The sequence below is a fragment of the uncultured Albimonas sp. genome (genome assembly GCF_963977235.1).
In the GTDB taxonomy this organism is placed as follows: Bacteria; Pseudomonadota; Alphaproteobacteria; order Rhodobacterales; family Rhodobacteraceae; genus Albimonas.
In genome coordinates, this window is sequence record NZ_CAXBOD010000036.1 from 1 (window position 1) to 50,484 (window position 50,484).

The 50,484-nt window shown below is 72.5% G+C and carries 44 protein-coding genes, 1 pseudogene and 1 other annotated feature; of the genes and pseudogenes, 22 read left to right on the forward strand and 23 right to left on the reverse strand.

The window, feature by feature from the left end; genetic code table 11:
* Window positions 1-118: 118 nt before the first annotated feature.
* Window positions 119-3,523: a transglutaminase family protein gene (locus AAC134_RS15635; RefSeq protein WP_339950045.1), complete on the reverse strand. Its 3,405-nt coding sequence runs from the start codon at window positions 3,521-3,523 to the stop codon at window positions 119-121.
* A 375-nt stretch (window positions 3,524-3,898) separates the two neighbouring features.
* Entirely contained in the window at window positions 3,899-4,099 is a 201-nt protein-coding gene (locus tag AAC134_RS15640) for a CsbD family protein (protein WP_339950046.1), read from the reverse strand.
* 175 nt (window positions 4,100-4,274) lie between these two features.
* Here AAC134_RS15640 and speB point away from each other — a divergent pair, with 175 nt between their 5' ends.
* The 7 genes from speB to AAC134_RS15675 all read left to right on the forward strand — a co-directional run bounded on the left by speB (window position 4,275) and on the right by AAC134_RS15675 (window position 11,546).
* A complete protein-coding gene (gene speB / locus AAC134_RS15645; RefSeq protein WP_339950047.1) occupies window positions 4,275-5,237 on the forward strand; it encodes an agmatinase in 963 nt (320 codons plus the stop codon).
* Window positions 5,238-5,398: 161 nt separating this feature from the next.
* On the forward strand, window positions 5,399-6,196 hold the full coding sequence (locus AAC134_RS15650; protein WP_339950048.1) for a TerC family protein: 798 nt from the start codon (window positions 5,399-5,401) through the stop codon (window positions 6,194-6,196).
* A complete protein-coding gene (locus AAC134_RS15655) occupies window positions 6,193-6,738 on the forward strand; it encodes a gamma carbonic anhydrase family protein (protein ID WP_339950049.1) in 546 nt (181 codons plus the stop codon). Before AAC134_RS15650 ends, AAC134_RS15655 begins: the two co-directional genes overlap by 4 nt.
* 617 nt (window positions 6,739-7,355) lie before the next feature.
* Window positions 7,356-9,446 (forward strand): CpsD/CapB family tyrosine-protein kinase, encoded by a 2,091-nt coding sequence (locus AAC134_RS15660; RefSeq protein ID WP_339950050.1) that lies wholly within the window; start codon window positions 7,356-7,358, stop codon window positions 9,444-9,446.
* A gap of 228 nt (window positions 9,447-9,674) precedes the next feature.
* Window positions 9,675-10,235 (forward strand): elongation factor P, encoded by a 561-nt coding sequence (efp, locus tag AAC134_RS15665; protein WP_339950051.1) that lies wholly within the window; start codon window positions 9,675-9,677, stop codon window positions 10,233-10,235.
* Window positions 10,236-10,237: 2 nt separating this feature from the next.
* Window positions 10,238-10,549, forward strand: a complete 312-nt coding sequence (locus tag AAC134_RS15670; protein WP_339950052.1) for a cupin domain-containing protein — start codon at window positions 10,238-10,240, stop codon at window positions 10,547-10,549.
* A 199-nt stretch (window positions 10,550-10,748) separates the two neighbouring features.
* Window positions 10,749-11,546 (forward strand): inositol monophosphatase family protein, encoded by a 798-nt coding sequence (locus tag AAC134_RS15675; RefSeq protein WP_339950053.1) that lies wholly within the window; start codon window positions 10,749-10,751, stop codon window positions 11,544-11,546.
* A 56-nt stretch (window positions 11,547-11,602) separates the two neighbouring features.
* Here the strand turns inward: AAC134_RS15675 and AAC134_RS15680 are convergent, their stop codons facing one another.
* Window positions 11,603-12,004 carry a GFA family protein gene (locus tag AAC134_RS15680; RefSeq protein WP_339950054.1) on the reverse strand — a complete coding sequence of 134 codons (402 nt, stop codon included), beginning with the start codon at window positions 12,002-12,004 and terminating at the stop codon, window positions 11,603-11,605.
* Between the two features lie 233 nt (window positions 12,005-12,237).
* Here AAC134_RS15680 and AAC134_RS15685 point away from each other — a divergent pair, with 233 nt between their 5' ends.
* Complete coding sequence (locus AAC134_RS15685) at window positions 12,238-12,993, forward strand: dimethylsulfonioproprionate lyase family protein (RefSeq protein WP_339950055.1); 756 nt, start codon at window positions 12,238-12,240, stop codon at window positions 12,991-12,993.
* 12 nt (window positions 12,994-13,005) lie between these two features.
* Here the strand turns inward: AAC134_RS15685 and AAC134_RS15690 are convergent, their stop codons facing one another.
* Together AAC134_RS15690 and AAC134_RS15695 are read right to left on the reverse strand one after the other, a co-directional pair.
* On the reverse strand, window positions 13,006-14,919 hold the full coding sequence (locus AAC134_RS15690) for a peptidoglycan -binding protein (protein WP_339950057.1): 1,914 nt from the start codon (window positions 14,917-14,919) through the stop codon (window positions 13,006-13,008).
* A gap of 3 nt (window positions 14,920-14,922) precedes the next feature.
* Window positions 14,923-16,125 (reverse strand): biopolymer transporter ExbB, encoded by a 1,203-nt coding sequence (locus AAC134_RS15695; RefSeq protein ID WP_339950058.1) that lies wholly within the window; start codon window positions 16,123-16,125, stop codon window positions 14,923-14,925.
* A gap of 387 nt (window positions 16,126-16,512) precedes the next feature.
* On the opposite strand from AAC134_RS15695, the gene AAC134_RS15700 reads away from it, so the two are divergent.
* The 8 genes and pseudogenes from AAC134_RS15700 to AAC134_RS15735 all read left to right on the forward strand — a co-directional run bounded on the left by AAC134_RS15700 (window position 16,513) and on the right by AAC134_RS15735 (window position 22,855).
* Entirely contained in the window at window positions 16,513-18,087 is a 1,575-nt protein-coding gene (locus tag AAC134_RS15700) for a flagellin (protein WP_339950059.1), read from the forward strand.
* Window positions 18,088-18,266: 179 nt separating this feature from the next.
* A complete protein-coding gene (flaF, locus tag AAC134_RS15705) occupies window positions 18,267-18,692 on the forward strand; it encodes a flagellar biosynthesis regulator FlaF (RefSeq protein WP_339950060.1) in 426 nt (141 codons plus the stop codon).
* A 1-nt stretch (window position 18,693) separates the two neighbouring features.
* Window positions 18,694-19,113, forward strand: a complete 420-nt coding sequence (gene flbT, locus AAC134_RS15710) for a flagellar biosynthesis repressor FlbT (RefSeq protein WP_339950061.1) — start codon at window positions 18,694-18,696, stop codon at window positions 19,111-19,113.
* Window positions 19,114-19,126: 13 nt separating this feature from the next.
* The gene (locus AAC134_RS15715; protein WP_339950062.1) at window positions 19,127-19,969 is read left to right on the forward strand and encodes a DUF1217 domain-containing protein; all 843 of its coding nucleotides are present in this window, start codon (window positions 19,127-19,129) and stop codon (window positions 19,967-19,969) included.
* A 201-nt stretch (window positions 19,970-20,170) separates the two neighbouring features.
* Window positions 20,171-20,557: a transposase gene (locus AAC134_RS15720; protein ID WP_339950063.1), complete on the forward strand. Its 387-nt coding sequence runs from the start codon at window positions 20,171-20,173 to the stop codon at window positions 20,555-20,557.
* Window positions 20,512-20,628, forward strand: a sequence feature (AL1L pseudoknot). Its footprint overlaps the gene before it by 46 nt.
* Complete coding sequence (locus AAC134_RS15725; RefSeq protein WP_339950064.1) at window positions 20,554-21,012, forward strand: IS3 family transposase; 459 nt, start codon at window positions 20,554-20,556, stop codon at window positions 21,010-21,012. It overlaps the preceding feature by 75 nt. Before AAC134_RS15720 ends, AAC134_RS15725 begins: the two co-directional genes overlap by 4 nt.
* Window positions 21,013-21,242: 230 nt before the next feature.
* Window positions 21,243-22,650, forward strand: a pseudogene (locus AAC134_RS15730) (IS30 family transposase).
* On the forward strand, window positions 22,634-22,855 hold the full coding sequence (locus tag AAC134_RS15735) for a hypothetical protein (protein WP_339950065.1): 222 nt from the start codon (window positions 22,634-22,636) through the stop codon (window positions 22,853-22,855). The pseudogene AAC134_RS15730 and the gene AAC134_RS15735 overlap by 17 nt, the downstream one beginning before the upstream one ends.
* Window positions 22,856-23,035: 180 nt before the next feature.
* Here AAC134_RS15735 and AAC134_RS15740 read toward each other — a convergent pair whose 3' ends face one another.
* Window positions 23,036-23,470 carry a hypothetical protein gene (locus tag AAC134_RS15740; protein ID WP_339950066.1) on the reverse strand — a complete coding sequence of 145 codons (435 nt, stop codon included), beginning with the start codon at window positions 23,468-23,470 and terminating at the stop codon, window positions 23,036-23,038.
* Window positions 23,467-23,784 carry a rod-binding protein gene (locus AAC134_RS15745; protein WP_339950067.1) on the reverse strand — a complete coding sequence of 106 codons (318 nt, stop codon included), beginning with the start codon at window positions 23,782-23,784 and terminating at the stop codon, window positions 23,467-23,469. Before AAC134_RS15745 ends, AAC134_RS15740 begins: the two co-directional genes overlap by 4 nt.
* A gap of 103 nt (window positions 23,785-23,887) precedes the next feature.
* On the opposite strand from AAC134_RS15745, the gene AAC134_RS15750 reads away from it, so the two are divergent.
* Both AAC134_RS15750 and AAC134_RS15755 read left to right on the forward strand, forming a co-directional pair.
* Window positions 23,888-25,579 carry a flagellar hook-length control protein FliK gene (locus tag AAC134_RS15750; RefSeq protein WP_339950068.1) on the forward strand — a complete coding sequence of 564 codons (1,692 nt, stop codon included), beginning with the start codon at window positions 23,888-23,890 and terminating at the stop codon, window positions 25,577-25,579.
* A 9-nt stretch (window positions 25,580-25,588) separates the two neighbouring features.
* Window positions 25,589-26,272: a flagellar hook capping FlgD N-terminal domain-containing protein gene (locus AAC134_RS15755; RefSeq protein ID WP_339950069.1), complete on the forward strand. Its 684-nt coding sequence runs from the start codon at window positions 25,589-25,591 to the stop codon at window positions 26,270-26,272.
* 14 nt (window positions 26,273-26,286) lie between these two features.
* Here the strand turns inward: AAC134_RS15755 and AAC134_RS15760 are convergent, their stop codons facing one another.
* The 6 genes from AAC134_RS15760 to AAC134_RS15785 form a co-directional block, all read right to left on the reverse strand.
* Window positions 26,287-27,228, reverse strand: coding sequence for an ABC transporter permease (locus AAC134_RS15760; protein ID WP_339950070.1), 942 nt, complete (start codon window positions 27,226-27,228; stop codon window positions 26,287-26,289).
* A 115-nt stretch (window positions 27,229-27,343) separates the two neighbouring features.
* Window positions 27,344-28,393 (reverse strand): ABC transporter permease, encoded by a 1,050-nt coding sequence (locus AAC134_RS15765; protein WP_339950071.1) that lies wholly within the window; start codon window positions 28,391-28,393, stop codon window positions 27,344-27,346.
* On the reverse strand, window positions 28,393-29,928 hold the full coding sequence (locus tag AAC134_RS15770) for an ABC transporter ATP-binding protein (RefSeq protein ID WP_339950072.1): 1,536 nt from the start codon (window positions 29,926-29,928) through the stop codon (window positions 28,393-28,395). Before AAC134_RS15770 ends, AAC134_RS15765 begins: the two co-directional genes overlap by 1 nt.
* Complete coding sequence (locus AAC134_RS15775; protein ID WP_339950073.1) at window positions 29,925-31,331, reverse strand: amidase; 1,407 nt, start codon at window positions 31,329-31,331, stop codon at window positions 29,925-29,927. The genes AAC134_RS15770 and AAC134_RS15775 overlap by 4 nt, the downstream gene beginning before the upstream one ends.
* Before the next feature lie 17 nt (window positions 31,332-31,348).
* Window positions 31,349-32,338 (reverse strand): BMP family protein, encoded by a 990-nt coding sequence (locus tag AAC134_RS15780; protein WP_339950074.1) that lies wholly within the window; start codon window positions 32,336-32,338, stop codon window positions 31,349-31,351.
* 219 nt (window positions 32,339-32,557) lie between these two features.
* On the reverse strand, window positions 32,558-33,862 hold the full coding sequence (locus AAC134_RS15785) for an amidohydrolase family protein (protein ID WP_339950075.1): 1,305 nt from the start codon (window positions 33,860-33,862) through the stop codon (window positions 32,558-32,560).
* Window positions 33,863-34,195: 333 nt separating this feature from the next.
* Here AAC134_RS15785 and AAC134_RS15790 point away from each other — a divergent pair, with 333 nt between their 5' ends.
* The gene (locus AAC134_RS15790) at window positions 34,196-35,311 is read left to right on the forward strand and encodes a CaiB/BaiF CoA-transferase family protein (RefSeq protein ID WP_339950076.1); all 1,116 of its coding nucleotides are present in this window, start codon (window positions 34,196-34,198) and stop codon (window positions 35,309-35,311) included.
* 3 nt (window positions 35,312-35,314) lie between these two features.
* Here AAC134_RS15790 and AAC134_RS15795 read toward each other — a convergent pair whose 3' ends face one another.
* Together AAC134_RS15795 and AAC134_RS15800 are read right to left on the reverse strand one after the other, a co-directional pair.
* Window positions 35,315-36,067, reverse strand: coding sequence for a TSUP family transporter (locus AAC134_RS15795; protein WP_339950077.1), 753 nt, complete (start codon window positions 36,065-36,067; stop codon window positions 35,315-35,317).
* A 183-nt stretch (window positions 36,068-36,250) separates the two neighbouring features.
* Complete coding sequence (locus tag AAC134_RS15800; protein ID WP_339950078.1) at window positions 36,251-37,408, reverse strand: M24 family metallopeptidase; 1,158 nt, start codon at window positions 37,406-37,408, stop codon at window positions 36,251-36,253.
* Between the two features lie 186 nt (window positions 37,409-37,594).
* On the opposite strand from AAC134_RS15800, the gene AAC134_RS15805 reads away from it, so the two are divergent.
* Window positions 37,595-38,089: a hypothetical protein gene (locus tag AAC134_RS15805; RefSeq protein ID WP_339950079.1), complete on the forward strand. Its 495-nt coding sequence runs from the start codon at window positions 37,595-37,597 to the stop codon at window positions 38,087-38,089.
* A 67-nt stretch (window positions 38,090-38,156) separates the two neighbouring features.
* Here AAC134_RS15805 and AAC134_RS15810 read toward each other — a convergent pair whose 3' ends face one another.
* From AAC134_RS15810 to AAC134_RS15840, 7 genes are all read right to left on the reverse strand, one after another.
* The gene (locus AAC134_RS15810) at window positions 38,157-39,011 is read right to left on the reverse strand and encodes a fructosamine kinase family protein (protein WP_339950080.1); all 855 of its coding nucleotides are present in this window, start codon (window positions 39,009-39,011) and stop codon (window positions 38,157-38,159) included.
* A gap of 485 nt (window positions 39,012-39,496) precedes the next feature.
* A complete protein-coding gene (locus AAC134_RS15815; RefSeq protein WP_339950081.1) occupies window positions 39,497-40,072 on the reverse strand; it encodes a hypothetical protein in 576 nt (191 codons plus the stop codon).
* A 187-nt stretch (window positions 40,073-40,259) separates the two neighbouring features.
* Window positions 40,260-40,835, reverse strand: coding sequence for a hypothetical protein (locus AAC134_RS15820; RefSeq protein WP_339950082.1), 576 nt, complete (start codon window positions 40,833-40,835; stop codon window positions 40,260-40,262).
* A complete protein-coding gene (parE, locus tag AAC134_RS15825) occupies window positions 40,828-42,858 on the reverse strand; it encodes a DNA topoisomerase IV subunit B (protein WP_339950083.1) in 2,031 nt (676 codons plus the stop codon). The genes AAC134_RS15820 and parE overlap by 8 nt, the downstream gene beginning before the upstream one ends.
* A 224-nt stretch (window positions 42,859-43,082) precedes the next feature.
* Window positions 43,083-43,943: an alpha/beta fold hydrolase gene (locus AAC134_RS15830; protein ID WP_339950084.1), complete on the reverse strand. Its 861-nt coding sequence runs from the start codon at window positions 43,941-43,943 to the stop codon at window positions 43,083-43,085.
* A 31-nt stretch (window positions 43,944-43,974) separates the two neighbouring features.
* On the reverse strand, window positions 43,975-44,745 hold the full coding sequence (locus tag AAC134_RS15835) for a DUF1194 domain-containing protein (RefSeq protein ID WP_339950085.1): 771 nt from the start codon (window positions 44,743-44,745) through the stop codon (window positions 43,975-43,977).
* Window positions 44,746-44,905: 160 nt separating this feature from the next.
* On the reverse strand, window positions 44,906-45,334 hold the full coding sequence (locus AAC134_RS15840) for a lactoylglutathione lyase (protein WP_339950086.1): 429 nt from the start codon (window positions 45,332-45,334) through the stop codon (window positions 44,906-44,908).
* A 90-nt stretch (window positions 45,335-45,424) separates the two neighbouring features.
* On the opposite strand from AAC134_RS15840, the gene thyX reads away from it, so the two are divergent.
* Entirely contained in the window at window positions 45,425-46,357 is a 933-nt protein-coding gene (thyX, locus tag AAC134_RS15845; protein WP_339950087.1) for an FAD-dependent thymidylate synthase, read from the forward strand.
* A 114-nt stretch (window positions 46,358-46,471) separates the two neighbouring features.
* Here thyX and pyrF read toward each other — a convergent pair whose 3' ends face one another.
* Window positions 46,472-47,203, reverse strand: coding sequence for an orotidine-5'-phosphate decarboxylase (pyrF, locus tag AAC134_RS15850; protein WP_339950088.1), 732 nt, complete (start codon window positions 47,201-47,203; stop codon window positions 46,472-46,474).
* Window positions 47,204-47,419: 216 nt separating this feature from the next.
* Between pyrF and clpB the strand changes: the two genes are divergently transcribed.
* The gene (gene clpB, locus AAC134_RS15855) at window positions 47,420-50,026 is read left to right on the forward strand and encodes an ATP-dependent chaperone ClpB (protein ID WP_339950089.1); all 2,607 of its coding nucleotides are present in this window, start codon (window positions 47,420-47,422) and stop codon (window positions 50,024-50,026) included.
* Window positions 50,027-50,484: the final 458 nt, after the last annotated feature.

Consider the following 50,484-nt stretch of genomic DNA (forward strand, 5'->3'; position numbering starts at 1 on the left):
CGGCGCGTTGCGGGCGGACGGCGCCCGGGGCGGAGGGGCGCCGGCGGCGCTCGGGGCGCGGCGGCGGGGCAGGGGGCGCGCGGGCGGCGCCTCCCCGCGGGGCGGGGAGGCGCGGGGGTCAGCGCTGGCGGCGCAGGTCCAGGGTCAGGGGCTGGTCGGGGCTGATCCGGGCCGGCGCCGGCGTCATCCGGCCGGGCGTGTGGCCGATGGTCTCGAACCGGGCGAGGCGCCGGCCCTCGGCCTCGAGGTCGTTGATCGGCTGGGTGTCGAAGGCGCGCCCGCCTGGATGCGCCGAGCGCAGCAGGCAGCCGCCCACCGAGCGGTTGGAGAACGAATCCCACAGGTCGAAGACCATCGGCGTGTGCACCCCGATGGTGGGGTGCAGGCTCTCGGCCGGCTGCCAAGCGCGGTAGCGGATGCCGGCCACCCGCTCGTCCTTGCGCCCGGTCTCGGTCAGGGGAACCTCGTAGCCGTTGCAGGCGACCTTGTAGCGGCCCTCGAGGTCGCCCGCCACGCGCAGCTGCAGACGCTCGAGCGAACTGTCGACGTAGCGCACGGTGCCGCCGATGGCCCCGGTCTCGCCCAGCACGTGCCAGGGCTCGATGGCCGAGCGCAGCTCCAGCAGCACGCCCTTGTGCTTGACGTCGCCGGCGATGGGGAAGCGGAACTCGAACTGGGCGCGGAACCACTCGGGGTCGATGGGCAGGCCGAGGAACTCCTCGATGTCGGCCAGCACCTCGAGGAAATCCTCCCACACGAAATGGGGGAGCATGAAGCGGTCGTGCAGCGCGGGGCCCCAGCGGCGCAGCGGACGCTCGAACGGCTCCTTCCAGAACTTGGCGATCAGGGCGCGCAGGATCAGCGACTGGGCCAGCGACATGCGCGGGTGGGGCGGCATCTCGAAGGCGCGGAACTCGACCAGCCCGAGGCGGCCGGTGGGGCCGTCGGGGGAGTAGAGCTTGTCGATGCAGATCTCGGCGCGGTGGGTGTTGCCCGAGACGTCGGTCAGCAGGTTGCGGAAGATCCGGTCGACCAGCCACAGGGGCATCTGCCAGCCGGGCTTGGGCGCCTGCTCGAGCGCGATCTCCATCTCGTAGAGGATGTCGTCGCGCGCCTCGTCCATGCGCGGGGCCTGGGAGGTGGGGCCGACGAACTGGCCCGAGAACAGGAACGACAGCGACGGGTGCACCTGCCAGTAGCGCACGATCGAGGCCAGCATGTCGGGCCGGCGCAGGAACGGCGACTGTTCGGGCGTGGCGCCGCCGACGACGATGTGGTTGCCCCCGCCCGAGCCGGTCTGGCGGCCGTCGTAGAGGAACTTCGTCGTGGCCAGCGAGCAGTGGCGGGCGTCGTCGTAGAGCCCCTCGGAGATCGCGACCAGCTCCTCCCAGCTCTCGGCGGGCTGGATGTTGACCTCGACCACGCCGGGGTCGGGGGTGACCATGATCTTCTGCAGGCGCGGATCGGTGGGCGGGGAGTAGCCTTCGAGCTGCACGGGCAGGCCGGTGGCCTCGGCGGCTTCCTCGATGGCCGCGATCAGGTCGACGAAACTGTCGGCCGAGGGCAGCGGCGGCATGAAGATGTGCAGCCGGCCGTCGCGCGGCTCGACCGTCAGGGCGGTGCGCACCAGGTTGGTGTAGATGGCGATGCCGGGGTCGGGCTGCTGGGGGGCGTTCATTGCCGCCTCGGGGTGCAGCTCTCCCGCGATGGGCATGGCCGAGCGGCCCGGGGCGGCTTCGCCCATGCCGGGGCCATAGCCCCAGACGCCCGACTGCGGGTTCGCCCCGGTCGCGGCGCGGCCCTGCATCGCGGTGCGGCGCGCGAGCGGCGCGCGCGGCGCGAACGGGTCGAGCGGGTTCATCCAGGGCCGGTCGATCTCGGTGATCCAGGCCAGCGAGCTCAGCGGCAGGCGGTAGCCCGCGGCGCTGTCGCCGGGCGCCAGGAACAGCTTGCCGCGACGGGTGCGCCAGCGCTCGGTTGCCCAGAAGAAGCGCCGGCGGGAGCGGTCGCGCGCCTGCTGGGCCTGCACCGGCAGCACCATGCACACGGGCTTGCCGAGGCCCCGGTCGAAGACGCGCGCCAGCCGCTTGCGCTCCATCGGGTCGTCGAGCTTGTTGTCGATCGGGTCGAGGTTCTCGGGCAGCTCGGCCTCGCGCAGCAGGAACGGCGCGGGGTCCTCGTAGGCGGGTTCGGCGGCGACGGGGTCGATGTCGAGCGCCTCGCAGATCGCCTCGGTCAGCTTGCGGGCCTCCTCGAAGCCGGCGCCCGAGGCGGTCTCGGGGGCGATCAGCTCGGGCTTCTCCCACAGCGGCTCGCCGTCCTTGCGCCAGTAGAGGCCGAAGGCCCAGCGGGGGAGCTGCTCGCCCGGATACCACTTGCCCTGGCCGTGGTGCAGCAGGCCCTGGGGGGCGAAGCGGGTGCGCAGGCGGCGGATCAGCTGGTCGGCGTAGACGCGCTTGGTGGGGCCGACGGCGGCCTCGTTCCACTCCGGCGCGTCGCGGTCGTATTCGGCCACGAAAGTCGGCTCGCCGCCCATGGTCAGGGCGACGCCGTCGGCGGCCAGACGCTTGTCCACCTCAAGGCCGGCGGCGTTGATCGCGGCCCAGGCCTCGTCGGTGAACGGGTAGGTGACGCGCGGCTCCTCGCGGACGCGCGCGATTTCCATGTGGAAGTCGAACTGGATGTCCTCGGTCGGCTCGTGCCCGCCCGAGATCGGCGCGGCCGAGCGGGGCGAGGGCGTGGCCGCCAGGGGAATGTGCCCCTCGGAGGCGAAGAGGCCCGAAGTGGGGTCGAGGCCGATCCACCCCGCGCCGGGCACGTAGACCTCGCACCACGCATGCAGGTCGGTGAAGTCGGCGTCGGGGCCGGAGGGGCCGTCGACGGACTTAACGTCAGGCGTCAGCTGGATCAGGTAGCCCGAGACGAAGCGCGCCGCCAGGCCCCGGCGGCGCATCAGGTGCACCAGCAGCCAGGCGCTGTCGCGGCAGGAGCCCGAGCCGATCTCGAGCGTCTCCTCGGGATCCTGCACGCCGGGCTCCATCCGGACCAGATAGGCGACGGCGTTCTGCACGGCCTGGTTGACGGCCACGAGGAAATCGACCGTGTGCTCCTCCTTTTCGGGGAGGGCGTCGAGGATCTTGTCGAACAGGGGGCCCTGGGGGCCGGTCTCGAGGTAGGCGGCCAGGTCCTTGCGGTCCTCGGGCGTGTAGTCGAAGGGGACCGAGCCGGCGTAGTCCTCGACGAAGAAGTCGAACGGGTTCACCGCGGCCATGTCGGCGACGAGATCGACCTTCACCTCGAAGTGGTCGACCTTCTCGGGGAAGACCAGACGGGCGAGCCAGTTGCCGAACGGGTCCTGCTGCCAGTTGATGAAATGCGGCTCGGGAGAGATCTTCTGGGAGTAGCTGAGGATCTTGGTGCGCGAGTGGGGCGCGGGACGCAGGCGGACCACCTGGGCGCCCATGGTGATGGGCTTGTCGTAGCGATAGGTGGTGCGGTGGGTGATCGCCGCGTTGATGCTCATTCGATGCGTCCCTGGTCCGGCTGCGCCCATCGGCGGCGCGTTCGCAGCGCAGCATATTCCGGAGACGATTCATAGGGTCGGCGGACGTTTGCGGAAGCCCGCGGCGACGATCTGCCGGTTTCGCCCTGCGCGCAGGCGCCAACGCCCGGGACATGGGCGCCGAAGGCTCGGCGCAGGAGCGGGGGAGGGCGGGCGGAACCACAGAGGGGCGGGCGGGCGGAACGACAGAGCCGCGGCTCGCCTGCGCAGCGTCGCGCGTCGCGCCGCCGGCGCCAGTTGCGCGGGCGGCCAGGGTCCGCACGCACGACCGCCGCGCCGTGGGGACGGCGCGGCGGCGAGATCAGGCGGAAGCGTCCTCCCGCCGGGTCAGACGGCTCAGTTCTGCTTGGCCATCCACTCGTCGACCTGCTTCTGGGCGTCTTCCTTGGCGATGCCGTAGCGCTCCTGGATCTTGCCCTCGAGGCGCTCGCGGTTGCCGGCGACCTCGTCGACCTCGTCCGACGTCAGCTTGCCCCAGTGGGCCTGCGCCGCGCCGGAAAACTGCTTCCACTTGCCTTCAATCTGGTCCCAGTTCATGGCGATCTCCTTCGTTCACCGTGGGGGCCGCGCCGCGTCCGCCCGTGTTGGGGGGGGAACGGGCCGGTGCGTCGCGGCCGGCTATGTCGAAAGAGTTAGGGGGCGACCGTGCCGGAAGCGCGGCCGCTCTGCGGCGGCGGGGAGGGAATAGAGTGACAACAGAAGGGCGAGAGCGATGAGCGGCAACGCCTACGACGCCGGCAGGTTGAACCTGCCCTTCACCGGCATCTGCAGCTTCGGCAAGTACCCGGTGCTCGGGCCGGACGCCGCGATCGCGGCCGACGTCTGCATCCTGGGCGCGCCCTTCGACGCCGGCACCCAGTGGCGCGCCGGCGCCCGCTTCGGACCGCGGGGCGTGCGCGAGGCTTCGACCCTGTTCAGCTTCGGCCATGCCGGCGCCTACGATCCCGAGGACGACGTCGTCTACCTCGAGGGCGCGCGGATCGTGGACCTGGGCGACGCGGACATCATCCACACCGACACGCTCCGCTCTCACGCCAACATCGCGGACGGGGTGCGCCGGATCCTCTCGGCCGGCGCGACGCCGGTGGTGATCGGGGGCGACCACTCGGTCAACATCCCCTGCATCGAGGCGTTCGAGGACGATTGCGCCCGCAATGGCCCGATCCATCTCGTCCAGCTCGATGCGCATCTCGACTTCGTGGACCAGCGCCACGGGGTCACCCGCGGCCATGGCAACCCGATGCGGCGCGCGGCGGAGAAGCCCTGGGTCTCGGGCCTGACCCAGCTCGGCATCCGCAACGTCAGCTCGACCGCGCGCGAGGGCTACGAGGACGCCCGCGCGCGCGGCTCCGACATTCTCAGCGTGCGGCAGGTCCGGGCGCTGGGGATCGAGGCGGTGCTGGCGCGGATCCCCGCGGGCGCCCGGGTCTACGCGACCATCGATATCGACGGGTTCGATCCCTCGATCGCGCCGGGCACGGGCACGCCCTCCCACGGCGGGTTCCTCTACTACGAGGGGCTCGAGCTGCTGGCCGGGCTCGCGTCCCGCTGCGAGGTGGTCGGCGTCGACCTGGTCGAGGTGGCGCCGGACTACGACCCCACCGGCTCGACCTCAGTCCTGGCGGCGCAGCTGCTGCTGAACTTCATCGGCCGGATTCTTCACGCGCGGGGGTGAGGCGCCGGGCCCGCGCGCCGCTCGCCGCGCGCCCCGGAGCCGGCCCCGGGAGGGTCCTGGCGGCCGTCGAAAGATATTCCCGCGCGCGGCCCTGGCCGGCCGTTGCGCGGGTGGCGGCGACGCGCCACATCCCGGCGGCTTCCTCCAGCCGGACAGACCTCATGGCCGATCTCGCCGCCGACCTCCTCCGTCTTCTCCAGAGTCCCGAGGCCTGGGTCGCCCTTGCCGCGCTGATCGCGATGGAGGTGGTGCTGGGGATCGACAACCTGATCTTCATCTCGATCCTGACCAACCGCCTGCCGCCCGAGCGTCGCGCGACCGCGCGGCGGCTGGGCCTGGGCCTGGCGCTGGGCCTGCGGCTGATGCTGCTGGCCGCGCTGGCCTGGGTGGTCGGGCTGACCGCCCCGGCGATCGAGATCGCGGGCCAGGCGCTGTCGTGGAAGGACCTGATCCTGCTCGCCGGCGGCCTTTTCCTGGTCTGGAAGGCCACCACCGAGATCCGCCGGCAGGTCGAACCCGGCGACGCCGCGCCCCCGTGCGCTCCCGCGGACGAGGGGCTCGCGGGGGCCGGCCTGCGCCTGGGGATGACCGCGGCGGTGGCCCAGATCCTGGTGCTGGATCTCGTGTTCTCGATCGACTCGGTGGTCACGGCGGTGGGCATGACCCCGCACCTGCCTATCATGGTCGTCGCGGTGCTGGCCGCGGTGGGCGCGATGCTGCTGGCCGCCGGACCCCTCGCCCGCTTTGTTGAGCGTCATCCCACCGTGGCGATGCTGGCGCTGGGCTTCCTGCTGATGATCGGCATGACCCTGATCGCCGAAGGGATGGGGTTCCACGTTCCGAAAGGGTACGTTTACGCCGCGATGGGGTTCTCGGCGCTGGTCGAGACCCTGAACATGGCCGGCCGCCGGGCGCGGGAGCGTCGCCTGCCCGGAGTCGGCGCGGGAGGAAACGCATGATCGGAAAGATGCCCCTGATGCGCGCGGGCCGCGCCTTCGGCCCCCTGGTCGAGGTCGCCGAAGACGCGCTGATCCACGACACCGCCCTGATTCATGGCAAGGTGCGCCTCGCCGCGCGCGTGTCGGTCTGGCCCAACGTCGTGATCCGCGCCGAGCGCGATTTCGTCGAGATCGGAGAGGGGACGAACCTGCAGGACTTCGTGATGGTCCATGTGGGGATGAACTCGGGCACGACGGTGGGGCGGAACTGCTCGATCACCCATCACGCGACGATCCACGGCTGCGAGATCGGCGACGACTGCCTGATCGGGATCAACGCCACGGTGATGGACGGGGCCAAGATCGGCGCGGGCTCGATCGTGGCGGGCCACGCCATCGTCACCGAGAACGCCGAGTTTCCGCCGAACTCGATCATCGCCGGGGTGCCGGCCAGACGCGTGGCCGAGCGGGACTGCTCGGCGCCCAACCGCGCCAATGCAGACTGGTACTGGCGCAACGCCCAGGCCTACGCCCATGGCGTCCACCGCGAAGAGGACTGGTAGCCCGCGGTCGGGTTGCGCCCTGGGCGAGCGCGACGCGCCCGGGGCTGGTTACCGATTCTTAACTGAGCAAATCCTAGGTTAATTCCCGCCGGGACCGCCGCGTCGCCGGCCGCGCCGCGTCGCGCCGCGTCTCGCCTCGCGCAGGGAGATCTGGATTGACCGCACCGCCGCCCGGACGGAGGTTCGCCGTCCCCGAGCCGCACAGGCCGGATCGGGGCGAGGCGGAGTCCGCGGCGGCGGACGGTCTCGCCGACGCCGGCGTCGGCCCCTGGCCGCACGCCCCGCATGCCGAGCCCGCTCGCGCCGATCCCTCCCGCGTCGAGTCTGCCCCTGGCGTCCCGGCCCGCTCCGAGACCGCGCCGGCCGCCCCGTCGCCCGCCCCCCCTGCCGCACGCCCCGGGGCGGCGGCCGCCAGATCCTGGGCGGAATCGCGCCAACGGGAGAGGGGCCTGGCCCCGGACGCGGCGGGCCGCCCGCCTTCGCCGCGCCCCGAGCCGGGCCGCGATCCCCGATCTCCCGCCACCCCGTCGCCGTCCGCCCGCGCCCCTCTGCCCGCGCCGCGCGACGCCGAGGCCGACCCGATCGGCGTGCGCGCGGCCCGCTCGCCGCGCCGGGCGATGGACGAGGCCAAGCTGCGCCGCCGCCTGGCCCTGCCGGGCGGCGCGCCGGAGCGCGGGGCCGCCCGGTCGCCCGACCGCGCGCCGGAGGTCGAGCGCCGAGCCGCGGCCGTTCGCCAGGCGGCCGAGCGGCTGGAGCGGATGCGCCCGGAGGTCGAGCTTCCGGCCCCCGCTTTCGCCGGCCCGGTGGTTTCGGGGCTCGAGATCCTGGCCTGGGCGTTGCGCCGGCACTGGCGCATTCCGGCGGTCTGCATGGCCCTGGCGGCGGCGGCGAGCCTGTGCGCGCTGGCCCTGCTGCCCCCCCGCCACGCGGCGGAGGCGGTGATCGAGGTCGCCCCCCGCCCGCCCGCCGCCTGGGCCCCCGCGGCCGCGGCGCCCGCTCCCCTCGACGCCGCGGGGATCGAGACCGAGCGGCGCCTGCTGCTCTCGCCCGAGGCGGTCGAGCGGGTCGCCCGCCGCCTCGACCTCGCCGCCACCCCGGAATTCGGGGGGGGCCACGCCAGTGCGGCGACCGCCCCGGCGGCCGAGCTTCAACCGCCGCCGCCCGTCGCCGGCGCCTGGTCGGACGGGTCCGCCCGCAACGCGGCCGCCGCCCCGCCCGAAGGGGCGAGCGAAGTTCGCGCCCTCCTCCTCGCCAACCTCGCCGGCGCCGCGCCTCTGGACCCGGTGGCGGAGGCGGCGCGACGACTGGCGCCGCGGCTCTCGGCCCGGCGGCTGGGGGACAGCCGGCTGATCGCGATCCGGGTGCGCGGCGACGACCCGGCGCTGGCCGCGCGGATCGCGACCGAACTGGTCCGCGACCGCCTCGACGTCCAGGCCGCCGCCAACGCGCGCGAGGCGCGCGAGGCCGCCGCCCGCCTCGCCGCGCGGCTCGCCGAGCTCGAGGGTCCGCCCCTGCGTCCCTCGCCCGCCGAGGCCCTGGCGCGGGCGGACGGCGGCGGCGCGAGGGCGATACCCGGCGTCTCGGCGGCGCGGGCGGCGCCGGCCGCGAGGCAGGGCGGACAGCCGCCTCGCGGGCTGGCCATATCCCTGGCGGCGCGCACGGAATCGGAAACGGCGGCGCGCTTCGGCGCCGCGGCGGATCCCGAGGCGCCCTCTCCGGACGGCCGCGCGGCCGAGCGGCGGACGCTGCTCGCCCGTCTCGCCGCGGCGCAGACGGCCGCGGCCCTGGCGACGCCCGAGGCGAGGCTGGCGCGCGAGGCCTCGGCGGGGGCGGCGGACCGGCCCTCGCCCGGGCTCGCCCTGTCGCTGGCGCTGGGCGGGGGCCTGATCCTGGGCGGCGCGCTGGCCTGGCTGCGCGAGACCGGGGACGGTCCGCCGCTCTCGGCCGCGATGGCCTCCGAGGATGCGGGCGCCCCGGCGCTGGCCGCGCTGCCGCGGATCCGCGGACGGGCGGACCCGGTGGCGATGGCGCGCCGGCGCCCGGGATCTCCGCTCGCCGAAAGCGCCCGGCGCCTGCGTCAGTCGCTGGCGGCGGGGGGCGAAGGCGGAGCCGCCTCGCAGGTCGTCGCGGTGCTTTCGCCCGGACCAGGCGAGGGCAAGTCCACCGTCGCCGCCCTGCTGGCCGAAAGCTGCGCGCGCGCCGGCCTGCGCACGGCGCTGGTCGACGCGGACGTGCGCGCGCCCTCGCAGGCGCGGCGTTACGGGCTGTCGGGGGCGACCGATCTGGTCTCGGTCCTGGCGGGCGAGGCGAGCGTGGCCGAGGCGATGCTGCGCCCGGTCGAGGGCGGGCCGTGGCTGCTGTCGGCCGATCCCGCCACCGCCCGCCGGGCGGAGCTGCTGGCCGGCCCTGCGATGGCCCGGCTGATCGCGGACCTGCGGCGGCGCTTCGACGTGGTGATCCTCGACACGCCGCCGGTGCTGTGCGCGGCGGAGGCGCGGGCGCTGGCCGGGCTCGCCGACCGCCGCCTGCTGGTGATGCGCTGGGGCGAGACGCGGCGCGGCGACCTGCGCGCGGCCGCCGACGCGCTGCGCGAGGCGCGCGCCCCCGCGAGCGGTCTCGCGCTGAGCGCCGCGCCGCGTCGTGGCGGCCCCGATCCCGCCGCGGCCCGCCCCCGCTACGGCGGCTTCCTGGAGGGGTTTGACGCGTAGGGCCGCCTCGGCGGCGAGGGGCGTATCCGGTTCGGCGCTCTCGCCCCAGGGATGGTCCTCCGTGGCTCCCCCCGGACGCGGCGGCTTGCTCCGAGTGCGGGGCGCGGCTATACCCCGCGCGGATCGCGCCCGGGCGCGGGTCGCGACTGCGCGGTCCACGCGCGGCGCGCATGGCGTGCGCGGCCCCGCCTCAGCGAGCGGCCGACGGAACCGAACATAGGCGCTTCGATGAAGATCAACGGCAACGAAATCCGCCCCGGCAACATCATCGAGCATGACGGCGGCCTGTGGGTGGCGGTGAAGACCGCCCATGTGAAACCCGGCAAGGGCGGCGCCTTCGCGCAGGTGGAGCTGAAGAACCTGCGCAACGGCTCGAAGCTGAACGAGCGTTTCCGCTCTGCCGACAAGGTCGAGCGTGTGCGCCTCGAGCAGAAGGACCAGCAGTTCCTCTACGAGACGGACGGCATGCTGACCTTCATGGACTCCGAGACCTTCGAGCAGATCGAGCTGCCCGCCGATCTTCTCGGCGACCGCCGCCCCTTCCTGCAGGACGGCATGACCGCCGTGGTCGAGTACTACGACGAAGAGGCGCTCTCGATGCAGCTGCCCGAGAAGGTCACCTGCACCATCGCCGAGACCGAGCCGGTGGTGAAGGGCCAGACCGCGGCCAACAGCTACAAGCCCGCGACGCTCGACAACGGCGTGCGCATCACGGTGCCGCCGTTCGTGGGCGAGGGCGAGCAGGTGGTGGTGAACACCGAGACCTTCGAATACGTGGAGCGCGCCTGATCATGTGCGCCGGCGCCGCCCCCTCCAACGGTCGTCCCGCCGCCGTTGCAACCGTGATGGTCGACAACGAGCGCGTGCGCGTGACCGAGTGGGTCTTCGCCCCCGGCGCCGCCACCGGCTGGCACACCCATGAGATGGACTACGTGGTCACCCCGGTGACCTCGCAGCCGATCGACATCGAGAGCGAGGGCGGCGGGATCGCCCGGACCCAGATGACCGCCGGCGTGACCTATTTCCGCAAGGCCGGCGTCTCGCACGACGTGATCAACGCCGGCGACGGCGAGCTGCGCTTCGTCGAGACCGAGCTGAAGTGAGCCCCACCCCGGGCGCGCGCGCCCGAAGGCCCCACCCCGGGCGCGCGCGCCCGAAGGCGGATCCGACCTGACCTCCGCCGCGCCGGTCTCCGGCGCGGCGATCCCGTTCCGCGGCCCCCGTTGCGCGGCCGCCTGACCTGACCGCGGCGCCGAGCGCTTCCCATCCGGGGGAACGCCGCGCCCGAGGAGAATTCGAGACATGTCCGCCAGCGGCTCCGCCAACCTCAACGTGATGATCAAGGCCGCCCGCAAGGCCGCCCGAGGCCTGCTGCGCGACTTCGGCGAGGTCGAGAACTTGCAGGTCTCCCGCAAGGGCGCGGCGGATTTCGTCTCGCGCGCGGACCTCAAGGCCGAGGAGACCATCAAGCACGAGCTGATGGAGGCGCGCCCCGCCTACGGCTGGCTCGGCGAGGAAAGCGACAAGGAGATCAAGGGCGCGGACCAGACCCGGCGCTGGATCGTGGATCCGCTCGACGGCACCACCAACTTCCTGCACGGGCTGCCGCACTGGGCGATCTCGATCGCGCTCGAGCACAAGGGCGAGGTCTCGGCGGCGGTGATCCTGGACCCGACCAAGGACGAGATCTTCGCGGCCGAGAAGGGCGCCGGCGCCTGGCTGAACGATCGCCGGCTGCGGGTCAGCTCGCGCCGGGACATGACCGAGATGCTGTTCGCCACCGGCATCCCCTTCGCCGGGACCGAAGGCCTCCCCGCTTCGCTGCGCGACCTCTCGAAGCTGATGCCGCGCTGCGCGGGCGTGCGCCGGTTCGGGGCGGCGGCGCTGGACCTCGCCTGGGTGGCCGCGGGCCGCTACGACGGGTTCTGGGAGCGGGGGCTGAAGCCCTGGGACATGGCCGCGGGCCTGCTGATGGTGCGCGAGGCGGGCGGCTTTGCCGAGGCCCTTTCGGACCCCGAGCGCAACCCGTTCGAGACCTCCGACGTGGTTGCGGCCAACGCCGAGATCTTCGAGAAGTTCGCCGGCCTGCTGCGCAGCTGACGCCGCCCGGCCCGCGGGAGCGGCCCGCGGGCCGGGCCAGCGCCCTGGACAACGGGTCAGCCGGGGCGCTTGTCGAACACCGCGAGCCCTTCGGCGACCTGGTGGAAGGGCTGCCGGTCGCAGGCGAAGATCGCCATCGTGGGGGAAAACACCGACGGCTCGTCCAACGTGCCGACCTTGATCACGGTCAGCGGCGCGCGGGAGAGCTGGGTGGTCATGTGGGTTCCGCAGGTGGGGCAGAACTGCCGGGTCACCGGCGTCTCGAGATCGCTGCGGGTGAAGTCCTTCGGCGCGCCCTGCACATAGCGAAAGCCCTCGCGCGGGAACATCATGAATGTGTTGGGGGCCCCGCCGGAGATATACTGGCACTCCCGGCAGTGGCACTGCGCCTGCAGCACCGGGTCGCCCTCGATCTCGTAGCGGGTCTCGCCGCAATAGCATCGGCCGGTCAGTTTCATCGTCTCGCCTCCCCTGCCGCGCCTGGGCGTGCCGGCGCGTGTCCTGATTGCGCGCCAGTGTGGGCCGCCCCTGCGGCCGGGGCAAGGCGCAGCCTCGGGGCGCCGCCGCGCCAGTCCTGCGGGCCGCGCGTCGTTCCGCTGCGAACCGGCGCCGGTTTCGAGGCAGAAGTCGCGCCGCCGCGGCGCCAAGAATTCGCGCCGCGCCCGCTCAATCCTGTCCGAGATGTCCGTCCATGACCTCTTCCGACGCCGCCACGCCCCTCGAGCCTCTGGCCGCCGACCCGGCTGCGGCCCCGACCGCCAATCCCGCCGAGGCGCCCCGCCTGCTCGAAGCGCCGGGCTGGACCTACCTGTTGCAGGAGTTCGAGAGCGTCTATCGCGCGGGCGGCTCGGCCGGCGGCAGCAAGGCGATCCGCAGCCACCGCAAACGGGTGCGCGAGACCCTGTCCGCCGCGATCGACGCCAATCCCGCGATCGTGGCGCGGACGCCGGTCGAGATGCCGGTCACCGCCTACCTGCCGCGCGCGCTCGACGTGGGCGAGCGGGGCGCGATGGCGCCGCTGGCCCGGGCCCTGAGCCGGGTCGCGCCCCTGCTGACCTGGGAATACGGCTACGCGCGCCCGCCCCGGCACCTCGCCCGCCGCTACGCCTATTGCGAGGTCCTCGGGCCGCAGGGGCCGGTCCGTTCCGACCGCCTGATCCTGGGGTTCGTGCTGCTGGCGCCCAAGACCACCTATCCCCAGCACAGCCACAAGGACATCGAGGAGAGCTATCTCTCGGTCGCCGGCGCCTGGTCGGAGAACGACACCGCGGTCTATGCGCCCGGCTCGCTGATCCTCAACCGGCCCGAGCATGAGCATCGCATCACCACCGGCGACCTCGAGCCCTGCCTGCTGGCCTACGCCTGGACCGGGGACGCGGGACGGCTCGCCGCGCCGGGGATGAAGCTGTCGACGACGCGCAGGGCGCGGGTGGCGCAGGGGATCTGAGCCCGCGAGCGGTCAGCGTTCGGTCAGTTTCAGCTCGATGCGGCGGTTGCGGGCGCGGGCCTCGTCGGTGTCGGCGGGGTCGATGGGCTGATATTCGCCAAACCCGTTGGCGGCCAGGCGCTCGGGCGGGAAGCCCTGGGCGTCGGCGAGATAGCGGACCACAGACAGGGCGCGGGCCTGGCTGAGCTCCCAGTTGTCGCGGTAGCGGCCCGAGCCGGTCAGCGGCACGTCGTCGGTGTGGCCGTCGACGCGCAGCACCCAGGGCAGCTCGTTGGGCAGGGCGTCCTGCACCTCGCGGAACAGGCCGGCGAAGTCGTCCAGCGCCGCGCGGCCGTCGGCGCCGAGTTCGGCCGAGCCGGGGCCGAACAGCACCTCGGACTGGAACACGAAGCGGTCGCCGACCACCTCGACGCCCTCGCGGCCCTCGATCGCCTCGCGGATGCGGCCGAAGAATTCCGAGCGGCGGGCCTCGAGCGACTTCTTCTCGGCCTCGAGGCGCGCGACCTCCTGGGCGTTGCGCTCGGCCTCGCGACGCTTGAGCTGCAGTTCGCGCGCGAGCGCCGAGTTCAGCTGCTGGCCAAGGTTGGAGACCTGCACCTTCAGCGTGTCGTTGCGCGATTCCTCGGCGTCGAGCAGTTCCTGCAGGCCCGAGAGCTGGCGGCGCAGCTCCTGGGCCTGGGAATTCAGCAGCGCCACGCGGCGCGCCTCGTCGGCGGCGGCGGTCTGCTCCTCGGTCAGGCGGCGCTGGGCGGCCGACAGCAGCGCCTCGCGCTCGGTCATCTGGGCGCGCGCGGCGGCGAGCTCCTCCTCCGTGGCATCGACCCGGCCTTCCAGCTCGGCCTTCGCGGAGTTGGCGGCGGCGAGCAGGGTCAGCGTCTCCTCGGCCTTGCGGCGCTGTTCCTCGAGGGCGAGCTCCATGGCGGTCAGCTCGTCCTGGCCCTCGGCGAGGCGCGCGCGCAGGGCCTGGGCTGCGGCGGCCTCGGCAGCCTGCTGGCGCTCGGCCTCGGTCAGGTCCTGCTGGAGGGCGACGAGGAGCTTTTCCTTCTCGGCCTCGGTGACCTGCAATTCCAGAAGTTCGGTCTGCGCGGCCTCGCGGGCGGCCTCCTGCTCGGCGCGGGCCTGTTCGGCGGCCGCCACGTCGGAGGTCAGGGCGGCGATGGTCTCGTCCTTGGCCTCGGCCGCGCGGGTGCGTTCGGCGAGGCTCTGCAGGGTTTCCGACAGGGTGGCCTGGGTGGCCTCGGCCTCGGCGCGCAGCTCGGCGGCCATCGCCTCGAGCGCGTCGGTCTTGGCGGCGGCGAGGCGGGCGGCCTCCTCCTGCTCGGAGATCTCCTCGCGCATTCGGGCGAGCGTCAGCCGCATCGCCTCCTGCTCGGTGATCGCGCGGGTGCGCGCGGCCTCCAGCTCGTCGATCGAGGCGCGGGCCTGGGTCAGGTTCGCGGAGAGGTCCTCGGCGCGGGCGGCCTCGGCGTCGCGCTCGCTCTCCACCGTCTCGACGCGGGCGGTGAGGGTTCCGATGCGGTCGCGGGCCGCGCCGATGTCGTCCAGAAGGGCGGCGACGCGGGCCTCGTAGTCGTCGTTGCGTGCGGCGGCGGCGTCCCGTTCGGCGCGCAGGGAATCGGACAGGGTCGAGAGGCGCTCGATCTCCGAGCGTTCCTGCGCCAGCGTGGCGGTCAGCGTCTCGATCTCGCCCGACAGCCGTTCGCCGCGGGAGCGTTCCAGCGACAGGACCTGCGCCACCTCGGCGAGCTGGGCGGTGAGATTGTCGAGCTCGGCGTCCTTGCCCGTCACCAGGTCGCGCAGCACGAACTGGATGATCATGAAGATCGACAGGACGAAGATCAGCACCAGCAGCAGCGCGGTCATCGCATCGACGAAACCGGGCCAGACATTGCCCTCGTAACGCTGGTTGCGTCGCGACAGCGCCATGGATCAGCCCCGCTCGCCCGAGACGGCGCGGGTCAGGCGGGCGAGGTCCATGCGCAGCTCGGCCGTCGCCTCCTGGCGGCCGGCGGAGACTTCCTCGAGCAGGCGGGTGATCTGGAGGTCGATCGAGCGCAGGCGCTGCCGGCCCTCGTCCGTCTCCTCCTTTTCCTGGGCCTTTTCCAGCAGATGGACCACCCGCTCCTGAGCGGCGGCGAGCCGGTCGAGGCGGCCGGTGAGGTTGGAATCGTCGAAGGCGACGGCGGCCTCGGGCGCGGGGGCGCGGGTCTCGCGCTCCTCCTCCAGGGCGCGGACCAGGCCCGACAGGCCGTTGGCCAGCGTCTCGAGCCGGGCGTCGGCGGCGCGCTGGCGGTCCTCGGCGTCGCGCAGGGCGACGACGAGGGATTCGATCTGCTCGGCGTTGCGCTCCAGCGCCTCGGCGGCGAAGCCGGCGGCCGAGCCGTCGCCCTCGCCCCCGCCCAGCGAGATGCGCGAGATCGAGGAGAGCCACTCCTCCAGCTCGCGGTAGAAGCGGTTCTGTCCGTGGCCCGCAAACAGGTCGAGCAGGCCCACCACCAGGCTGCCCGCAAGCCCCAGCAGCGAGGAGGCGAAGGCGGTGCCCATGCCGTCGAGCTGGCTGTTCAGCCCGGCCATCAGGTTCGAGAACACCTGCATCGAATCGGTGTTCGCGTCCTGGGTTCCCGACAGCGAGCGCATCGTCTCGACAATCCCCGGCACCACCTGGCTGAGGCCCCAGAAGGTGCCCAGCAGGCCCACCAGGATCAGCATGTTGATGATGTAGCGGGTGATGTCGCGCTGTTCGTCGAGCCGCGTGGCGACCGTGTCGAGCAGCGAACGCGAGGAGGTCGCGGTCAGCGCCTCGCGCGCGCGCCTGTCGCGCAGCAGCGAGGCCAGCGAGGTCAGCAGGCGCGGCGGATTGACGAATTCATGCCCCGGCCGGTCGATGGCGAAGCCTTCCAGCCAGTTCACGGCGCGCACCAGCGACAGCGCCTGCCAGAAGCAGGTCAGCACGCCGATGACGAAGACCGCGGCGATGAAGCCGTTGAGCCAGACGTTGGCGCTGAACACGGCCTCGATCGGGCCGAGGAGGAAGAAGATGCCGACCGCCACCAGGGCCAGGACGACGATCATCAGCACGATCTGCCTGACCGGCTGCGAGAACTCGATCTTTCGGTCCTGAACGATGGCCATCCGCGGCTCCGGCCCCCCAGTTGCCCCATGTGGTCGCGCGGTCCGCGCGGGCGGCCGCGGCGCAGGCGTGTCGGCGCCGCGGGCCTCAGTTCAGTTAACAGAGCACGGCAGGCCGGGGAAGCGAAGAGCGTTGCGCGCCCGGGCGAGGTTTCTTCGGCATCCCTCTAAAAACAGAGAGAAGTCGCCCCAGCGTGGGACGGCTCGCTAAGACCTTCTTCAGAGTCGTCGGGCTAATCGGGTGCTGCGGCCCCAAGGGGTGGGCCGGCGCGGCGGGTCGAACGCCCGATGCGCTCCGTCAGAAAGGCGGTTCTCTCCGGCCGGCGGAAATCTCCGGTCGGTCTGTAAACAGCGACGCCTCTGCGTCGCCAGCTTTGGGAAACGGAGCAAATGGCCAGCATCCTCACCAACTCCAGCGCGATGGTTGCGCTGCAGACCCTGAACTCGACCAACAAGAATCTGAACCAGATCCAGGAGCAGATCTCGACCGGCAAGAAGGTCGGGTCCGCCAAGGACAACGCCGCCGTCTGGGCGATCTCCTCGGTCATGCAGTCGGACGTGAAGGGCTTCAAGGGCATCAGCGAATCGCTGTCGCTGGGCGCCTCGACCGTCGAGGTCGGCCGCCAGGCCGCCGAGACCGTCACCGAGCTGCTGACGGACATCAAGGGCAAGATCGTCGCCTCGCAGGAGGAGAACGTCGACCGCGCCAAGATCCAGACCGACATCAAGGCGCTGCGCGACCAGATCAACTCGGTGCTCGGCGCCGCCCAGTTCAACGGCAAGAACCTGGTCGACTCCTACGAGCAGACCTCGGTGCTGTCCTCGCTCGACCGGTCGGGCAACGGCTCGGTCTCCTCGTCCTCGATCTCCTTCAACGGCCAGAACCTGACCTCCGAGGCCGGCACGGTCGAGACCGCGACCGCCATCGACCGCATCGGCACCGTGGCCGATGACGGCACCTACACCGTGGGCGCCGGCGCCACGCTGTCGAACGCGGCCAACGACGCGACGATCACCATCGCCACCGACATGGCGGACGGCGACACGCTGTCGATCGACTTCGGCGACCAGCAGTTCACCTTCACCAACAACACCGGCGCCGCGATCGTGGTTGCCGACCTCGACGACATCGTCGCCGCGGGTCTGGCCAACCTCGGCGTCGAGGGGGTGACCACCGCCGTGAGCGGCGCGGGCGAGGTTACGGTCTCGTCGACCAACTCGTTCGAATCGATCACGATGCAGGGCTCCTCCACCGGCGCCACGACCTTCGTGGTCGACCCTGACGCCGGCGGCGCTCAGGTGGCCGGCGCGGCCGGCGCGGCGGGCACCCTGACGGCCCGTGCCGAGACCGTGTCGCTGGGCGGCGCGGGCAACACCGGCGGCGTGGTCAACGAGGGCGACGGCTTCCGGATCTCGCTGGGCGGTCAGAACTTCGACTACACCGCCAAGGACGGCGACACGCTCAACGACGTGGCGACCGGTCTGAAGCGGGTGATCGACGCCGGTGGCGTCGACGGCATCACGGTGCAGGTGAACCTGTCGGACGATCCGATCTCGCAGCCCCCGACGCTGCAGATCGACAACGACAACGCCTCCACCGTGGCGCTGACCGTCGATGACGGTTCGGGCGGCGTGGCCTCGGGCGGCCTGGTCGGTCTCGACGGCATCGACGTGTCGACCGCCGACGGCGCCGCCAACGCGCTGGCCAACATCGAGTCCCTGATCCAGACCTCGATCGACGCCGCCGCCGAGTTCGGTTCGGTCCAGGGTCGGATCGACATCCAGGCCGACTTCGTGAAGTCGCTGTCGGACTCGCTGACCTCGGGCATCGGCGCCCTGGTCGACGCGGACCTGGAGGAGGCCTCGGCCCGCCTGCAGGCCCTGCAGGTGCAGCAGCAGCTGGGCATCCAGGCGCTGTCGATCGCGAACCAGGCGCCGCAGAGCGTGCTGTCGCTCTTCCGCTAAGGAAGACGAGGGGGAGGCCGGGAACCCGGCCTCCCCCGCCACCGCCCCGCGCCCCGTGCGGAAGGCGCGCATTTGTTGCGCGCCGCTGCAGGGGAAGGGGGCGCACGGGATTACACGGCGAGACGCGCAGCCAGGCCCTGAATCGCCGGCGCCGGCCCTCGCCAGACCCAGGAGCCGCCATGACCGCCGCCGCGCTCTCTCCCTCCCGTTCCGGTCTCGGCCGCGGCGCCGACCGCCGTCCGGCCTACGGCGACGCCGCCCACGCGGCGCTGACGCCTCGACAGGCCGAGTACCGGGTCTTCGCCCGCGTCACCCATCGCCTGAGCGAGGCCCAGGCCGCCATCGAGGCCGGCGAAACCGGCGCCTACGGCCGCCTCGCCTCGGCCGCCCACGACAACCTCCGCCTCTGGCTGACCCTTGCCGCCGATCTGGCGGTGGCGGACAACGGCCTGCCCGACGCGCTGCGCGCGGGCCTTCTGTCGCTGGCCGCCTATGTCGAGCGCGAGACGCCTCGCCTCGTGCGGCGCGAGATCTCCTCGGCTTCGCTTGTGGACATCAACGCATCGGTGATGAAGGGCCTTCGCGGCCAGGTCGAGGGCGTCTGAGATGCCGGGCCTGATCCTCAAGCTCGGCCCCGGCGAGCGGGTGATGGTGAACGGCGTGGTGATGGAGAACGGGCCGCGCCGCACGCGGATCAATATCCTGACCCCTGAGGCCAACGTCCTGCGCCTGCGTGACGCCATCCACCCGCACGAGGTCACCACGCCGGTGCGCCGCGTCTGCTACGTCGCCCAACTGGTGCTGGCCGGCGAAGCGCAGCCCGCCGAGGCCCGTCGCCAGATCCTCGCGGGGATCGAGCAGCTGTCCCAGGTCTTCGAAGATCCCGACAGCCGCGCCCGCCTGACCGAGGCGACCGAACATGCGATCGCCGAGCGTTTCTACCAGTCCCTGAAAACCCTGCGCACGCTGTTGCCGAGGGAGGAACGGCTGCTGGCCGTCTCCTCCGCCGCGACAGCCGCGCAATAGAGGCCTCCTGGCCATGGCTTTTGCACCCCTCCTGCCCATCGGCGGCGTTGCAGGCTGGTCTCTCCTTCAGCGGATCGAGGAGCAGCAACGCCAGACCTTCGCGAAATCGCCCGAGATCACTCGGGCGACGACGCATTTCGAGGTGGCGATCAACACCGCCGTCACGGCGGAGGACCTGGTCAACGATCGTCGCCTGCTGCAGGTCGCACTGGGCGCTTTCGGCCTGGAGGATGAGCTCGACAAGCGCGCCTTCATCCAGAAAGTGCTCGAGAGCGATCCGCTCGACTCGAAGTCGTTCGCCAATCGCCTCGTGGACCCCCGCTATGGGGAAATGGCCAACGCCTTTGGCTACGGCAGCGTCCTCGGGCCCCGTGTGGCCGACGTCGGTTTCGCAGGCGAGATCACCAGCGCCTATAAGGAACGACAGTTCGAGGTCGCGGTCGGCGACGCGGACTCGGACCTGCGCCTGGCCCTGAACGCCCGGCGCGAGCTTGCCAAGCATGCCGCCACCGCGGAAGCGTCCGGCCGCGACGGATCCGCCTGGTTCGAAGCGCTGGGAGACCGGCCGCTGCGGTCGGTAATCGAGAAAGCCTATGGTCTGCCGACCGCCTTCGGGCAGATCGATCTCGACCAGCAGCGCGACACGCTGCGCACCAAGACCCGCGAATTGTTCGGTGACGAGTCGATCGCCGTCTTTAGCGATCCCGAGAACGTCGAGACGATGATCCGCCGCTTCCTTGCCCGTTCCGCGGCGGAGCAGGGCGCGAGCGGATATGTTCGCGGGCAGGGCGCGATCACGCTTCTCCAGGCCGGCGCGGCTGGTTTCGCAAGTCTTGTGCAGTCCCGCTTCGGCTGACAGCGAGTGGCTTCTGTTTCCGTGCGGCTGGCAAGAGACGCTCGGTCGATAGTTCCCAGTCGCTGGTGACATGCAGCGCAGAGAGCAGCCTTCCGCTGTTCGCCGCAGGAAATGCGCGAATAGCGGAAGGCTGCTCTCTGCAGGAAGCGCGCGATCATATTTCAGCCACCAAGGCGGCGTCCTCACCCTCCGATAGCAATATTGAACTTTCCCGCCTTCACCGGAGGCCCGAGCTGTCAAAGGATCGGACCTCGTGAACAGAAAGATTCACAGGACGAGGCCATAGCCGGCCAGTTTCGCGGGCGGGCGGTGCAGATGGTCGCCGACCATCTCGAGGGCTACAGCAGTCTGACGGCGGCGGTGCGAGATATCGCGCAGAAGCTGGGGTGGTCCCCGGACAGTCTGCGGGTCTGGTACAAGCAGGCCCGGCGTGACGCCGGCCAGGAAGCGGGGCCGACGAGCGCGGAGAAGGCGCGCATCCGGGAGCTGGAGCGCGAAGTGCGCGAACTGCGCCAGGCGAACGAGATCCTGAAGAAGGCCAGCGCCTATTTCGCCCAGGCGGAGCTCGACCGCCCGTTCCGCAAATGACCGCCTTCATCGACGAGTTCCGAGGGGAGTTCGGGGTCCAGCCGATCTGCCGCGTGCTGCCGATCGCCCCGTCCACCTGCCCCCAGCGCAAAGCCGCCGAGCGGAACCCCTCCCGCGCGTCCGACCGCGCGCGGCGCGAAGACGGGCTGCGAGAGAAGATCCGCAAGCTGTGGTCGGACAACCGCGGGCTCTACGGGGCCCGCAAGGTCTGGCATGCCCTGCGGCGCGACGGCGTCGATGTCGCGCGCTGCACCGTGGAGCGGCTGAAGCGCGAGATGGGGCTGCAGGGCGCGGTGCGCGGCCGGAAGATTGTCACGACGGCTCCCGACGCCGCGCGGCCCTGCCCTGACGACAAGGTCAACCGCGTCTTTCATGCCGAGCGGCCGAACCGGCTTGGGTGTCGGACTTCACCTACGTCGCGACCTGGTCCGGGACGATCTACGTCGCCTTCGTGATCGATGTCTTCGCGCGCGTTCGACATGGCCTCGAACCAGTGGCGGCTCATGCCTCACCGTCGGCTGGTGGATGTCGACCTCGATGACGACGCAGTTCGTCCTCGACGCGCTGGAGCAGGCGCCCTGGAGGAGAAAGCCTCTTGGGACCAAGAGTTTGATACATCACTCCGACCGCGGGTCTCAGAGCGGTCTCAACCGGTCGTCGCAACGCCCTGTCATGGGAGATTGCGATGACGACGAGAAAGAGGCGGTCGGACAGATCCGGACGTGCCAAACTCCATTCTCCCGGTCGCCCCGGTGCGTCGCGACGTGAGGCTTTGACGACGTTCTGGGCGGCGATCGCGACCGGCGCATCCAGCGAAGCTGCGGCGTCTGCGGCAAGCGTGTCGCAAGCGGTCGGCTCCCGATGGTTCCGGAGGTCTGGCGCCATGGCGCCGACGCATCTGGCGGTTTCGGCGCCGCAGCCGACGGGTCGACACCTGTCCTTCGCTGAGCGCGAGGATATCGCGCTTGGATGTGCGAAGGGGCTCGGCGTGCGCGCCATCGCGAGGCGGCTGAGCCGCGCGCCCTCGACGATCTCGCGGGAGATCCGGCGCAACGCCGCGACGCGCAGCGGCGGCCTGGAATACAGGGCGACCTCCGCGCAATGGCACGCCGACCGCGCGGCACGGCGGCCCAAACCTGCGAAGCTGGCGACGAATCCGGCCTTGCGCGCCTATGTCGAGGATCGACTCTCAGGCAAGATCTCGCCGCTGGAAGGCCCCTCACTCGACGGCCCGGCGACGACATGGACGGGTCGTCGCCATGGTCGCCGCCAGCCGCGCCGATGGGCGCGGGCATGGAGCCTGGAGCAGATCTCGCACAGGCTGCGCCACGACTTTCCCGAGGATCCGTCGATGCGCATCTCGCACGAGGCCATCTACCAAGCGCTCTACGTTCAGTCCCGTGACAGGCTGCGGCGCGAGCTGACGACGTGCCTTCGGACGGGTCGCGCTCTGCGCGTGCCGCGGGCGCGCCTTGTCGGGCGCGGCAAATCCTTCGTCACTCCAGAGATCATGATCAGCGAGCGCCCGGCCTAGGCGGAGGATCGGGCGGTCCCAGGCCACTGGGAGGGCGACCTGATCATCGGCCTCAGGCGCTCGGCGATCGGGACGCTGGTCGAGCGCGCTACCTGCTTCACGCTGCTGCGGCGCCTGGCGCCGATGGAGGGACATGGGCGAGAGGCCGTGGGCAAAGAACGGGCCGGCGACGGCGGGCCATGGCGCCGAGGCGGTCCGGGACGCCATCGCGCGCGTCATCGTCACGCTGCCGCATCAGCTCCGACGCTCGCTGGCCTGGGACCAGGGCGCGGAGATGGCGCGGCACGCCGAGTTGAAGATCCTGGCTGGCCTGCAATTCTACCTCTGCGATCCTCACAGCCCCTGGCGGCGCGGCACGAACGAGAACACGAACGGGCTGCTGCGCCAGTACTTCCCGAAAGGCACGGGCCTCGCCGCTCACGGGCCGGAAGAACTCGAGGCGGTCGCTGCAACGCTCAACGCGCGGCCGCGAAGAACGCTGGGATGGCGGACACCGGCGGAGGCGCTGGACGAGGTGTTGAGAAACGTCGAAGCTGATGGCGTTGCGACGGCCGGTTGAGACCGCTCAGTATCTTTCCATCAAGTGCGCCGGTCGCCTCGCCGACGCCGACATCGACCGCTCGGTCGCGACGGTCGGGGATTCCTGCGACAACGCGCTCGCGGAGAGCGTGATCGGACTGTTCAAGACCGAGGTCATCAAGCGGCTTGGCCCGTGGAAAACGATGCAGGGCGTCGAATGGGAGACCATGCACTGGGTGGACTGATACAATGAACATCGCCTCCTGAGCTCGATCGGCTACATGCCGCCGGCAGAGGCCGAGCGACGCCACTTCGAACGGGCAGAGCCCACAAGCGACGTCGCCTGAACCGACGAACGAAATGCCGTCAGGTGAAGTTCGGCGGTTCAATACCGCTGCTAAGCGCCGTCGAGTCTGGGCCCGTACTCAGGCGCGGCGACTGCGGCCAGGACGAGACCCGGCCACCGGTTCTCCGGACCGATCATAGCCGACCTGTTTTCGCGCTTTCTCATGTTGCGCCAGTTCGCGGCGCGCTTCCGAGGCGCCCTCCAGCAACGCCGATAGCAGTCGCCGATTGCGCGTAGCGGCTGCCCGGATGCGTTCCAGCTCCCGCTCTGGCGTCTCGCCGGCCGGCGGAGTCGAAACCAGGTCATCCAGCGCGGTGCGGCTGCGGGCGGCATGCCCCGCGAGAGCCTTGAGGTCTCCGCGCAGGATCAGCTCACGCTCCTCCTCCAGCAGTGCGCGGACCTGTCGGGCGCGTCCGCGCCACGCTGCGCCGCGCAGGGCGGCGCCGATCCGACCGCCCCCCTCGCCGCCGGAGGCGGCGCCGAGGCGCGCATCGTTCCAGGCATTCTCGGTCATTGCGTTTCTGCTCCCGCGACAAGGGACTGGTAGATCCGTTCGGCCAACCCGATGCCGCCCTGCTCGGCCAAGAGCCGCGCCTGCTCGCGGACCAGCAGGCTCGAGAACGCTTCCTCGCCCACGCCGCCGCCGAATCCTTCGGGCGTGCGGCCCAGGCCGGCGCCGCTCAGCGCCTCGGCCAGGAACATTGTCTCGAACTCCACCGCGGCCTTGCGCAGAGCGGCGTTCTCGACCCCTGCGGGCGCCCCATTGCGTAGCGGCGCCAAGGCGACCGGGCCGGTCGGCAGCGGGAGGGGGAAGGCGGCGTCAGGCATCATGGATCTCCTTGTCGCCCTCGATACGCCCGCGCCGGTAAACGTTGAGTAACGATTCGCAGCGATGCTGCCCGCCAGACCCTGAGCGGAGCAGAATGCGCCCATGCCTCATTTCGATATCCCGGACGGCCCGTCCCGTCCTGCTGCGAGCCCGCTCCGCGGCCGCGCCGTCGTCGAGGCTGGTGGAGACGCGAGCACGAATGTGGCGAAGCGCGGAGCCATCGCGTTCGGCGCCGCGAGCCGACGGCTTGAGGGGACGGGATCGGCCGAGGCGCCCGATGAAACGGTCGCTCCGCTTGCAGAGCTGGGATTCGATCGGGCGTTCGAAGCGACCGCGGTGTCCTCGGAGGCTCCGCCCATCGTCTCGCAGGTGGCGTCAGCGCCCCCGACGCAGACCGGGGCGGAAGCCGCTTGGGCTCCGCGGATAGCGCCGACCTCGGCGCCGGCAATGTCGCCCGCTCCGGATGTCTCGGCTGGCCATGCCTCCGAGACGAGCGAAATCGCCGTCCCGCCTCAGCGAGCGACGCGCTTCGGGTCGGCGGAGACCCTTGTAGCGGCGCCTGAGCGCACGCTCGCCGCTCCGGCCGCAATGCCTCGGGAGCCGGGTCGAGACGGCACGGTCCCGGTCGCCGCGCGCGTAACGGCGCCGACCTCATGGGGCAGGGAGGCCGCGACCGCCCCCCGCGAGGCTCCGCAGGCTCCCGGCCGCATTCCGCCCGACGTCGAGGCTTCCGCCTCCAGCCCGGCGACGCGCCTCGTTGGGGATGTCGCCACGACGCGACAGGGCCCGGCGGCGGATCTCTCGCGGACCGCGGCCGCTCCGGTCGCGCAGAGGCCTGATCCGGTTCATTCGGCCGACGTGCAGCCAAGCTTGCCGCGAACCGCGGGCGCCGCGGTGCAGGACGCGCGTCTCGTGGCCGAGGCGGTTCCGAACCGTGCCGAAACCAGCGAACCGCGAGAGGCGCGCACGCCGCCCCTCGCGGCGGCGACGACAGCTGTCGCGACTCAGTTCGCCGCAGCGCCGGTGTCCGCCCGCCCGGGGCTGTTGGAAACCGTCAGGCCCGGCGCAACCTCGCCGACAGAACAGCGCGCCGGCCGCGCGCGTGCCGAGCGGGGCGAGCCGGTCGGCGTGCAACCGGCGGATTTCGCCACGGCGCCCCCCCTGCGCGCCGCTTCGGCGCCGCTGGCGTATTCGGGACCGGTCGTCGCGCAGGGCGGCCCCGCCGGAGCCGCGGCGGCGACGGTCCAGCCCAACGGATCCGTCGCTTCCGGACGAGAGCAGGCCATCGCCGGGGATCCGACGGGCGAGATCCGCGGAGGGGAGACGGGTGTCCCCGCGTCCGTTGCTCAGGCGACGCCGGGGAGCTCGGCGCCGCAGCTCTCGACCGTTGCGCCCGGCGTCGCGTCTGCGCCCCCGGCCGCCCAGGCGGTGGCCGAACAGGCCGTGCGGCTCGCGCGGCGCGACACGCCCGGAGAGGTCGAAATCCGGCTCGACCCGCCCGAACTCGGGCGCGTCCGCCTGTCGTTGTCGCGTCAGGACCACGCGCTGGTGGTTTCGGTCGTCGCCGAGCGCCCGGAGGTCGTCGATCTTCTGCGTCGACATGCGGACATGCTGGGCCAGTCGCTGGCCGATGCGGGACATTCCCGCGTCGATCTGCAGTTCGGGCGCGGCGGCGGCCAGGGACACGGAGCGGGGGGCGATTCCGGTCTGCCGGGCGAGCTTGTCTCAGACGATGCCTCGCCGAGCCTCTCGCCCCCGGCGGCCGGGACCCGCGGCCTCGACCTGAGAGTCTAGGAGGATGACATGACCGACGTCGCGACCTCTCCGCTGACCGGCCCGGCCGGCGCCCCGCCGCCTGCGGCGAACAAGCCGCCCCAGGACGCCTCCGCCGCCGCCACGGCCGCCGGCGACTTCGAGACGTTCCTGAAGCTCCTGACCACCCAGATGCGCAACCAGGATCCGCTGAAGCCGGTGGAATCCACGGAGTTTGTCGCCCAGCTGGCCAGCTTCTCGGCGGTCGAACAGCAGATCCGCTCCAACGACCGCCTCGACTCGATCCTCGCGGCGCTGGGAGGCGACGGCTCGGGCCTCGCCGAGTGGATCGGCAAGGAGGTGCAGTCCGCCGCCGCCACGCCGTTCGACGGCGACCCCGTGACCATGGAGGTCGCGCCGGTGGAGGGGGCCGAACGCGCCATCCTGGTGGTCGAGGACGCCGCCGGCGCCGAAGTCGCGCGCCAGTCCGTCGATCCCGCCGCGCAGAGCCTGTCGTGGTCCGGAGAGACCGCAACCGGCCCGGCGCCGGCGGACGCCTATCGCTTCTCGGTCGAGTACCTGGGCGCGGACGAACTGCTCGAGACCCGCCCGGGCCGGGTCTACGCCGAGGTGATCGAGCTGCGCCTGGGCGGAGACGAGCCGCGGCTGGTCCTCCAGGGCGGCGAGGAGATCACGGCCGACGAGGTCACCGCGATCCGGGCCGGCGGCGTCTGAGGAGGCAGCGGCGCCTAGCGTTCGCCCCGTCGATAGGGCGCCATCAAGGCCTCGGGCGCGCGGCCTCGCCGCGCCACGGCGATGAGGGCCACGATCGACAGGACGTAGGGCGCCATCAGGAACAGCTGGTAGGGGAGGCCGTCGACCACATGCTGCAGGCGCAGCTGATAGGCGTCGAAGAAGGCGAACAGCAGCGCGCCGAGCAGGGCCTTGCCCGGCCGCCAGCCGGCGAAGACGACCAGCGCGATGCAGATCCAGCCCCGGCCCTGCACCATCTGCGGGAAGAAGCTGTTGAACGCCGCCGTGGTCAGGAACGCCCCGCCCAGCGCCATCAGGGCCGAGCCGACGACCACCGCGCCCGTGCGGATCGAGAGCGGGTTCAGCCCCTGCGCCTCGACCGCGTGCGGGTTCTCGCCCGCCATGCGCACCGCGAGGCCGAGCGGCGTTCGGGTCATCACCCACGCGGTCAGGGCGACGGCGGCCAGCGCCGCATAGGTGGGCCCCATCTGGGCGAACAGGATCGGCCCGACGAAGGGCAGGTCCGACAGCCCCGGGATCGCGAGCGGCTGGAACGGCTCGATCGTGGGCGGCGAGTCTCCGACCACCACCACCAGCCGATAGACATAGTAGGTGAACGACGAGGCGAAGAGCGTGATGCCCAGCCCCGAGACATGCTGCGAGAGCCCCAGCGGCACGGTCAGGAACGCGTGCAGCAGCCCGAAACAGGCCCCCGCCGCCGCCGCCGCGGCCAGCGCCACCCACAGGTCCGCGCCCTGGTAGGCGGCCAGCCAGGCGATCATCGCGCCCAGCGTCATGATCCCCTCGATCCCGAGATTCAGCACGCCCGAGCGCTCGCAGATCAGCGCTCCCAGCGCGCCGAAGATCAGCGGTGTGGCGATGCGCAGCACCGCGGCCCAGAGGGAGGCGGTGGTCAGGATCTCGAGCGCTTCGATCATCGCGAGCCTCCCCGCACAACGGCGCCGGCGAAGCGCCCGGCGCGCCAGCGCCCCGGCACGCGGGGGCTCGACGCCCCCGTGGGACGGCCCCCCTCTCCGATCGGCGTCGCGGGCCTCATCGGCGCACCCGGTAGGTTGCGAAAAGCAGGGCGACCAGCATGGTCAGGAGAGAGACCGCAACGATCACGTCGGCGATGAAGGTCGGCGCGCCCAGCGCGCGGGACATCGCGTCGGCCCCCACGAAGACCACCGCCACGAAGACCGCGGCGACGGCGACGCCCAGGGGCTGAAGCCCGGCCAGCATCGCCACCACGATCCCCGAGTAGCCGTAGCCGGGCGAGAGGTCGGTGGTCACATAGCCCTTCACCCCCGCCACCTCGATCGCCCCCGCGAGCCCCGCCAGACCGCCGGAAATCAGCGCCACGCCCAGCAAGGTCCGCGCCAGCGGCACGCCGGCGAACTCGGCGGCTTCTGCGGACAGGCCCGCCGCCCGGGCGCGGGCGCCGAAGACGGTGCGGGCGAGCATCAGCCAGACCAGGCCCGCAACGGCCAGCGCGATCAGAAGGCCCACGTGCAGGCGGGTGCGCTCGATCAGCCTGGGCAGCATCAGCTCGTTGGCCACCGGCACGGACTGCGGCCAGCCGAAGGCCAGCGGATCCTTCAGCGGCCCCTCGACCATCATGCCCACGAACAGCATCACGATGAAGTTGGTCAGCAGGGTCGTGACCACCTCGTCCACGCCAAAGCGCACGCGCAGAAAGGCCGGGACCAGCAGCAGCAGCGCGCCCGCGACCATGCCCGCGATCATCACCCCAAGGATGCCCAGAACGGGCGGCAGTCCGGCCAGCGCCTCGGAGCCCAGCCAGGCGGCGGCCAGGGCGCCGACATAGAACTGGCCCTCGCCGCCGATGTTCCAAAGGCGGGCGCGGAAGGCGACGGTGGCCGCGAGGCCCGTCAGGATCAGGGGCGTGGCGCGGGCCAGCGTCTCGGTGATCGAGAGGCGCGAGCCGAAGGCGCCGCGCAGCATCTCGGCATAGGCCTCGAGCGGGTTCACGCCCGCCAGCGCGATCAGCCCGGCGCACAGGACCAGCGAGGCGAGCACCGCCGCGAACGGCGCCGCGACAGCGATGGTCAGCGAGGGTTGGGGGCGGCGTTCGAGGCGCATCACGGGGCCTCGACCGGCACGGACCGCTCCGCCTCGTCCCAGGCGCCGGCCATCATCAGGCCGATGCGGCGGGCGTCGGCCCGCTCGGCGGGGATCGGGCGCGACAGGCGGCCCTTCACGATCGCCTGGATGCGGTCCGCGAGCCCCAGGACCTCGTCGAGATCCTCCGAGATCAGCAGCACCGCGGCGCCGCCCCCCCGGGCCGCCAGCAGTTCCGCGTGGACCGCGGCCACCGCGCCCTCGTCGAGGCCGCGGGTGGGCTGGTTGGCGAGGATCAGCCGCGGCCCCTGCGCCAGGTTCCGCCCCAGGATCAGTTTCTGCATGTTGCCCCCCGACAGCAGGCGGGCGCGAGTGTCGGGCGCGGCGCCGCGGATGTCGAATCGGCGGATCAGCTCGGCGGCGTAGGCGCGCGCGGCGCCCCGGCGCACGAAGCCGCGGGCCGAGAAGGCGGGGTCGGAGAGCCGCTCGAGCGTCGCATTCTCCCACACCGTCATTTCGCCGACGACGCCCTGCGCATGGCGATCCTCGGGAATGCGGCCGACGCCGGCCGAAACGCAGTCGGCGGGCGTCATGCGGCCAAGGTCTTCGTCGCCAAGCAGAATCCGGCCCCGTGTCGGCCGCGCCAGCCCCGACAGCAACCGGCCGAGCGTCGCCTGGCCGTTGCCCGCGACGCCGACAATTCCGAGGATCTCTCCGGCGTGGACGGTGAAGTCGGCCTCGTCCAGCAGGTCGCGGCCCTCCCGCGTGACCGTCACGGCCGAGGCGATGCAGACCGGCGCGCCGGGGGCCTGGGCCTCGCGCACCGGGCGGGCGACGCGGCGGCCGACCATCAGCTCGGCAAGCTCGGGGGCGGAGGTCTGCGCGGTGCGCCGCTCGGCGACGACGCGGCCGCGGCGCAGCACCACGACGCGGTCGGAGGCGGCCATCACCTCGTGCAGCTTGTGGGAGATGAAGATCAGCGACAGGCCCTCGGCGGTCATGCCGCGCAGCGTCTCGAACAGGCGCTCGGCCTCGGGGCGGGCGAGAACGGCGGTGGGCTCGTCCAGGATCAGGATCTTGGCTTCGCGATACAGGGCCTTGAGGATCTCGACCCGCTGCCGCTCGCCGACCGAGAGGTCGCCGACGCGGGCGTCGGGGTCGACGGCAAGGCCGAACCGCTCGGACAGCGCGCGCAGGCGGCGCCGGGCGGGGGCGGTCGAGGACATCAGGCGGGAAAGCGGCTCGGCCCCGATGGTCACGTTCTCCAGCACCGTCAGGTTGCCGGCCAGCGTGAAATGCTGGTGGACCATGCCCACGCCGGCCTCGATCGCCGCGCGGGGGCGGCCGGGGGGGAGGGGGGCGCCGAAGACGCGCACCTCGCCCGCGTCGGCGGTGTAGTGGCCAAAGAGGATGTTCATCAGCGTCGTCTTGCCCGCGCCGTTCTCGCCCAGCAGGGCCAGGATCTCGCCCTGGCCGAGCGACAGCGAGACGTCCTCGTTCGCCACCAGCGGGCCGAAGCGCTTCGTGACGCCGTCGAGTTCCAGGACCGGGCTCATCGCAGGTCCTCGGGCAGGTCGGCGAGGCGCGGGAAGGGGATGGCGGGGGCGGCGTCCTCGATGCGGGAGGCGAGCGCCAGCAGGGCCCGGCCGGCCCCGAAGGGAGCGATCATCTGGAAGCTGCGCGGCAGGCCGCCCGCCATGCCGAAGGGGACCGCCAGCGCGGGGAAGCCCGAGACGTTGGCGACGGCGGCGCCGGGGGCTGCGGCCGCCATCCGCGCGTGGTGGGCCTCGAGGTCGGAGCTGGCGAAATCGAAGGCCCCGACCGGGGGCGGGCCGTCGGCGAGCACCGGGGTCAGGATCACGTCGGCGCTCGCGAACACGTCCCACAGAGCATGGGCGATGGCTGCGGCCTCGCGCGTGGCGGCGAAGAAGGCGGGGGCGGGCAGGGAGCGGCCGTGGCGGGCGGCGGCCGCGGAAAGGGGTGTGATCTCGGCCTCGGTCAGCCCCGCCGCGTCCACCCACTCGGCCAGCGAGACCGCGAGCACGGTGTCGGCCACCGCTGCGGCGCGGGCGCTGAGCGTGGCCCAGGCGGCGGGGTCGAGGGTCGAGACCGGCCCGCCCAGCGCCTCGGCGGCCTCCCGCACCGGGCGGGCGGCGGCCTCGGAGACGCCCGCCGGCAGGGCCAGCGCCACGCGGGGCGTGGCGGGGATCGAGCGGAGCGCGGGGTCGGGGACCGGCCCGCGGGCGTCGCCGGTGATCGCGCCGAAGGCCGCGGCCACGTCGCGGACCGAGCGGGCGAGCACCCCCTCGCCGACCAACCCGTTGAGCCAGTTGTGAAAGCCGGGCCCCATCGGCGTCGCCCCGCGCGAGGGTTTCAGCCCCACCAGCCCGCAGCAGGCCGCCGGGACCCGGATCGAGCCGGCGGCATCGGTGGCATGCGCCATCGCCACGATCCCCGAGGCGACCGCCGCCCCCGCCCCGCCCGAGGAGCCGCCGGGCGACAGCTCCGGGTTCCAGGGATTGCGGGCGGGCGGGGCGCCGGGGGGCTCGGAGGTCAGGGCGGCGCCGAACTCGGGGACCGCGGTCAGGCCGAAGGCGACCAGGCCGGCGCCGCGGAAGCGGGCGAAGAGGGCGTCGTCGCTCTCCGGATCGGGCGTGCGGGCCCGCAGCGCCGCGTTGCCCCCGCAGGCGGCGAGGCCCCGGCCCGAAGCGCCGAGATCCTTTCCCAGGAACGGCACGCCGCGGAACGGGGCGGAGGCGGCCGCCCCCCCCGCCGCCAGGATCGCGTCGGCGCGCGCCGCGCCGGCGCGGCCCAGCTCGGGGGCGACGCGGGCAAGCGCGCCCAGGGAGTCCGTCTCGGCGGCCAGCAGCGCGGCCTCCATCGCCGCGGCCGCGGTCAGGCGGCCCTCGGCGATGGCGCGGGCGAGCGCGGTGGCGTCTCCGCCGATGGGACCGGACATGGGCGCCCTCTCCGGGGTCAGGCGGGCTCGGATTCGTCGATCGGCACGTCGAACTCGCCGGCCTTGATCGCGGCCTGCTTCGCCTGCATGGCCGGCAACGCCGAGGCGGGGACCATGTCCTCGACGAAGACCAGTTCGTTGCCGCCGTGCTTCATGAAGGAATACTCGGTGTAGTCGCGGCCGGTGGCTGCGCCCTCCGCGATGTCCTTGACGATGGCCTCGACCGTGGGGCGGTAGTTCCACAGGGCGTTGGCGAAGACCGTCTCGGGGTAGCGGGGGGTGTAGTCGATCAGGGAGCCCACGGCCTTGATCCCGGCCTCCTTGGCGGCGTCGGCGGTGCCGATGCGCTCGCCGAACAGGATGTCGGCGCCGGCGTCGATCTGGGCGAGCGCCGCCTCCTTGGCCTTGGCGGGGTCGAACCAGGCGCCGATGAAGCCGTTGAGGAACTTCGCGTCAGGGTTCACCTCGGCGACGCCGGCGCGGAAGGCGTTGATCAGCATGTTGACCTCGGGGATCGGGTAGCCGCCGACGGAGCCGAAGGTCCCGGTCTGCGACATCTCCGCGGCCAGCATGCCGGCGAGGTAGGCGGCCTCGTGGTTGCGGGTGCCGAAGACGCCGAAGTTGTCGCCCTGCGGCCCGCCCGAGGAGCCCATCAGGAAGGCGGTGTCGGGGTAGTCGGTGGCCACCGAGCGGGCGTCGCGCTCGACCGCGTAGGACTCGCCCCAGACCAGCTGCGCGCCGGCCTCGGCGTATTCGCGCATGGCGCGGGGGTAGTCGGTGGCGCTGACGCCTTCGGAGAATTCGTAGGTGATCAGCCCGTCGGCGGCCGCAGCCTGCATGGCCGAGTGGATGCGCGAGTTCCAGGCGTTCTCGACCGGCGAGGCGTGGACGCCCGCGACCTTCACCGGGTCGGCGGCGCGGGCGCGGCGGGCGCGCAGGATCGCGGGCGTGGCGAGCAGCGTTGCAGCGCCTGCGAGAAGCTGACGGCGGGAGGGCGTGAGGGGCATGGCGTGTTCCTGTCGGGAGGCTCCGGCCTTTGCGGCCGTTGTGGGGAAAGCGGCCGGGACCGCCGGACGCAGCGCCCGGAGGGGCGCGGAATTCTTGACCGATCGGGAAATGAGACGGGAGAAATCACGCGACTGTCAACAGGCGGATGCCGCGGCGCCGCAAAACTCTGGAGGCGGCCTTCCCGCCGGCCTCGGCCCCCAGCCCTCCACCCTCGGCCCTCAACCCTCGGCGGCCGGCGCGTAGGCGGCGGGGTCGACCTGGGCCGCGCGGCCGGGGAGGGAGAGGGCGGCGACGCGCTCGGGCGTCTGCGCGACGATCCGGCCGGCCTTGACCACCGCGAGGCGGGTGGCGCGCAGGCGGACGGCCTCGATCTCGTCCCGCGCCTGGAGGAGGACCATGTCGGCGGGCGCGCCCTTGCGCAGGGTCGGATCGGGCAGGCCCATGGCGAGGCGGTTGTTGACCGTCACAGCCGTGTGGGTCCAGGCCATCGCCTCGCGCGAGGTCATCGGCACGGCGTGGACGGCCATGTGGGCCACGTCGAGCATGTCGCCCGAGCCCAGCGGATACCACGGGTCCATGGTGCAGTCCTGGCCCAGCGCCACGTTGACGCCGGCCGCGCGAAGCTCGGGGATCCGGGTCAGGCCGCGGCGGCGGGGATAGGTGTCCGAACGGCCCTGAAGGGTGATGTTGATCAGCGGGTTGGGGATTGCGTGCAGCTGCGCCTCGGCGATCAGCGGGATCAGTTTCGAGGCGTAGTAGTTGTCCATCGAGTGCATCGAGCTCAGGTGGCTGCCCGCCGCCCGCCCCTGCAGGCCGCAGCGCAGGGTCTCGGCGGCCAGCGTCTCGACATGGCGCGACATCGGATCGTCGCTCTCGTCGCAGTGCAGGTCCAGCATCAGGCCGCGGTTGGCGGCGAGCTCGGCGAGCTCCCGGACCGAGGCCGCGCCGTCGGCCATGGTGCGTTCGAAATGCGGGATGCCGCCGACCACGTCCACGCCCATGTCGAGCGCGCGCAGCAGGTTCGCGCGGGCGGTGGGATCGCGGTAGAGCCCGTCCTGTGGGAAGGCCACCAGTTGCAGATCGATGTATGGCGCGACCTGCTTCCTCACCTCCAGCAGCGCCTCGACCGCGGTCAGACGGTCGTCGCAGACGTCGACATGGGTGCGGATGGCGAGCAGGCCCTGCGCGACGGCGAGATCGCAGTAGCGCAGGGCGCGCTCGGCCACCGCCTCGGGGGTCAGCAGGGGCTTGAGCTCGCCCCACAGCGCAATCCCCTCCAGCAGCGTGCCCGAGACGTTCAGGCGGGGCAGGCCCAGCGACAGGGTGGCGTCCATGTGGAAATGCGGGTCGCAGAAGGGGGGCGACAGCAGGCGGCCGCGGGCGTCGATCACCCGCTCGGCCTCGCCCTCGATCGCGGGCGCGATTTCGGCGATGCGGCCGTTGCGGACCGCCACGCTCAGCGGCGCGCTCCCCAGGCCGGAGGCGGCGGGCAGGCGCGCGTTCTCGATCTTCAGCTGCAGCATGGGTCGCCTCCGTTTCCGCCGGTCGCGGGCAGATCAGCATGCGCGCGGCCCCTTGCGCAACGCCCAGGCCGTCGCGGCCCCGCCCTCGCCCCCCTCCGGCGGAGGCTCCCCACCCGCCCGCCCTCGCCCCCGCCGGAGGGGGGCGAGGGCGGGGCCGCTCCCGACCGAGGCGGGGCGTGCCGCGCATGGGGCTCGCGAGGCGGCGCCCGGCTTCCCGCCGCTTCGACCGGCCGCACGGTTGACCCCGCCCTCGGGTTCCGGTGGAAAGAGGCGCCGGCCCCGCGCCGGTCAATTCCGCCGGCCCCCCGCGCCGGCCAACGCCCCGGAGGACACATGCGCGATCTCGAAGGACTGCTGGTGGTGGCGGTGGAGCAGGCGGTCGCCGCCCCCTACTGCTCGGCGCGCCTGGCCGACGCCGGCGCCCGCGTCATCAAGATCGAACGCCCCGAGGGCGATTTCGCCCGCGGCTACGACCGCATGGTCGAGGGGCAGAGCGCCTATTTCGTCTGGCTCAACCGCGGCAAGGAGAGCCTGCGGCTGAACCTCAAGGACCCCGCCGACCACGCCCTGCTGGGCCGCCTTCTGGACCGCGCCGACGTGTTCCTGCAGAACCTCGCGCCCGGCGCCGTCGGCCGCATGGGCTACGGGATGGAGGCGCTGCGCAGGAAGCGCCCGGACCTGATCACCTGCTCGATCTCGGGCTATGGCGAGGACGGGCCGCGGCGCGACCAGAAAGCCTATGACCTGCTGATCCAGGCCGAGACGGGGCTCGCCTCGATCACCGGCTCGCCGACCGAGGAGGCCCGCGTGGGCGTCTCGATCTGCGACATCGGCGCGGGGATCACGGCCCATGCGGCGATCCTGCAGGCGCTGATCGGGCGCGGACGCACCGGGCAGGGCCGCCAGATCGAGGTCAGCCTGTTCCACGCCATGGCCGACTGGATGAACGTGCCCTACCTGCAGGCCCGCTATGGCGGCCGCCCGCCCCAGCGCGAGGGCCTGCGCCACCCGACCATCGCGCCCTACGGGGTGTTCCCCTGCGCGGACGGGGCGATCCTGATCTCGATCCAGAACCAGCGCGAGTGGCGGATGCTGTGCGAGCAGGTATTGGGCGACGCCGGCATGGCCGACGACCCGCGCTTCCACGACAACACCGCGCGGATCGACAACCGGGCCGAGCTCGACGCCCGCGTCGCCGATCTGTTCCGCCAGCACGGGCGCGAGGCGCTGGCCGCCAAGCTGGACGCCGCCAAGATCGCCTACGGTCGGCTGAACGGCATGGCCGACCTGATGGAGCATCCCCAGAACCGGCTGATCTCGGTCTCGACCGACGGCGGCCCGGTGGAGCTGATCGCCCCAGGCGCCGTGGTTGCGGGCGAGACGCCCAGCTACGGCAAGGTCCCCGGCATCGGCGAGCATGACGCGGACATCCGCGCCGAGTTCGGCTGAGGCTCAGAGCAGGCCGGCGGCCCCGCTCCAGATCAGCCGGGCCGCCAGCAGGCACAACAGCGCCGTGAGCGCGCGCTTGAACAGCGCGTCGTTGCTTCGCATCAGCGCGCGTTTGCCGACCAGCGTGCCGAGAAATCCCGCCGCGGCCATCAGCGCGATGGGCGCCAGCCACGGCCCGAAGGCGAAGCCGAGGAAACCGAAGGCGATCACCTTCAGCAGGTGCTGGGCGGTCATCATCGCGGCGTGGGTGGCCACATGCTCCATCCGCCCCAGCGCCAGCGTCTTCACATAGGCCGCCACGAACGGCCCCGTGGCCCCGAAGAACATCGAGAGCAGCGTCGAGACGAAGCCCGCCGGCCCCGCGCCCGCGCGCATCGCCCGGGGCGGGGCGAACAGCGCCGCCCACAGCACGAACAGGCCGATGCCGATCTCGACCGCCGCCGGCGGCAGCGCCACGGCGACCGACCCTCCGGCCGCCGCCCCCAGCGCCGAGCCGACCAGGAACGGCGCCAGCGGCCCTCGCTGCACATGGCCAAGCAGCATCGCGGCCCGTCCGGCGTTCGAGGCGAACTGCACCAGCCCGTGCACCGGGATCAGCGCGGCCGGCGGCAGCAGCGAGGCGAGGATCGCCAGCATCGCCACCCCGCCGCCGATCCCGAAGGCCGCCGTGACGAAGGACGTGCAGAACGAGGCCGCCGAGACCAGCGCCAGCGTCGCGGCGTCGAGCTCGGCGGGGAGAAGCGGGACGAGGTCCATCGGGGTCCCCCGGTCGGGCGAAGAGGCTCATGACTGCGCCGGGAGGATCGCGGCGTCAAGCGCGCTGCATGCGAGTGTATGCATTGCGGGCCCGCCCGCCCGCCGCCCTCTCCTTCGGGAGACCGGGCGCCGCAAACGGGCGATGCGGAACTTCGCTCCGCCCGCGGGGGCGCCGCCCTGGCGTCACAGCACCGGGATCTCCGGCCCGATGCGGGGCGAGAGGAACTGCGGCCCGTTCTCGCGCACCACGATCACCTCCTCGTGCACCATCATCCGGCCCGGACCGAGCGGCAGCGAGGGCTCCAGCGTCAGCACCATCCCCGCCGTCAGCGGCGTGAGGTCGGCCGCGATCAGCGAGGGCGGCTCGGTCAGCTGCATCCCCAGCCCGTGGCCCAGCCGCCCGACATCCGGCGCCCCGCCCCCCAGAACCGCGCGCATGGCGTGGAACAGGTCGGCAGGCGTGGCGCCGGGGCGAGCGAGGGGGGCGGCGACGTCCACGGCCTCGACGAGGCGGGCGTGGGCCTCGGCGACCTCGGGCGCGGGCGGGCCGAGCGACCAGTTGCGGTCGAAATCCGCGAAATAGCCCTCGCGCGAGAGGCCGGCGTCGAGCATCGCCACATCGCCCGCCGCCAGCGGCCGGTCGTCGGCGGGCGAGATCACGTCGCCATAGCCCCCCGGCGCCGCGCCCCCCGCGAGGTAGAGGACCTGATCGGCGCCTTCCTCGAGGCACAAGATCTGGAAGCGGCGGAACACGTCCGACAGGGGGCGGCCGGGGCTGAGGAGTCCGGGAGCCCGGGCGAAGGCGCGGCCGGCGACGGCGCAGGCGGCGGCGATCTTCTCGATCTCGGCCTCGGACTTGACCATGCGCAGGGCGCGCATCAGCCCGCGATCGTCGCGAAACCGCCGGCGCCCGATCCGCTCGCCAAGCGCCTGCCAGTCGCCCAGCGGCATGCGCAGCAGCGTCTCGCGCCCCATCGGCACGCCGATTTCGGCCGCGGCCGGGGTCAGCTCGGCCAGCGTGGCGGCCAGCAGCGAGACCCCGTCGTCGGCATAGTCGGGCGAGGACCAGCTCCGCACGTCGCGCAGCCAGGTCCGGCCCATCAGCTCGGCCCCGATCGAGGGCGCCACGGCGACCGGCGCGCCCTGCGCAGGCACGACCAGGAACCAGGGCCGTGTCGGGCTCTCCCAGAAGCGGGTGAGGAAGCCGGAGAACCAGCGGATCTCGGGCTCGGTGGTCAGCAGCAGGGCCTCGAGGCCCTCGGCGGCGAGCGCGGCCTGAGCCAGCGCCAGTCGGGCGCGATGCTCGGCCTCGGGGAAGCCGCGGGGAGGCGGGCGGGTCATGGGCCATGAGCGCACGAGGCGAGGGCGGGCGTCAATGCGGGAGGGGGCGCGGAGCAAGGCGGGCGTGACGGCGACAGACAGCGCGGCGCGGTGGAGATCAGAGATTGACGCAGCGGAACGCATTGGCGCAGGCTTGTCCGCAGGGGGCGCGATTTTCGCCCCCGGCTTTCGACATGGGAGATTTCTATGCCCACGATCCTCGACGGGGTGCGCCTGTTCCGCGAGACCGACGCCGACTGGCCCGCCCGTTTCCGTTATCTGATCGACCCGACCCTGCGGTTCCTGCCCTTCGCCGACCGGATGCAGCGCGAGGCGCGCGAGAAGAACCGCGAGTATGGCTGGTACACCGCCCGCAGCGGCCGCGACGACAGCCCGATGCTGATCCAGGTCGCCGAGGAATTCCAGCACCTGGGACCGAACTCGCAGAGCTTCCACTCGGAATTCTGGCCGACCCGGATGCGCGAGAAATTCGACCTCTCCGATCTCGTCTACCACCATGTGCACGGCAATTTCAGCGTCGAGCCCAGCGGCACGGACCGCCATCTGGCCCGGGCGTTGAACGACGCCAGCCCGCCGCTGTGGTTCGCCCAGCACGGGCAGGCCGAGACCGGCGGCGAGGTCTACAGCCACCTCTACGGCGTCGAGGCGCTGTTTCCGCCGCGCGACGACCAGATCTCCTAGCCCTCTCGACCTGCCGGGACGGAGCGGCGCAGCCGAGGGCCAATCGTCAGGAGCCCCTGCGGCAGGCCTAGGCGCGCGTTTGCGCCAGCAGACCCTCGACCAGGCCGTGGTAGCCGCCGCCGAACAGGCGCAGGTGCACCAGCGCGGGCCATAGCTGATAGATCGGCCGCCGCTCGGCCGCGCCGGGCTCCAGCGGGCCGTAGCCCTGCGCGAGACCGGGGCCCGGCGAGCCGAACAGCGCCAGCATCGCCAGGTCCGTCTCGCCGTGGCCGTAGGCGCAGGCCGGGTCCACCAGACCATGCGGACGGCCGGCGGCGACCAGCAGGTTGCCGCTCCACAGGTCGCCGTGACACAGGCCCGGGAGGGGGCGGCGGGGCAGCCGTTCGGGCAGGGCGGCGGCCAGACGCTCGAGCGAGCGGGCGAGGTCGAGGGGCAGGCGCGGCGCCTCGGCCAGCAGCCGACGCTCGGCCCAGAAGCTCGGCCAGTCGAGCGCGGGGTCGGCGTTGGCCGGGATCGCCACCTCGCCGAAGGCATAGGGCGCCGGCCAGCCGTAGGCGGGGCCCGGCGTCTCGTGCAGGCGGCGCAGCATGGCGCCCAGCTCCCGCCAGCCGGTGGGCGAGAAGCCGCCCTCGTCGGCCATCGCCTCGAGCGCCAGCACCGTGTCCGAGGCCCCAAGCACCCGCGGCGTCGGCGCGCCGGCCGCACGCAGGGCGGCGAGCATCGCGGCCTCGGTCGCCGGGTGGGGCCCGGTCTTGGCCACGATCTCGCGCCCGTCGTCGAGCGTCGCGAAGACCACCCGGTTCAGGTCGCCCCCCGGCAGCCGTCGCCAGCGCGTCGCCTGCGCGCCCAGCAGCGTCGCCGCGGCCTGCGCCAACGAGCGTCCGCCCGGTCCCGCCCGGCCCGAGTCCGAGCCCCCGGTCACCGGCGCGTCCCGGCCTGGCGCCCTCCCGGCAGGCGTCGCGGCGGAGGGGGGCGCAAGGTGGGTCGGCTTGTCAGGACATTCATTCAATAACCGCCGGGCGTCCGGCCGACGCCGCTCCAGGATGTGATCATGGCTCGAAGCCGTCGGGACGACCGATCCCGCGGCAAGCCGCTCTCGGGCGACGGGCTGCGACCTGGCCGAGGGAGGGGGCGCGGCGGGCGCGAAGGGGTGCGCGATCGCCGTCGGCAGGTTGGCGACGATCCTTGGGGCTTTCGGCCCTTGGGGCAACCGTACAGTATCGGATTGCTACGATTTGTCCCTTTGGGTGGGACGCCGTCTCATTTTCCGGCCAGGCTTGGGCCCCGGGTGTCGGGCAGAGGCGCGCCCGGGTCGGCGGGGTCGCGGCGTCTGTCGCCGTGCCCGTCCGCGCCGGCGACGCGGTCCCTGCAGCGGCGACGCGGTCCCTGCAGCGGCGGCGCGGGGCCTCAACGGTGGCGGCGACGCTCGCCCTGCTCGTCGGGGCCGCGGTTGGGCAGCAGGGTCTGCAGCGTCTGGTTCATCGCCCTGGCAAAGCCCGCGTCGCTCGGCCCGCGGGTGGCGGTGCTGCGCACCAGGACCGAGCTCAGCTCCCGCGCGCCGCGGCAGTAGGCCACCAGCGCGTTCAACGAGCCGTCGGCGCGGCCGGCGCCGGTGGTGGCGGGGGCCCGGCAGCCGTCGAGCCGGTTGGCCGGGTCGAAGGCGATCACGATCCGGCTCTCCTGCGCGAGGTCGCGGCCCAGCTCGAAGGGGCTGGCGCCAAAGCGCGCGGGCAGGGTCATCCCCGCGGCCACCTGTGCGGGCGAGGCGCCGTCGGGCGGCGTCCCGCGAACCTCGAGCGGCATCGGCACGCCGTTGAAGATCTGCCGCGGGTCGTAGGCGGTGTCGTACATCGGCGTGGTCACCGAGGTGTGGCCGGCGTCCCCGGCCCCCGGCCCGCCGGCGCATCCCGCCAGCAGCGCCGCCGCGGCCAGGAGGATCCCGGCGCGCCGGGCGGAGGCCTTGGCGCCGAACGCGCCCCGCACGGGCGCCCCGGCGAGGGCCGGAGCGTGAGCGCCGGGCGCCCCGATCGGGGCGGCGGCGCCCGTCGCCGAGGACGCGGCGCGGGCAGCCAGGGCGCGAGCGGTTCGGGGGCGGTCGGGTCGGGGGCAGGCCATGGGGCTGGGGTCCTTCCTGCGAGGCGGGAGGGGGTAGCGGCTTCGGCGCAAGCCTTCAGCCCTGGGCGCCGCCGGGGCGGAGCACGGCGTCGAGCAGCTCGGTCAGCGTCGAGGACACCCACGCGGCGTCGAGGTCGCCCGAGCGGCGGGCCCGGATGCGCCCCTCGGCCAGCGCCTGGCCGCGCAGACACAGGGCGAGCGTGGCCTCGTAGCGGTCGGCCTGCGGCGGGTCGGCGGGCAGCGGCGCCTCGGCCGCGCACAGCGCGTCGCCTTTCGGCGGCGTTTGCGGGTTGAAGATGATCGCCAGCCGCAGCAGCCGCCCGTGCTCCGAGCGCGCCCAGCCTCCGGGCGCCACCGGCGGCAGGTCCAGCGCCTGGGGCAGCCCCTCGGGCAGGCGGATCAGCCCCGCGACCTCGGAGGGGATCATCCCCGGCAGGGGCGCGTTGTGCGGTTCGGCCGCCACCCGGCCGGGGCGCAGGAGGGAGTCGTCGTATTCCGGCTGCAGGGCCACCGCGAAGATCTCGACGTCGGCCGCCTCGCTGTCGCAGCCCGCCGCCAGCAGCGCGGCAGCGAGCGCCGCGGCCGGCGCGGCGCACCGGCGGGAGCGTGACGGCAGGCGGGTCTCAGACATCCAGATCTTCGGCGAAGCGCGCGTTCTCCTGGATGAACTGGAAGCGCAGCTCGGCCTTGCGGCCCATCAGGCGTTCCACCAGCGCCGAGGTCTCGCCCTGCTCGCCGGGCTCGTCCTCGTCGATGGTCACCCGGATCAGGGTCCGGGTCGTGGGGTCCATCGTGGTTTCCTTCAACTGCCTGGGCATCATCTCGCCCAGGCCCTTGAAGCGGCCCACGTCGACCTTGCCGCGGCCCTTGGAGAACACCGTCTCGATCAGCTCCTCGCGGTGGGCGTCGTCGCGGGCGTAGAGCGTGCGGGCCCCCTGGGTCATCCGGTAGAGGGGCGGGGCGGCCAGGAACAGGCGCCCCGCGTCGACCAGCGGGCGCATCTGGCGGAAGAAGAAGGTCATCAGCAGCGAGGCGATATGCGCCCCGTCCACGTCGGCGTCGGTCATGATGATCACGCGCTCATAGCGCAGATCCTCGAGGTTGAAGCGCGAGCCGGGGGACACGCCCAGCGCCTGGCACAGGTCCTGCAGCTCCTGGTTCTGGGCCAGTTTCTCGACCGAGGCGTTGGCGACGTTGAGGATCTTGCCCCGCAGCGGCAGCACCGCCTGGGTCTTGCGGTTGCGCGCCTGCTTGGCAGAGCCGCCGGCGCTGTCGCCCTCCACCAGGAAGATCTCGGAGTTGTTGCGCGCGCTGTCGGAGCAATCGGCCAGCTTGCCGGGCAGGCGCAGCTTCTTGGTGGCGGTCTTGCGCTGGGTCTCCTTCTCCTGCCTCCGCCGCACGCGCTCCTCGGCGCGCATCAGCGCGAAGTCGAGGATCGCGCCCGCCCGCTTGGGGTCGGCGGCGAGCCAGGTGTCGAAGCGGTCGCGCACGGCGTTCTCGGCCAGTCGCGCGGCCTCGGTGGTGGCCAGGCGGTCCTTGGTCTGGCCGACGAACTCGGGCTCGCGGATGAAGATCGATATCATCGCGCAGGCGGCGCCCTGCACGTCCTCGCGCGTCAGGATCGCGGCCTTCTTGACCGAGGCGAGCTCGCCATAGGCCCGCAGGCCCTTGAGGACCGCGGCCCAGAAGCCCTGCTCATGCGTGCCGCCCTCGGGCGTGGGCACGGTGTTGCAGTAGGAGGAGACGAAGCCGTCGCGCGCCGGCGTCCAGTTGACCGCCCATTCGACCGAGCCGGCGGTGTCGGCGCCGAATTTCTCGCCGAAGTCGACCTTGCCCGCAAAGGGCTGCTCGGCGCAGCAGGGGGCGCCGGCGAGGGATTCCGCGAGGTAGTCGGCCAGGCCCCCGGGGAAGTGGAACGTCGCTTCGGCCGGCGTGTCGTCGCCGTCCCTGAGCATCGCGGGGTCGCATTTCCAGCGGATCTCGACGCCCGAGAACAGATAGGCCTTCGAGCGGGCCATCTTCATCAGCCGCGCGGGCTTGAGCATGGCGCGGGCGCCGAAGATCTCGGGGTCGGGGTGGAAGCTGACGGTGGTGCCGCGGCGGTTGGGGGCCTGGCCGGCCTGCTCGACCGGGCCCAGCGGCTTGCCCTTCGAGAACTGCTGTCGCCACAGGATTCTGTTGCGCGCCACCTCGACCGTCACCGCGTCCGACAGCGCGTTGACCACCGAGATGCCCACCCCGTGCAGACCGCCCGAGGTCTGGTAGGCCTTGCCGCCGAACTTGCCGCCGGCGTGGAGCGTGCAGAGGATGACCTCGAGGGCCGATTTCTCCGGGAAGCGCGGGTGGGGATCGACGGGGATGCCGCGGCCGTTGTCGCGCACGGTGCAGGTTCCCTCGGCGGCGAGTTCCATCTCGATGCGGCTGGCGTGGCCGGCGACGGCCTCGTCCATCGAGTTGTCCAGCACCTCCGCGACCAGGTGGTGCAGGGCGCGCTCGTCGGTGCCGCCGACATACATGCCGGGGCGCTTGCGGACCGGCTCCAGCCCCTCGAGCACCTCGATCGAGGAGGCGTTGTAGGACTCGTCGGCGTCGTTGGCGGCGAAGAGGTCTTCGCCCGCTGTCTTGCCGACGGTCTTGCGCGCGGGCTCGGCCATGGCGGGGGTCCTGCTCGGTTCGTGTCGTTGGGGGCGGAGTATCGCGCGCCGCGGCGGCCGAATTCAATGGGCGGCGTGGGCGCAGGTCCCGCATCTGGGCGGGAGTCGCGCAAATACCGCGAGATATAGGGGCGGCGCGACGACGGGTCCGCGCCCGGGCGTTCCCGGGCGGGCCGGCGCCCCGAGCTTGACCCGGGGCCTCCCGCGGGCCGCGGGCGTCGGCGTCAGGGGCCGGGGTGACGGTCCAGAAACGCCTCCAGCGCCGCGTCGAACGCCTCGGGCCGCTCGGCGTTGATCGAATGGCCGCCCTCGAGGTCCACGACCTCGAGATGCGGGATCCCCGCGCGCAGGGCGGGCAGGTGGGTCTGGAAGCGCTTCTCCCAGCGCCCGTTGATCAGCAGGGTCGGCAGGCGCAGCGCCTCCAGCCGGTGCATGGCGCCCGTGCCGGCCACCGTCACCTCCATCGCCAGCGCCATCGCCTCGGGGTCGAGGCGCGCCGCGTCCTGCATCAGCCGCGCCAGGGTCTGCGGCGGGTAGCGGGTGGCGCGCGAGGGGTGCACGCGGGCCTCGGGCAGCTTCTCGCGTCCGCCGGCGCGGATCGCGGCGGCGGTGGCGCGCCGCTCGGCCACCTTCGCGGCGTCGGCGGGATGGGTCATCACCGCGCCCGAGTTGGTGAAGGCGTGGGCGATCACCGACTCCGGCCGCGCCAGCGCGTAGGAGACCGAGATCCCCGCGCCCAGGCTCTGCCCGCACAGATGCCAGCGCCGGCCGCCCAGCCGCTCGCGCAGGGCCTCGAACGCGTCGATGTAGCGGGCGACCTCGTAGGCCGCGGGATCGCGCGGCGCGTCGGAGCGGCCGTGGCCCAGCAGCTCGACCACCGCCACCCGGCGGCGGCGCGACAGACGCGCGAGGTTGCCGTGCCATTGCGCGCGACTGGCCATGAAGCCGTGGACCAGCAGCAGCGTCGGCGCCGGCGCGTCCGCGGGCCCGTGCAGGTCGACATGCAGCCCGTGCAGGCGGAGGGACTGGCCCGCGCTCTCCTCGGAGCGCGGAGGGGCGTCGGGCGCGCAGCGGGCGTCCTGCATGAGATCTCCCTGTCCTGGGTCGCGGCGCGCCTCAGCCGGGGGGCAGGGGCGCGGCGTCGGGTTCCAGCGCGCCGATCGCCAGCGGGGGGCGGATCTCGCGCAGCAGCTTGCGCTTCATCGCGCGGGCATAGTCGCGGTAGTCCTCGGCCACCTCGGCGAAGGCGCCGGGGCCCTTGACCACCATCTTCTCGAAATAGCGCACCAGCTGCGGGCGCGCGACGCCCCCCACCACCAGCGCGTTCACGGTGACGTCGTCCATGGGAAAGCTGGCGTAGGCCGAGGGCGGCTCGAACCCGTCGTTGTTGGCGCCGTCGCCCGAGACGTCCAGCACCCGCCGCTCGCAGTCGCGCACATCCTCCAGCAGGCGGGCGCCGAAGCCGATCGCATGGCCCAGCGCGGTGGGATAGTCGGAGTGGCTGCGCGCCGCCGTGCGCACCCGCGCGGCCAGCGCGTCGACCGCCTGGGGGCTGGTCATCGGGCGCCAGTCGGCCACCAGCGCGTGCTGCCAGCGACCCGACCATTCGTAGACGGCGATCCGCACCTCTCCCGTGCCGGGATCGAGCAGCGCCTCCTTGACGTCGGCGTCCTCGAGCGCCTCGGCCAGGCCCTGCGCCTGAAGGGCGTATTCCGTCTCGTCCACCGAGGAAGAGACGTCGAGCGCCAGCGCCAGCCCCAGCGCGCAGGCGGCCGAGGCGGGGCCGGCCCCGGTCAGGGTCGCGAACAGGACGGCGAGCGCGCCCGCCCGGCGCCTCCCCCGCCCCGCGCCGCGGACCGGCGGCGCCTCTGGCCCCGCGCCGCGCACCGGCGGCGCCTCTGGCCCTGCGCCGCGGACCGGCGGCGCTTCCGGCCCTGCGCCGCGCACCGGCGGCGCTTCCGGCGCTGCCCCGCGCACCGCGGGCCCCCCCCGACGAGCGGGGAGGAGCGGAGCGGGCAGGCGGGGCAGGGCGCGGGTCATGTGCGGGTCACCAGCTTCCGGTGTTCTCCATGCTGGCCCAGGGCTCCTGGACCGGCTTGGCCTCGCCCATCTGCAGCAGCTCGACCGAGACGCCGTCGGGGCTTTTCACGAAGGCCATGCGGCCCTCGCGCGGGGGGCGGTTGATGGTCACGCCGGCGGCCTGCAGCTTCTCGCACATCGCGTAGATGTCCTCGACCTCGTAGGCGAGGTGACCGAAGTTGCGGCCCGAGCCGTAGTCCTCGTCCGAGCCCCAGTTGTGGGTCAGCTCGACCTGCGCGGCCTCCTGGCCCGGGGGGGCGAGGAACACCAGCGTGAACTTGCCGGCCTCGTTGTCGATGCGGCGCACCTCCGTCAGGCCCAGCAGGTCGCAGTAGAACGCCTTCGAGGCGTCGATGTCCTTCACGCGAACCATGGTGTGGAGGTATTTGATCTGCATCTGGGGGTTCCTTCTGTCTTGGGCGCCAGATATGGATGGGGGCGACTCGGCTCGCGCCGAATGCCGCTCGTTATGCCTCGGGGAGAACTTATGACGCTCAGCCCGGAACAACAGGCCGAAATCGACGCCGCGCGCGCCGAGACGCGTCCGACGCTGCGTCCGGTGTCCGAGGGGATCGAGGCGATGCTCTATTCCGCGGTCCCGGTTCTGGACCACGGGTTCGTGCGGGTCGTGGACTACATGGGCGACGACGCGGCCATCGTGCAGGCGGCGCGGGTCAGCTACGGGGCGGGCACGCGCAAGGCCCGCGACGACCGCGGGCTGATCCGCTACCTGATGCGGCACTGGCACTCGACCCCCTTCGAGATGTGCGAGATCAAGCTGCACGTGAAGCTGCCGATCTTCGTCGCCCGCCAGTGGATCCGCCACCGCACCGCGAACGTGAACGAATATTCCGCCCGCTACTCGATCCTGGACCGGGAGTTCTACATCCCCCAGCCCGAGCAGCTGGCCGCCCAGAGCAGCGCCAACCGGCAGGGGCGCGGCTCGGTCCTGCAGGGCGAGGAGGCGGAGGCGGTGCTGCGCCTGCTGCGCGAGGATTCCGGGCGCGGCTACGACAACTACCAGTGGATGCTGAACGAGGGGCCGGACGGCGCGCCGGTGGATCCCGAGCGCGCGGGGCTGGCGCGAGAGCTGGCGCGGATGAACCTGACCGCGAACGTCTACACGCAGTGGTACTGGAAGATCGACCTTCACAACCTGTTCCACTTCCTCCGGCTGCGCGCCGATCCCCACGCGCAGCACGAGATCCGGGTCTATGCCGACGCGATGTGCGAGATCGCCAAGGCCTGGGTCCCCGCCGCCTACGAGGCGTTCGAGGAATACAGGCTGGGCGGCGTGCAGTTCAGCGCCTCGGCCATCGCCTGCCTGAAGCGGATGCTGGCCGGCGAGCAGGTCACGCAGGCGACCAGCGGCATGAGCCCGGGCGAGTGGCGCGAATTCCAGGCCGCGCTGGCCGACTGATCCCCACGTCCCGCGCACAAGAGCCGTGCAGACGCCCGTCTGCACGACGCCCCGCGGTCCCAAGCCCTCGCGAAGCGCCGGGTGGCTGGCGAGTCAGGAGCGCAGACCGGCCTCTCAGGGCATCGCCGCCTGAATGGCGCGCGCGGCCGCCGCCGGATCGGCGGCCTGCCACACCGGCCGCCCGACCACGATATGGTCCGCCCCCGCCTGCACCGCCGCGCCTGGCGTCGAGATGCGCTTCTGGTCGTCGGTCGCGCTGCCCGCGGGCCGGATGCCGGGCGTCACGATCAGGCGGCCCTCGCTCTGGCGCAGGGCGCGCAGGGCCCCGGCCTCCTGCGCCGAGGCGATGACGCCGTCGGCCCCGGCCTCCCAGGCGCGGGCGGCGCGCTCGGCCACCAGCTCCGAGAGGTCGCCCCCCCGGATCAGCGCCGCATCGAGGTCGCCGCGGTCCGAACTGGTCAGCACGGTCACCGCAAGGATCTTCATGCCCGAGCCCGCCGCCCCCTCGGCCGCGGCGCGGACCACGCTGGGATCGCCGTGCACCGTCAGGAAGTCGAGGTCGAAGGTCGCGAGGCGGCGCACCGCATGCTCGATCGTGGCGGGGATGTCGAACAGCTTCAGGTCCAGGAACACCCGCTTGCCCTGGTCCTTGAGCTCCATCGCCGCGGCCAGCCCGCCGGTGGTCAGCATCCCCAGACCGATCTTGTAGAAGGTGACCGCCTCCCCCAGCCGCCCGGCCATCGCCATGGCGCTGGCTCCGTCGGGCACGTCGAGCGCCACGATCAGGCGGTCGCGAGGGTCGGGTCCGGCTGCGGGCGTGCGCGCGGGAAAGGCTGCGACGGACATGGCGCGGCTCCTGATAGGGGGTCTGGCAGGGTTCCCCCGCGATACGCGCGCGGGCGCGAAACCGCAAGCTCAAGGTCTTGTGAGGCCCCGGTTCCCCGCCCATATCCTTCTCAAATCGGGGCGCGCCGGATGGGCGTCTCGATCACACATCACAGGCCGGTCCGGGCGCGCCTCAGAGAGGGCGCCGAGGCGAGCGGCGCTGAAAGGAGAGCGAGCATGAACTTGGAAAAGTTCACCGACCGCGCGCGCGGGTTCGTGCAGGCGGCCCAGACCATCGCGATGCGCGAAAGTCACCAGCGACTGACCCCCGACCATCTGCTCAAGGCCCTGCTCGACGACGACCAGGGGTTCGCGACCAGCCTCATCGCGCGGGCCGGCGGCGACGCGCAGGCGGTGCGCACGGCCAACGACCTCGCCGTCGCCAAGCTGCCCAAGGTGCAGGGCGGGCAGGTCTATCTCGACCAGTCCTTCGCCCAGGTGATCGACCAGGCCGAGCAGCTGGCCAAGAAGGCCTCCGACAGTTTCGTCACCGTCGAGCGGCTGCTGACTGCGCTCGCGATCCAGAAGTCCGACGCCTCCAAGGCGCTGGGCGATGGCGGCGTCACGCCCCAGGCCCTCAACAAGGCCATCGAGGACACGCGCAAGGGCCGCACGGCCGACAGCGCCTCGGCCGAGGACAGCTTCGAGGCGCTCAAGAAATACGCCCGCGACCTGACCGAGGCCGCCCGCGAGGGCAAGATCGACCCGGTCATCGGCCGCGACGAGGAGATCCGCCGCTGCATCCAGGTGCTGAGCCGTCGGACCAAGAACAACCCCGTGCTGATCGGCGAGCCCGGCGTCGGCAAGACCGCCATCGCCGAGGGCCTGGCCATGCGCATCGTCAACGGCGACGTGCCCGAGAGCCTGCAGGACAAGAAGCTCCTCAGCCTCGACATGGGCGCCCTGATCGCCGGCGCGAAGTATCGCGGCGAGTTCGAGGAGCGTCTGAAGGCCGTGCTGAACGAGGTGACCTCCTCGAACGGCGAGATCGTGCTGTTCATCGACGAGATGCACACGCTCGTGGGCGCGGGCAAGGGCGACGGCGCGATGGACGCCTCGAACCTGCTGAAACCCGCGCTCGCGCGCGGCGAGCTGCACTGCGTGGGCGCCACCACGCTCGACGAATACCGCAAGCATGTGGAGAAGGACGCCGCGCTCGCCCGTCGCTTCCAGCCGGTGTTCGTGACCGAGCCGACGGTCGAGGACACCATCTCGATCCTGCGCGGCATCAAGGAGAAGTACGAGGTCCACCACGGGGTGCGCATCTCCGACGCCTCACTGGTCTCGGCCGCGACCCTGTCGGCGCGCTACATCGCCGACCGCTTCCTGCCCGACAAGGCCATCGACCTGATGGACGAGGCGGCCTCGCGCCTGCGCATGGAGGTGGACAGCAAGCCCGAGGAGCTCGACCAGCTCGACCGCGACATCCTGCAGAAGCAGATCGAGGCCGAGGCGCTGAAGAAGGAGAGCGACCAGGCCTCCCAGGACCGGCTGGAGAAGATCACCGGAGACCTCGCCCAGCTGCAGGAGCAGTCGGCCGCGATGACCGCCCGCTGGCAGGCCGAGCGCGACAAGCTCCAGGGCTCCCGCGACCTGAAGGAGAAGCTCGACGGCGCAAGGGTGGAGCTCGAGAACGCCAAGCGCCGCGGCGACCTCGCCAAGGCCGGAGAGCTCGCCTACGGCGTGATCCCCGACCTCGAGAAGCGCCTCGCCGAGGCCGAGAGCCAGGAGCAGAGCGACGTGATGGTCGAGGAGGCGGTGCTGCCCGAGCATGTGGCGGCCGTCGTCTCCCGCTGGACCGGCGTGCCGGTGGACAAGATGCTGGAGGGCGAGCGCGACAAGCTCCTGCGGATGGAGGAGGTGATCGGCGCCCGCGTGGTCGGCCAGGAGGACGCGGTTCACGCCGTCGCCAGCGCGGTGCGCCGGGCGCGGGCGGGCCTGTCGGACCCCAACCGCCCGATCGGCAGCTTCCTGTTCCTGGGCCCGACCGGCGTCGGCAAGACCGAGCTGACCAAGGCGCTGGCCGAGTTCCTGTTCGACGACGACCAGGCGATGGTGCGCATCGACATGTCCGAGTTCATGGAGAAGCACGCCGTCTCCCGCCTGATCGGCGCCCCTCCGGGCTATGTCGGCTACGATGAGGGCGGCGTGCTGACCGAGGCGGTGCGCCGGCGTCCCTACCAGGTGGTCCTGTTCGACGAGGTCGAGAAGGCGCATCCCGACGTGTTCAACGTGTTGCTGCAGATGCTGGACGAGGGTCGGCTGACCGACGGCCAGGGCCGCACGGTGGATTTCCGCAACACGCTGGTGATCCTGACCTCGAACCTGGGCTCGGAGTTCCTGACCTCGCTGCCCGACGGGGCGCAGGCCTCCGACGCGCGCGAGCCGGTGATGGGCGCGGTGCGCGCGCACTTCCGGCCCGAGTTCCTCAACCGCCTCGACGAGATCGTTCTGTTCGAGCGGCTGAGCCGGGAGCACATGGACGGCATCGTCACCATCCAGCTCCGCGGGCTGGAGGGCCGGCTGGCGGATCGCAAGATCCACCTCGAGCTTGCGCCCGAGGCGCGCACCTGGCTGGCCGATCGGGGCTACGATCCGGTCTACGGCGCGCGTCCCTTGAAGCGGGTTATCCAGAAGGCCCTGCAGGACCCGCTGGCCGAGCGTCTGCTGGCCGGCCGGATCCGCGACGGCGAGGTGGTGCCGGTGGGCTGCGGCCCCGAGGGGCTGGTGATCGGCGACCGCGCCCGAGGCGCCTCGGCCGAGGCGGGGGCCACGCTGCACTGACCTCCGGGCCCGGCGGGCGCGTCTGGCCAGACCCGGACCGAAAGCGGGGGCGAGTCGGGCAACCGACTCGCCCCCGACTCGTTCACGGGCCGAAATCGGCTGCGGCCGCGACGTCACCCCTGCCGCGCCGCAACGCAAGTCGACGCCCGCCTCGGGGATCGGAGGGGGCGCCGAGGGCCGGTTCCGCCAGGAACGCAACGTCACACGATTTATTCCCGACATCCGAAGACGCGATTCCCCTCCGGATTCGGCCCGATTCAGGGCGAAATCACCCGATTCCGGGGGGCAGGGCGCGCGGCTGGCCGGGCCATCCCCTAACATGACGCAGCGCACACAATGCCTTGGCCCCTCCCCCGTGTCGTGACAGTTTTCTGACGGGGGCCTGTTGACGCCATCTTCGAAACCCCCTAGATAGCCGCTCACCGACGAGGCGCTGCGGCGCACCGTTTGGTTCAGCG

Bases quoted from the DNA above. Each gene is read 5' to 3' on its own strand.
- AAC134_RS15795 (WP_339950077.1), bottom strand. From the start codon at position 36,067: ATGGACCTCGTCCCGCTTCTCCCCGCCGAGCTCGACGCCGCGACGCTG.
- AAC134_RS15760 (WP_339950070.1), bottom strand. From the start codon at position 27,228: ATGATCGAAGCGCTCGAGATCCTGACCACCGCCTCCCTCTGGGCCGCG.
- flaF (WP_339950060.1), top strand. From the start codon at position 18,267: ATGACCGCCGCCGCGCTCTCTCCCTCCCGTTCCGGTCTCGGCCGCGGC.
- AAC134_RS15700 (WP_339950059.1), top strand. From the start codon at position 16,513: ATGGCCAGCATCCTCACCAACTCCAGCGCGATGGTTGCGCTGCAGACC.
- AAC134_RS15675 (WP_339950053.1), top strand. From the start codon at position 10,749: ATGTCCGCCAGCGGCTCCGCCAACCTCAACGTGATGATCAAGGCCGCC.
- AAC134_RS15830 (WP_339950084.1), bottom strand. From the start codon at position 43,943: ATGCAGGACGCCCGCTGCGCGCCCGACGCCCCTCCGCGCTCCGAGGAG.
- flbT (WP_339950061.1), top strand. From the start codon at position 18,694: ATGCCGGGCCTGATCCTCAAGCTCGGCCCCGGCGAGCGGGTGATGGTG.
- AAC134_RS15820 (WP_339950082.1), bottom strand. From the start codon at position 40,835: ATGTCTGAGACCCGCCTGCCGTCACGCTCCCGCCGGTGCGCCGCGCCG.
- AAC134_RS15805 (WP_339950079.1), top strand. From the start codon at position 37,595: ATGCCCACGATCCTCGACGGGGTGCGCCTGTTCCGCGAGACCGACGCC.
- AAC134_RS15740 (WP_339950066.1), bottom strand. From the start codon at position 23,470: ATGACCGAGAATGCCTGGAACGATGCGCGCCTCGGCGCCGCCTCCGGC.
- AAC134_RS15670 (WP_339950052.1), top strand. From the start codon at position 10,238: ATGTGCGCCGGCGCCGCCCCCTCCAACGGTCGTCCCGCCGCCGTTGCA.
- AAC134_RS15695 (WP_339950058.1), bottom strand. From the start codon at position 16,125: ATGGCCATCGTTCAGGACCGAAAGATCGAGTTCTCGCAGCCGGTCAGG.
- AAC134_RS15770 (WP_339950072.1), bottom strand. From the start codon at position 29,928: ATGAGCCCGGTCCTGGAACTCGACGGCGTCACGAAGCGCTTCGGCCCG.
- AAC134_RS15780 (WP_339950074.1), bottom strand. From the start codon at position 32,338: ATGCCCCTCACGCCCTCCCGCCGTCAGCTTCTCGCAGGCGCTGCAACG.
- AAC134_RS15715 (WP_339950062.1), top strand. From the start codon at position 19,127: ATGGCTTTTGCACCCCTCCTGCCCATCGGCGGCGTTGCAGGCTGGTCT.
- AAC134_RS15680 (WP_339950054.1), bottom strand. From the start codon at position 12,004: ATGAAACTGACCGGCCGATGCTATTGCGGCGAGACCCGCTACGAGATC.
- AAC134_RS15650 (WP_339950048.1), top strand. From the start codon at position 5,399: ATGGCCGATCTCGCCGCCGACCTCCTCCGTCTTCTCCAGAGTCCCGAG.
- AAC134_RS15765 (WP_339950071.1), bottom strand. From the start codon at position 28,393: ATGCGCCTCGAACGCCGCCCCCAACCCTCGCTGACCATCGCTGTCGCG.
- AAC134_RS15785 (WP_339950075.1), bottom strand. From the start codon at position 33,862: ATGCTGCAGCTGAAGATCGAGAACGCGCGCCTGCCCGCCGCCTCCGGC.
- AAC134_RS15775 (WP_339950073.1), bottom strand. From the start codon at position 31,331: ATGTCCGGTCCCATCGGCGGAGACGCCACCGCGCTCGCCCGCGCCATC.
- AAC134_RS15635 (WP_339950045.1), bottom strand. From the start codon at position 3,523: ATGAGCATCAACGCGGCGATCACCCACCGCACCACCTATCGCTACGAC.
- AAC134_RS15655 (WP_339950049.1), top strand. From the start codon at position 6,193: ATGATCGGAAAGATGCCCCTGATGCGCGCGGGCCGCGCCTTCGGCCCC.
- pyrF (WP_339950088.1), bottom strand. From the start codon at position 47,203: ATGTCCGTCGCAGCCTTTCCCGCGCGCACGCCCGCAGCCGGACCCGAC.
- AAC134_RS15800 (WP_339950078.1), bottom strand. From the start codon at position 37,408: ATGACCCGCCCGCCTCCCCGCGGCTTCCCCGAGGCCGAGCATCGCGCC.
- AAC134_RS15725 (WP_339950064.1), top strand. From the start codon at position 20,554: ATGACCGCCTTCATCGACGAGTTCCGAGGGGAGTTCGGGGTCCAGCCG.
- thyX (WP_339950087.1), top strand. From the start codon at position 45,425: ATGACGCTCAGCCCGGAACAACAGGCCGAAATCGACGCCGCGCGCGCC.
- AAC134_RS15745 (WP_339950067.1), bottom strand. From the start codon at position 23,784: ATGCCTGACGCCGCCTTCCCCCTCCCGCTGCCGACCGGCCCGGTCGCC.
- AAC134_RS15755 (WP_339950069.1), top strand. From the start codon at position 25,589: ATGACCGACGTCGCGACCTCTCCGCTGACCGGCCCGGCCGGCGCCCCG.
- efp (WP_339950051.1), top strand. From the start codon at position 9,675: ATGAAGATCAACGGCAACGAAATCCGCCCCGGCAACATCATCGAGCAT.
- AAC134_RS15685 (WP_339950055.1), top strand. From the start codon at position 12,238: ATGACCTCTTCCGACGCCGCCACGCCCCTCGAGCCTCTGGCCGCCGAC.
- clpB (WP_339950089.1), top strand. From the start codon at position 47,420: ATGAACTTGGAAAAGTTCACCGACCGCGCGCGCGGGTTCGTGCAGGCG.
- speB (WP_339950047.1), top strand. From the start codon at position 4,275: ATGAGCGGCAACGCCTACGACGCCGGCAGGTTGAACCTGCCCTTCACC.
- AAC134_RS15750 (WP_339950068.1), top strand. From the start codon at position 23,888: ATGCCTCATTTCGATATCCCGGACGGCCCGTCCCGTCCTGCTGCGAGC.
- AAC134_RS15660 (WP_339950050.1), top strand. From the start codon at position 7,356: ATGGACGAGGCCAAGCTGCGCCGCCGCCTGGCCCTGCCGGGCGGCGCG.
- AAC134_RS15790 (WP_339950076.1), top strand. From the start codon at position 34,196: ATGCGCGATCTCGAAGGACTGCTGGTGGTGGCGGTGGAGCAGGCGGTC.
- AAC134_RS15840 (WP_339950086.1), bottom strand. From the start codon at position 45,334: ATGCAGATCAAATACCTCCACACCATGGTTCGCGTGAAGGACATCGAC.
- AAC134_RS15690 (WP_339950057.1), bottom strand. From the start codon at position 14,919: ATGGCGCTGTCGCGACGCAACCAGCGTTACGAGGGCAATGTCTGGCCC.
- AAC134_RS15640 (WP_339950046.1), bottom strand. From the start codon at position 4,099: ATGAACTGGGACCAGATTGAAGGCAAGTGGAAGCAGTTTTCCGGCGCG.
- parE (WP_339950083.1), bottom strand. From the start codon at position 42,858: ATGGCCGAGCCCGCGCGCAAGACCGTCGGCAAGACAGCGGGCGAAGAC.